This is a genomic window from Pseudomonas sp. FSL L8-0168 (genome assembly GCF_037976155.1).
Lineage (GTDB): Bacteria > Pseudomonadota > Gammaproteobacteria > Pseudomonadales > Pseudomonadaceae > Aquipseudomonas > Aquipseudomonas paracarnis.
The window spans coordinates 5,772,423-5,829,291 of the sequence record NZ_CP150262.1; the positions used below are offsets into that span (position 1 = coordinate 5,772,423).

Annotated in this window: 53 protein-coding genes (2 of these 53 only partly in view); 18 read left to right on the plus strand and 35 right to left on the minus strand. The window is 61.3% G+C overall.

Translation table 11 applies throughout. The annotated features are described in order from the left end of the window. The 8 genes in view from tatC to ubiE are tightly spaced (at most 41 nt apart) and all read right to left on the minus strand, a layout consistent with a single transcriptional unit that may run on beyond the window. Window positions 1-466 carry the 5' portion of a twin-arginine translocase subunit TatC gene (tatC, locus tag MHH62_RS26460; RefSeq protein WP_003187874.1) on the minus strand. Its footprint begins 326 nt before the window's first position, so 466 of the gene's 792 nt are visible here — the first part of the coding sequence; its start codon is at window positions 464-466; its stop codon lies beyond the left edge, outside the window. After that, window positions 463-870: a Sec-independent protein translocase protein TatB gene (gene tatB / locus MHH62_RS26465; protein ID WP_003187876.1), complete on the minus strand. Its 408-nt coding sequence runs from the start codon at window positions 868-870 to the stop codon at window positions 463-465. The genes tatC and tatB overlap by 4 nt, the downstream gene beginning before the upstream one ends. 10 nt (window positions 871-880) lie before the next feature. Continuing rightward, complete coding sequence (locus MHH62_RS26470) at window positions 881-1,159, minus strand: twin-arginine translocase TatA/TatE family subunit (protein ID WP_003187877.1); 279 nt, start codon at window positions 1,157-1,159, stop codon at window positions 881-883. Window positions 1,160-1,186: 27 nt separating this feature from the next. Next, window positions 1,187-1,519: a phosphoribosyl-ATP diphosphatase gene (locus MHH62_RS26475; protein ID WP_003187881.1), complete on the minus strand. Its 333-nt coding sequence runs from the start codon at window positions 1,517-1,519 to the stop codon at window positions 1,187-1,189. Window positions 1,520-1,521: 2 nt separating this feature from the next. Then, complete coding sequence (hisI, locus tag MHH62_RS26480; protein WP_003187884.1) at window positions 1,522-1,914, minus strand: phosphoribosyl-AMP cyclohydrolase; 393 nt, start codon at window positions 1,912-1,914, stop codon at window positions 1,522-1,524. 41 nt (window positions 1,915-1,955) lie between these two features. After that, window positions 1,956-3,560: a ubiquinone biosynthesis regulatory protein kinase UbiB gene (gene ubiB, locus MHH62_RS26485; RefSeq protein WP_019820016.1), complete on the minus strand. Its 1,605-nt coding sequence runs from the start codon at window positions 3,558-3,560 to the stop codon at window positions 1,956-1,958. Beyond that, window positions 3,557-4,180 (minus strand): SCP2 domain-containing protein, encoded by a 624-nt coding sequence (locus MHH62_RS26490; protein WP_019820017.1) that lies wholly within the window; start codon window positions 4,178-4,180, stop codon window positions 3,557-3,559. The genes ubiB and MHH62_RS26490 overlap by 4 nt, the downstream gene beginning before the upstream one ends. Then, a complete protein-coding gene (gene ubiE / locus MHH62_RS26495; protein ID WP_003171186.1) occupies window positions 4,180-4,950 on the minus strand; it encodes a bifunctional demethylmenaquinone methyltransferase/2-methoxy-6-polyprenyl-1,4-benzoquinol methylase UbiE in 771 nt (256 codons plus the stop codon). The genes MHH62_RS26490 and ubiE overlap by 1 nt, the downstream gene beginning before the upstream one ends. Before the next feature lie 145 nt (window positions 4,951-5,095). Between ubiE and MHH62_RS26500 the strand changes: the two genes are divergently transcribed. The 3 genes from MHH62_RS26500 (at window position 5,096) to MHH62_RS26510 (ending at window position 6,876) form a co-directional block, all read left to right on the plus strand. After that, a complete protein-coding gene (locus tag MHH62_RS26500; RefSeq protein WP_014716557.1) occupies window positions 5,096-5,371 on the plus strand; it encodes a polyhydroxyalkanoic acid system family protein in 276 nt (91 codons plus the stop codon). A gap of 104 nt (window positions 5,372-5,475) precedes the next feature. Next, window positions 5,476-5,898, plus strand: a complete 423-nt coding sequence (locus tag MHH62_RS26505) for a phasin family protein (RefSeq protein WP_014716558.1) — start codon at window positions 5,476-5,478, stop codon at window positions 5,896-5,898. 12 nt (window positions 5,899-5,910) lie between these two features. Then, a complete protein-coding gene (locus MHH62_RS26510) occupies window positions 5,911-6,876 on the plus strand; it encodes a phasin family protein (RefSeq protein WP_339232152.1) in 966 nt (321 codons plus the stop codon). Between the two features lie 93 nt (window positions 6,877-6,969). On the opposite strand, the gene MHH62_RS26515 is transcribed toward MHH62_RS26510, so the two are convergent. From MHH62_RS26515 to MHH62_RS26540, 6 genes are all read right to left on the minus strand, one after another. Next, a complete protein-coding gene (locus tag MHH62_RS26515; RefSeq protein WP_014716560.1) occupies window positions 6,970-7,485 on the minus strand; it encodes a fimbrial protein in 516 nt (171 codons plus the stop codon). Between the two features lie 17 nt (window positions 7,486-7,502). Next, complete coding sequence (locus MHH62_RS26520; protein WP_020302378.1) at window positions 7,503-8,459, minus strand: fimbrial protein; 957 nt, start codon at window positions 8,457-8,459, stop codon at window positions 7,503-7,505. Then, window positions 8,456-11,020 carry a fimbria/pilus outer membrane usher protein gene (locus tag MHH62_RS26525; protein WP_339232153.1) on the minus strand — a complete coding sequence of 855 codons (2,565 nt, stop codon included), beginning with the start codon at window positions 11,018-11,020 and terminating at the stop codon, window positions 8,456-8,458. Before MHH62_RS26525 ends, MHH62_RS26520 begins: the two co-directional genes overlap by 4 nt. Window positions 11,021-11,164: 144 nt before the next feature. Further along, window positions 11,165-11,923 carry a molecular chaperone gene (locus tag MHH62_RS26530; protein WP_020302376.1) on the minus strand — a complete coding sequence of 253 codons (759 nt, stop codon included), beginning with the start codon at window positions 11,921-11,923 and terminating at the stop codon, window positions 11,165-11,167. Window positions 11,924-11,929: 6 nt separating this feature from the next. Then, a complete protein-coding gene (locus tag MHH62_RS26535; protein ID WP_032901829.1) occupies window positions 11,930-12,703 on the minus strand; it encodes a fimbria/pilus periplasmic chaperone in 774 nt (257 codons plus the stop codon). Between the two features lie 53 nt (window positions 12,704-12,756). Continuing rightward, on the minus strand, window positions 12,757-13,335 hold the full coding sequence (locus MHH62_RS26540; RefSeq protein WP_014716565.1) for a fimbrial protein: 579 nt from the start codon (window positions 13,333-13,335) through the stop codon (window positions 12,757-12,759). Between the two features lie 371 nt (window positions 13,336-13,706). On the opposite strand from MHH62_RS26540, the gene MHH62_RS26545 reads away from it, so the two are divergent. Continuing rightward, window positions 13,707-14,369 carry a response regulator transcription factor gene (locus MHH62_RS26545; RefSeq protein WP_044483550.1) on the plus strand — a complete coding sequence of 221 codons (663 nt, stop codon included), beginning with the start codon at window positions 13,707-13,709 and terminating at the stop codon, window positions 14,367-14,369. A 7-nt stretch (window positions 14,370-14,376) separates the two neighbouring features. Here the strand turns inward: MHH62_RS26545 and MHH62_RS26550 are convergent, their stop codons facing one another. The 10 genes from MHH62_RS26550 to MHH62_RS26595 all read right to left on the minus strand — a co-directional run bounded on the left by MHH62_RS26550 (window position 14,377) and on the right by MHH62_RS26595 (window position 27,265). Beyond that, window positions 14,377-14,997, minus strand: coding sequence for a TetR/AcrR family transcriptional regulator (locus tag MHH62_RS26550; protein ID WP_020302373.1), 621 nt, complete (start codon window positions 14,995-14,997; stop codon window positions 14,377-14,379). A 27-nt stretch (window positions 14,998-15,024) separates the two neighbouring features. Beyond that, a complete protein-coding gene (gene phaC / locus MHH62_RS26555; protein ID WP_019820033.1) occupies window positions 15,025-16,707 on the minus strand; it encodes a class II poly(R)-hydroxyalkanoic acid synthase in 1,683 nt (560 codons plus the stop codon). A gap of 90 nt (window positions 16,708-16,797) precedes the next feature. After that, complete coding sequence (gene phaZ, locus MHH62_RS26560) at window positions 16,798-17,643, minus strand: poly(3-hydroxyalkanoate) depolymerase (protein ID WP_019820034.1); 846 nt, start codon at window positions 17,641-17,643, stop codon at window positions 16,798-16,800. A gap of 165 nt (window positions 17,644-17,808) precedes the next feature. After that, window positions 17,809-19,488 carry a class II poly(R)-hydroxyalkanoic acid synthase gene (gene phaC, locus MHH62_RS26565; RefSeq protein WP_014716570.1) on the minus strand — a complete coding sequence of 560 codons (1,680 nt, stop codon included), beginning with the start codon at window positions 19,486-19,488 and terminating at the stop codon, window positions 17,809-17,811. A 249-nt stretch (window positions 19,489-19,737) separates the two neighbouring features. Beyond that, window positions 19,738-20,115 carry a DUF971 domain-containing protein gene (locus tag MHH62_RS26570; protein ID WP_339232154.1) on the minus strand — a complete coding sequence of 126 codons (378 nt, stop codon included), beginning with the start codon at window positions 20,113-20,115 and terminating at the stop codon, window positions 19,738-19,740. Between the two features lie 160 nt (window positions 20,116-20,275). Continuing rightward, entirely contained in the window at window positions 20,276-21,613 is a 1,338-nt protein-coding gene (gene hslU / locus MHH62_RS26575) for an ATP-dependent protease ATPase subunit HslU (protein WP_003171208.1), read from the minus strand. 37 nt (window positions 21,614-21,650) lie between these two features. Further along, a complete protein-coding gene (gene hslV / locus MHH62_RS26580) occupies window positions 21,651-22,181 on the minus strand; it encodes an ATP-dependent protease subunit HslV (RefSeq protein WP_003171209.1) in 531 nt (176 codons plus the stop codon). A gap of 220 nt (window positions 22,182-22,401) precedes the next feature. Next, window positions 22,402-23,103, minus strand: coding sequence for an SPOR domain-containing protein (locus tag MHH62_RS26585; protein WP_003187899.1), 702 nt, complete (start codon window positions 23,101-23,103; stop codon window positions 22,402-22,404). 1 nt (window position 23,104) lies between these two features. Further along, the gene (argS, locus tag MHH62_RS26590; RefSeq protein WP_019817938.1) at window positions 23,105-24,841 is read right to left on the minus strand and encodes an arginine--tRNA ligase; all 1,737 of its coding nucleotides are present in this window, start codon (window positions 24,839-24,841) and stop codon (window positions 23,105-23,107) included. A gap of 204 nt (window positions 24,842-25,045) precedes the next feature. Next, the gene (locus MHH62_RS26595) at window positions 25,046-27,265 is read right to left on the minus strand and encodes a primosomal protein N' (protein ID WP_038448547.1); all 2,220 of its coding nucleotides are present in this window, start codon (window positions 27,263-27,265) and stop codon (window positions 25,046-25,048) included. A 337-nt stretch (window positions 27,266-27,602) separates the two neighbouring features. Here MHH62_RS26595 and rpmE point away from each other — a divergent pair, with 337 nt between their 5' ends. The 3 genes from rpmE to MHH62_RS26610 all read left to right on the plus strand — a co-directional run bounded on the left by rpmE (window position 27,603) and on the right by MHH62_RS26610 (window position 30,105). After that, entirely contained in the window at window positions 27,603-27,833 is a 231-nt protein-coding gene (gene rpmE / locus MHH62_RS26600; RefSeq protein ID WP_014716575.1) for a 50S ribosomal protein L31, read from the plus strand. 14 nt (window positions 27,834-27,847) lie between these two features. Continuing rightward, entirely contained in the window at window positions 27,848-28,654 is an 807-nt protein-coding gene (locus tag MHH62_RS26605) for a thermonuclease family protein (protein WP_014716576.1), read from the plus strand. A 182-nt stretch (window positions 28,655-28,836) separates the two neighbouring features. Further along, window positions 28,837-30,105: a malic enzyme-like NAD(P)-binding protein gene (locus MHH62_RS26610; RefSeq protein ID WP_014716577.1), complete on the plus strand. Its 1,269-nt coding sequence runs from the start codon at window positions 28,837-28,839 to the stop codon at window positions 30,103-30,105. 219 nt (window positions 30,106-30,324) lie between these two features. On the opposite strand, the gene MHH62_RS26615 is transcribed toward MHH62_RS26610, so the two are convergent. Then, window positions 30,325-32,790, minus strand: a complete 2,466-nt coding sequence (locus MHH62_RS26615; protein WP_032904092.1) for a penicillin-binding protein 1A — start codon at window positions 32,788-32,790, stop codon at window positions 30,325-30,327. A gap of 230 nt (window positions 32,791-33,020) precedes the next feature. On the opposite strand from MHH62_RS26615, the gene pilM reads away from it, so the two are divergent. The 10 genes from pilM to hemE all read left to right on the plus strand — a co-directional run bounded on the left by pilM (window position 33,021) and on the right by hemE (window position 47,462). Further along, window positions 33,021-33,677, plus strand: coding sequence for a type IV pilus assembly protein PilM (pilM, locus tag MHH62_RS26620; protein ID WP_032873526.1), 657 nt, complete (start codon window positions 33,021-33,023; stop codon window positions 33,675-33,677). Beyond that, complete coding sequence (locus tag MHH62_RS26625; RefSeq protein WP_014716579.1) at window positions 33,674-34,225, plus strand: PilN domain-containing protein; 552 nt, start codon at window positions 33,674-33,676, stop codon at window positions 34,223-34,225. The genes pilM and MHH62_RS26625 overlap by 4 nt, the downstream gene beginning before the upstream one ends. Next, window positions 34,222-35,193: a pilus assembly protein PilP gene (locus tag MHH62_RS26630; RefSeq protein ID WP_032904090.1), complete on the plus strand. Its 972-nt coding sequence runs from the start codon at window positions 34,222-34,224 to the stop codon at window positions 35,191-35,193. Before MHH62_RS26625 ends, MHH62_RS26630 begins: the two co-directional genes overlap by 4 nt. A 69-nt stretch (window positions 35,194-35,262) precedes the next feature. After that, entirely contained in the window at window positions 35,263-36,588 is a 1,326-nt protein-coding gene (locus tag MHH62_RS26635) for a type IV pilus secretin PilQ family protein (protein WP_020302368.1), read from the plus strand. A gap of 4 nt (window positions 36,589-36,592) precedes the next feature. Continuing rightward, on the plus strand, window positions 36,593-37,111 hold the full coding sequence (gene aroK, locus MHH62_RS26640) for a shikimate kinase AroK (protein ID WP_003187914.1): 519 nt from the start codon (window positions 36,593-36,595) through the stop codon (window positions 37,109-37,111). A gap of 126 nt (window positions 37,112-37,237) precedes the next feature. After that, window positions 37,238-38,338, plus strand: coding sequence for a 3-dehydroquinate synthase (gene aroB, locus MHH62_RS26645; protein WP_014716582.1), 1,101 nt, complete (start codon window positions 37,238-37,240; stop codon window positions 38,336-38,338). A gap of 9 nt (window positions 38,339-38,347) precedes the next feature. Next, a complete protein-coding gene (locus tag MHH62_RS26650) occupies window positions 38,348-39,922 on the plus strand; it encodes an AAA family ATPase (RefSeq protein WP_122301042.1) in 1,575 nt (524 codons plus the stop codon). A 352-nt stretch (window positions 39,923-40,274) separates the two neighbouring features. Continuing rightward, the gene (gene gltB / locus MHH62_RS26655; RefSeq protein ID WP_339232155.1) at window positions 40,275-44,720 is read left to right on the plus strand and encodes a glutamate synthase large subunit; all 4,446 of its coding nucleotides are present in this window, start codon (window positions 40,275-40,277) and stop codon (window positions 44,718-44,720) included. Between the two features lie 32 nt (window positions 44,721-44,752). Next, on the plus strand, window positions 44,753-46,171 hold the full coding sequence (locus tag MHH62_RS26660; protein WP_003187920.1) for an FAD-dependent oxidoreductase: 1,419 nt from the start codon (window positions 44,753-44,755) through the stop codon (window positions 46,169-46,171). A gap of 223 nt (window positions 46,172-46,394) precedes the next feature. Continuing rightward, on the plus strand, window positions 46,395-47,462 hold the full coding sequence (gene hemE, locus MHH62_RS26665) for a uroporphyrinogen decarboxylase (protein ID WP_038448562.1): 1,068 nt from the start codon (window positions 46,395-46,397) through the stop codon (window positions 47,460-47,462). 100 nt (window positions 47,463-47,562) lie between these two features. Here hemE and MHH62_RS26670 read toward each other — a convergent pair whose 3' ends face one another. After that, a complete protein-coding gene (locus MHH62_RS26670; protein ID WP_032873524.1) occupies window positions 47,563-48,837 on the minus strand; it encodes an MFS transporter in 1,275 nt (424 codons plus the stop codon). A 124-nt stretch (window positions 48,838-48,961) separates the two neighbouring features. Between MHH62_RS26670 and MHH62_RS26675 the strand changes: the two genes are divergently transcribed. After that, the gene (locus tag MHH62_RS26675; RefSeq protein ID WP_014716587.1) at window positions 48,962-49,855 is read left to right on the plus strand and encodes a LysR family transcriptional regulator; all 894 of its coding nucleotides are present in this window, start codon (window positions 48,962-48,964) and stop codon (window positions 49,853-49,855) included. Between the two features lie 101 nt (window positions 49,856-49,956). Here the strand turns inward: MHH62_RS26675 and MHH62_RS26680 are convergent, their stop codons facing one another. The 9 genes in view from MHH62_RS26680 to MHH62_RS26720 are tightly spaced (at most 33 nt apart) and all read right to left on the minus strand, a layout consistent with a single transcriptional unit that may run on beyond the window. Then, window positions 49,957-50,376 (minus strand): hypothetical protein, encoded by a 420-nt coding sequence (locus MHH62_RS26680; RefSeq protein WP_020301670.1) that lies wholly within the window; start codon window positions 50,374-50,376, stop codon window positions 49,957-49,959. A 26-nt stretch (window positions 50,377-50,402) separates the two neighbouring features. Further along, window positions 50,403-51,629 carry a beta-ketoacyl-ACP synthase gene (locus MHH62_RS26685; protein WP_014716588.1) on the minus strand — a complete coding sequence of 409 codons (1,227 nt, stop codon included), beginning with the start codon at window positions 51,627-51,629 and terminating at the stop codon, window positions 50,403-50,405. After that, the gene (gene fabG, locus MHH62_RS26690; RefSeq protein ID WP_014716589.1) at window positions 51,629-52,357 is read right to left on the minus strand and encodes a 3-oxoacyl-ACP reductase FabG; all 729 of its coding nucleotides are present in this window, start codon (window positions 52,355-52,357) and stop codon (window positions 51,629-51,631) included. The genes MHH62_RS26685 and fabG overlap by 1 nt, the downstream gene beginning before the upstream one ends. Next, entirely contained in the window at window positions 52,354-52,815 is a 462-nt protein-coding gene (locus MHH62_RS26695; protein WP_014716590.1) for a hotdog family protein, read from the minus strand. Before MHH62_RS26695 ends, fabG begins: the two co-directional genes overlap by 4 nt. Continuing rightward, window positions 52,812-53,978 carry a beta-ketoacyl-[acyl-carrier-protein] synthase family protein gene (locus tag MHH62_RS26700; protein ID WP_019818330.1) on the minus strand — a complete coding sequence of 389 codons (1,167 nt, stop codon included), beginning with the start codon at window positions 53,976-53,978 and terminating at the stop codon, window positions 52,812-52,814. Before MHH62_RS26700 ends, MHH62_RS26695 begins: the two co-directional genes overlap by 4 nt. Continuing rightward, window positions 53,975-54,457, minus strand: coding sequence for a hypothetical protein (locus MHH62_RS26705; RefSeq protein ID WP_020301667.1), 483 nt, complete (start codon window positions 54,455-54,457; stop codon window positions 53,975-53,977). Before MHH62_RS26705 ends, MHH62_RS26700 begins: the two co-directional genes overlap by 4 nt. Further along, on the minus strand, window positions 54,454-55,203 hold the full coding sequence (locus MHH62_RS26710) for a class I SAM-dependent methyltransferase (protein WP_019818328.1): 750 nt from the start codon (window positions 55,201-55,203) through the stop codon (window positions 54,454-54,456). Before MHH62_RS26710 ends, MHH62_RS26705 begins: the two co-directional genes overlap by 4 nt. After that, window positions 55,200-56,447 (minus strand): NAD(P)/FAD-dependent oxidoreductase, encoded by a 1,248-nt coding sequence (locus MHH62_RS26715; protein WP_014716594.1) that lies wholly within the window; start codon window positions 56,445-56,447, stop codon window positions 55,200-55,202. The genes MHH62_RS26710 and MHH62_RS26715 overlap by 4 nt, the downstream gene beginning before the upstream one ends. A gap of 33 nt (window positions 56,448-56,480) precedes the next feature. Beyond that, window positions 56,481-56,869, minus strand: partial view of an MMPL family transporter gene (locus MHH62_RS26720; RefSeq protein WP_014716595.1) — the 3' portion only. Its footprint extends 1,942 nt past the window's final position; the window shows 389 of its 2,331 coding nt (coding positions 1,943-2,331); its start codon lies beyond the right edge, outside the window; the stop codon is at window positions 56,481-56,483.

Consider the following 56,869-nt stretch of genomic DNA (forward strand, 5'->3'; position numbering starts at 1 on the left):
TATCGGTCATCATTTCCACACCGGCTGGAGTCGCGGCGGCGAAGAACTTGAAGATCAGTGGGAACACCAGGAAATAGGCGAAGGCCATGCCGGTGTAGAACAGCAGGATGCTCGACACCAGCAACGGCACGGCGATGCGCTTCTCATGCTTGTAGAGGCCTGGCGCGATAAAACCCCAGATCTGATGCAGGATCACCGGGATCGCCAGGAACAGCGAGACCATCATGGTCAGCTTCAAGGGCGTCAGGAACGGCGACGACACATCGGTGGCGATCATCGTCGCGCCGGCCGGCAGGTACTGGCGCAGGGGCGTCGAGACGAAGGTGTAGATCTGCTGGGTAAAGGCGAACAGCCCGGCAAAGATGATGAAGATCGCCGCCACGCAACGCAGCAGGCGGGTACGCAGCTCGGTGAGGTGCGAGACCAGCGGCATATGCTGGTCGTTTTCCGGTTTATCAGCGCTCATGGGGCTCGCGGCGGCAATGTAGGGTCATGGGGCGCGGGCGACGCAACGGGCGTCGGCGCGGGCGTCGTAGGAGCGGGCGCTGCCGGTGCGGCGTCGGCCACAGGGGCTGGCGCGATGCTGTGCTCGGCCACCGGCGTTACCGGCTTGGCCGGCTCTTGCACCGGGGAAAGAATCTTGCGGGCTTCCTGCTCCAACGAGAGGATGTGCTCGTTGTGCAATTGCCGACGGATTTCGTCGGCACCGATTTCCCGTTCAACTTCCTGTTTGATCGCGTTGAAACTGCGCTTGAGGCGCCCGATCCACAAGCCGGCGGTGCGTGCGGCACCGGGCAGGCGTTCCGGCCCCAGTACCAGCAGGGCCACCAGGCCGACGAGCAGCAGTTCAGAGAAGCTGATACCAAACATTAGTCAGTGCTCACGAGTCTTTGCGGGTCGGCTCTTGGACCTTTTCAGCCTGCACGTCGAAGGTACGGCGCTCGGTGATCGGCTGGGTGGCCTGCGGGTGAACAGGCTGGGCCGGTGGCACCGGGTTGGCGCTTGGCTCGGCTGGCTTTTCATCATCGTTCATGGCTTTGCGAAAGCCCTTGATCGACTCGCCCACATCGGTGCCCAGGTTCTTGAGCTTCTTGGTGCCGAACACCAATACCACCACCACCAGAATGACGATCCAGTGTTTCCAGTCAAAAATGCCCATGCTTCAAATCCTCAAGTCTTACGTTATTCAGGCGGACGGGCGCGAGGCCTTCTCGGCGTGCCCGGACAAGCCGAAGCGACGGTCCAGTTCATCCAGCACGGCCTGTGGGTGCTGCCCCAGTTGGGCGAGCATCACCAGGCTATGGAACCACAAGTCTGCGGTCTCATAGATTACATCGCTGTAATCACCGCTGATTTGCGCGTCCTTGGCCGCAATGATGGTCTCGACGGATTCTTCGCCGAGTTTTTCCAGAATCTTGTTCAGACCCTTGTGGTACAGGCTGGCGACGTAGGAGCTGTCGGCATCCGCGCCTTTGCGGTCTTCCAGCACCTGGGCCACACGGTTCAGGGTATCGCTCATGTTCAGTGTCCTGCTGGGTAGATGGCGTGCGGGTCTTTGAGCACCGGCTCCACAACCTTCCATTCGCCATTCTCGAACACGCGATAGAAGCAACTGTGGCGGCCAGTGTGGCAGGCAATGCCGCCGATCTGCTCGACCTTGAGGATCACCACGTCGGCATCGCAGTCCAGGCGCAGCTCGTGCAGGGTCTGCACGTGCCCGGATTCTTCGCCCTTGCGCCACAGTTTGCCACGCGAACGTGACCAGTAGATGGCGCGCTGCTCGGCGGCGGTGAGGCTCAGGGCCTCGCGGTTCATCCAGGCCATCATCAGCACGCGCCCGGTCTTGTAGTCCTGGGCAATGGCCGGCACCAGGCCGTCACTGTCCCACTTGATCTCATCCAGCCAGTCTTTCATGTTCGGCTCCGGCAATTTGCGACAGTGTATAACCGGATGGGCTATCGACGCACGATCAGATAAACACCCACGGCGACCATGATGCCGGCTGGCCAGTGGCCCAGTTGGTTCAATGGCCCACCAATCGCCAGCATCACACCGCCCACCAGGTGCGCGGCGCCGAGCAGGCGCAGGAACCAGTCGTCCTTGCGCTTGCGCCACGGTGGCTCAGGGTCCTTGGCGTGGGGCTGGGACATGCGCTCCAGCAGGTCGCGGGTCATGTTGGCCAGGTGCGGCAGCTGTTCGAACTGGCTGTGCAGGTTGCCCAGCATGGTTTTGGGGCTCATGCGCTCGCGCATCCAGCGTTCCAGGAAGGGTTGCGCGGTGTTCCACAAGTCGAGGTCCGGGTACAGCTGGCGGCCCAGGCCTTCGATGTTCAGCAGGGTCTTCTGCAACAACACCAACTGCGGCTGTACTTCCATATTGAAACGCCGCGCGGTCTGGAACAGACGCATCAGTACCTGACCGAAGGAAATATCTTTTAACGGTTTTTCAAAGATCGGCTCGCAGACGGTACGGATCGCCGCTTCGAATTCGTTGAGCTTGGTTTCCGCCGGCACCCAACCCGAATCAATGTGCAGCTGCGCCACACGACGGTAGTCGCGCTTGAAGAAGGCAAACAGGTTGCGCGCCAGGTAATCCTGGTCTTCCGGGGTGAGGCTGCCGACGATGCCGCAGTCGATGGCGATGTACTGCGGGCTCCACGGGTTGACGGTGCTGACGAAGATGTTGCCCGGGTGCATGTCGGCGTGGAAGAAGCTGTCGCGGAACACTTGGGTGAAGAAGATTTCCACACCGCGCTCGGCCAGCATCTTCATGTCGGTGCGTTGGTCGGCCAGGGTCGCAAGGTCGGTGACCTGCACGCCGTAGATGCGCTCCATCACCAGCACTTTGGGCCGGCACCAGTCCCAATACACCTGCGGCACGTACAACAGTTGCGAGCCTTCGAAGTTGCGTCGCAATTGGCTGGCGTTGGCCGCTTCGCGCAGCAGGTCGAGTTCGTCGTAGATGGTTTTTTCGTAGTCGGCGACCACGTCCACCGGGTGCAGCAGGCGCGCATCGGCAGAGAAGCGTTCGGCCGCGCGGGCCAGGATGAACAGCCATGCCAGGTCCTGGCCGATGATCGGCTTGAGGCCTGGGCGAATGACTTTCACCACCACTTCTTCGCCGGTCTTGAGCTGCGCGGCGTGCACTTGCGCCACCGACGCCGAGGCCAGGGGCTCGACGTCGAAGCGGCTGAACACCTCGCTGATCTTCTGGCCCAGCTGTTCTTCGATCAGCGCCATCGATTGCTGCGAATCGAACGGCGGCACGCGGTCTTGCAGCAGCATCAGCTCGTCGGCGATGTCTTCGGGCAACAGGTCGCGGCGGGTGGAGAGGATCTGCCCGAACTTGATGAAGATCGGCCCCAAATCCTGCAACGCCAGGCGCAGGCTGGCGCCACGGCTCAACGGTGACGGTTTGCGCGGCAACCAGCGCCACGGCAGCACATAACGCACCGCTAGCAGGAACCATGGCAAAGGCAGGGCAAACAGCAGGTCATCGAGACGGTAGCGGATTACGACGCGCTGGATACGAAACAAACGGCGGACGGCGAGCAGCTTCATGCGTTATCGCTTGGATCAAGGGAACGGCTCAAGCGCTCGAAGCGGGCCTCGAGGCGTTCCAGGTCGATTTTGGCCTTGTCGAGCTCGCGAAAGCGCGCTTGCGCTTCCCGTTGCCCGACCAGGGTGCGCGATTCTTCGCTCAGGTATTCGGCAAGGTTCTGGTTGAGGCTGGCGAACCCTTGCTGGTACCAGCGCGAGCGGCTGCGCAGGTGCCCGCTGATCAACTGGGTGGCGACGGGGCCAATCCAGCGCGACAGTTCATATTCCCAGTCCAGCTCCAGGTCTTGCAGCACGGCGGCCAGGTCCATCAGCACCGCACTGTCGCCTTCCAGTTCCACCTCGGGGCTGTGGAGGATGGCGGTCTTGTTGCGGCTCAGTGCCAGGTGCAACAGGCTTGAGGCTGGCGCACGCAGAGTGCAATCGGCCTCAGCGGCCCATTGAGTGGCGAGCAGCAGGCCTTCATCGCTGGGCAGGATAAACAGCTGCAAGGCGGGGCTTCGGCAGTCGACGGCAATGACTTTGCCGGTCAGGTGCGCGAGCCGCGCCAGGGCGGTGCTGTCCAGGCGCAGTACACGGTTGAGGCCGTGCTCGACGCTGGCGAGAAGACCTTGCAGCAGCATCAGGGCTTGATGCCGCGGTGCAGGGCGACGATGCCGGACGTCATGTTGTGGTAGGTCACGCGGTCGAAACCGGCCTCCACCATCATCGACTTCAGGGTTTCCTGGTCCGGGTGCATGCGGATCGACTCGGCCAGGTAGCGGTAGCTCTCGGCGTCGTTGGTGATCAGCTTGCCCATCAGTGGCATGAAGGCGAACGAATAGGTGTCGTAGACCTTGGACATCAGCGCGTTGGTCGGCTTGGAGAATTCCAGCACCAGCAGGCGGCCACCCGGCTTGAGTACGCGCAGCATCGAGCGGATCGCGTCTTCCTTGTGAGTCACGTTACGCAGGCCGAACGCGATGGTCACGCAGTCGAAATGGTTGTCGGGGAAGGGCAGCTTCTCGGCATCGGCCTGAACGAACTCGATATTGCCGGCCACGCCTTTGTCGAGCAGGCGGTCGCGGCCAACCTTGAGCATCGAGCCGTTGATATCGGCCAATACCACCTGGCCGGTGGGGCCAACCAGCTTGGAGAACTTGGCCGCCAAATCGCCCGTGCCACCGGCGATGTCCAGCACCCGGTTGCCGGTGCGTACGCCCGACAACTCGATGGTGAAGCGCTTCCACAGGCGGTGCATGCCGCCGGAGAGCACATCGTTCATCAGGTCGTACTTGGCCGCCACGGAGTGGAACACCTCAGCGACTTTTTCCGCTTTCTGGCTTTCCGGGACGTTCTTGAAGCCGAAGTGAGTGGTGGGTTCGGCATCGCTGCCTTTGCGCTGATCAGTCATATCGCTGTCACCAAAAGAGAATGCGGGACATGATAATCCCCAAGGCCTACTTTGTCTTGGCAAGGCTGCAGGTAAGATAGGCGCTCATCGAGACCTTTTGCCGCATGGCGGGTGTTCTGAGTCGTTATATAGAGGAGTCATTGCAATGGCCCGTATTACCGTTGAGCGTGAACATACCCTGGGAAAAGAACAGGCGCGGGCCAAGGCTGAGCAATTGGCGCGCAAACTCGAGGATAAATATGGGGTGGAGTCTTCATGGGCTGGCGACACCCTGAAGCTCAAGCGCTCCGGGGTTAAAGGCACGGTTGCGGTGGCCGACAACTCACTGCGCATCGATGTCGAACTCGGCCTGTTGATGTCGGCCATGAGTGGCACGATAAAGTCCGAAATCGAAAAGGCCTTGGATAAAGCGTTGGCCTGACCTGGCTGCTCTTAGGGTGCCGATTCTAATTTTAAACCCTACTTTGTGCCCAAGCCCTCAACTCCTGCGGGCCGTCCTCCCCCCCTTTTTGTGTGAGGTGCACCATGGCCAAAGTTATTTTGAAGAAAAAAATCGACGTTCAAACCACTCCCCTGAGTGAGGTTAAAAGCTATGCCCGCAAGATCTGGCTGGCGGGTCTTGGTGCCTATGCGAAGGTCGGCAGTGAGGGCAGCGAGTACTTCAAAGAGCTGGTTAAGAGCGGCCAACATGTTGAAAGTAAAGGTAAAAAAGTTGTAGTTGAACAACTTGATGCCGCCAACAGTCAGATTGACCAGGTAAAGAGTAATGTCTCCGGCGTCAGGAGCCTGGTTGAAGTTCAGCTGGATAAAGTTGAAAAAGCTTTTGACACGCGTGTTGCAAGTGCCTTGAATCGAATCGGCATTGCGTCTAAACATGACGTGGAGACACTCTCTGCTAAGCTCGAAGAGCTGACGGCATTGCTCGAACGTGTCGCGCGTAAACACTAAGGAGACATCGGGATGGCTGTTAAAAAGACTACTCAGAAAGAAGGCAGCTCGTGGGTCGGGGAAGTTGAAAAATATTCCCGCAAAATCTGGCTTGCTGGTTTAGGCGTGTACTCGAAGGTTAGCAGTGACGGCGGTAAATACTTCGAGACTCTGGTCAAGGACGGCGAGAAGGCCGAGAAGTTGACCAAGAGTACAGTGGGGAAAAAAGTTGATGCGGCCAAGGCAACGGCCGGTTCCGCCAAGTCGAGTATTTCTGACACGTGGGGCAAGTTGGAAGAAACCTTCGACAAGCGCCTCAACAGTGCTATTTCGCGACTGGGCGTGCCTAGCAAGGCTGAGTTGAAAACGTTGCACAGCAAGGTCGATACCTTGACCAGGCAAATCGAAAAACTCACTGGCGCCAAAGCGGCTCCAGCCAAGACTGCCGCAGCAAAACCTGCGGCAAAACCTGCGGCAAAACCTGCGGCAAAACCAGCGGCCAAAACTGCAGCTGCAAAACCAGCAGCCAAAGCCGCTGCCAAGCCTCTGGTTAAAGCTGCCGCTAAACCGGCTGCAAAATCTGCGGCCAAGGCGCCAGCCAAAGCCGCGACGAAACCTGCGGCCAAGCCAGCGGCCAAAACAGCTGCTGCCAAACCGGCCAGCAAACCTGCCGCCAAGCCAGCGGCTGCTAAAGCAGCAGCGAAACCTGCGGCTAAACCGGCTGCTGCCAAATCCGCTGCCAAGCCAGCTTCCGCCAAACCCGCTGCCAAGCCAGCTGCGGCAAAATCCGCCGCGAAACCAGCAGCAGCCAAACCGGCGGTAAAACCTGCGGTGGCCAAAAAACCTGCCGCGGCGAAAAAGCCAGCAGCGCCAAAGCCTGCCGTGGCGGCCAAGCCGGCTCCGACTGCTTCTGCAGCCAATTCGGTGTCCGCGCCGTCGCCCACCGCTGCTACCCCGACTGCAACGCCGGTAACCCCGACGCCATCCAGTCAGTCCTGATTTTTGCGGGACCAGAAAATGCCCGGCCTATAAAGGTCGGGCATTTTTTATGGGCCACAGCAATCAGGCGTCGCGGGCGCTACACCAAGCCCATCAGTTATAAGTGATAGAAACGGTGACGGCACTGGCCAGCGTGCCGTGGGAAATCGCCGCGCCGGTTTTGTGGTAAGCCGCTTTGAGCGCCAGTACCGCCTTGCTGCTGCTCGTTGCAACCGTACGGCTACGCTGGGCCTCAGTACCGTTGGCGGGGATGATGCCTGCGCTGGCCAGCCAAAGAGCGGTGCCGCCCGAAGTTCCCGTATTGGCAAAGAGCTCTGCGTTGCCGGCGGAGGGTGTGCCAGCGAATTGAAAGATCACGTTCTTGACGTCAGAGTCGCAGTCAGCGGCAAGCTCGAAATCGTGTTCTCCAGCGGAGTCGGCACTATCGAAGTCCGACACTTTGACGGGCGGTAGAGTGATGGTGCGGTTTACATCGCCGGCGATCAGGTTGCACGTGCCCGCGTTGACCACGCCTTGGAAGGTCAGGGTGCCGGTGGTAGCAGCGAAGGCGACAGGAGCGCCCAGGCTGGCCGTGAACGCCAATAGCAGGGGCAGTATTGAGAGACGCATCGTTAATCCTCAGGGTTTCAGTTGTAGGTGATGTTGACGGTAGCGGTACTGATCAGCGTGCCTTGGCCGACCGTGCCGCTTTTGTGGTACGCAGCGCCGAGTGGCAGTACCGCGCGATTGCCGCTCACAACCAGCGTGCGTTCGTTGTCGCTGCCATTGGCAGGGATCGTTTGATTCGTTCCGTTGATACGGGAATACAGCCACAGCGCCACGCCTCCAGCGGTGCCTGTATTGGCGAAGAGCAGGTCATTTTCAGGCGAGGGCGGGCCGGAAAAACGAAAGGTGACGTTGGCGGCATCGCTGCAATTGGCCGTCAGCTCAAAGTTGTGTGCGCCAGCGTAGGGGCTGCTGTTGAAAGCACTGACCTGCACCGGGTCGAGAGCGATGGAGCGGTTGACGTCGCCTGCTTCAAGGTTGCAGGTAGCAACAGGGCTTACGAACCTGACCGAGTTGTTGAGGTTGAGCTCAAAGCGGCCCAGGCGCTGGCCTATACGGGTCATCATTGTGTATTTGTAGATGCTTCCCGCCGGCACTACCCCTCCGGTCACCGGGCCGGTTTTGTAGAAGATCGCCTCGGCATTGGTGAAGATGGGATGGCGTCCAGTGGGCAGATGATTGGTAATATTTTCAAGCGCGTAGAAGTTGGTCACTCCTCGGGCATCGGTAATTTTTATGCGGATGCCGATGCCAGGAGCCTCAGTGGAATAGATCAGGCTTGGCAATAGTTGCGGGTACCTGCGGGAGGTGACCTGTCTGAGGGTCAAGCTGTGGCAATTGAAGAAACGGCCGGGAACCACTCCACTGAATGGCTGCTGGGTGATGATGCTGCCATCGGGCAGGTTGGCCGGTACCGTAATAGTGGCCGGAAGGGAAAGGCCGTGCTCGGAGTCCATATAGCTATCGCACTCCGCCTGGGCCGCGATGGGCAGGCCAAGCACCAGCAGGGTCAAGAGGCGCGAGATCGACGGCTTCATTGTGAACTCCGTATTGTCATGGGGCTTTTGGCGGTAGGCGCTTGCGGCGCATGCTGGCAGGCACCTGCGTTCAGGTGGCGCAAGCGGTTGGTGTTCTCGGCAGTGAAACCTGTGCTCACGTCATAGCGCAGGGTGCACAGGGTCGTGGCGTCCGGGCCCCACTTGACCGTCAACTGCCCCTGCCCGCGTGACACACGCGCAAAGGCTTTGCCACCCTGGCCAACGATCCCGACGCTGGCGCCGCTTTCATCGAACACATCCGCGCCGAACGGCAATGGCGTGCCATCCTCCCGCAGCGCCGTGATCAACATGGCCTGCCCGCTGACGGTCTCGAATTGCAACTGCACCACCGAGCCGGCTCGTGGCGCGACGTTCTGAGCGGCGGTCTTGAGCTCGACATCCGTGGACAGATCCTTGGGGTCCAACTCGACCACGTTCTGGCGGTAAGGCGTGAGATTCGGCACCACGGCGAAGCCGCTTTTGCCGATCTGCGCGCTGTGGTTGCCATTGATCCGTGCGCCGAGGGCGTCGGGAGCCTGGACGATGCCGATGGTGTCGCCCAACTCTGGGGCGAAGGTCACACCGCCACGGTGGGCGACGATGCCACCGGTCATGCCCAGTGAGGTCGATTGGTACGCGTTGCTTTGGCCGTAGCTTGCCGACAGCACGCCTTGAGAGGTCTGGTATTTCATGTCGGCGCTAGTGGCATAGCCGCTGCCTTGAGCACGGCTGCTGCTCAGGCCGTAGCTCAATTCATTGCGCCCGCCAAGCGTACCGCCCAGGCTCAGGCGCTCGCCGCTGCTTTGATCGCCACGGTAGACGGTGGTGGTCAGTGTGGGCGAGCGTGCGCCGCTGCCCAGTGGCAGGCTGACGGTGAAGTCCAATTGCTTGTCGACGCGTTCGCTCAGCAAGTCCCGGGTGCGCTGCGCGCTGACGGTGTAATGCAAACCCTTCCACGTACTGCTGTAGCCGGCGGTAAACGTCAGGTTGCCATTGTTGCGGTTCCAATAGTTTTGCGAGGAGCCGGTCAGGTACACCGAGCCGTCGCCGACGCTTTGGTTGAGGCTGATGTCCATTCGGTCACGCAGGCGCGAAACGGTGTCGAGCTTGAGCCCGTCCAGCGCAAGGTCGCGGATGTGTGCTGCGTCGCTCACGCTCAAGAAGCCTTCGGTGGAGTAGCGGTAGGCGCCCAGCGCGAAGTGGGTGCCCGTATTCGCGAAGTTCTTGCTGTAGCGCAGCTGTACGCTTTGACCCGCGCGTGAACCATGCCCTGGCAGATGCGCGTTCGACTGGGTCAAGTCCAGAGAAAGTGCGCCCAACGGTGTGTTGAACGCGGCCCCCAGCAACTGTGAACGGTAATCCTCACCCATCACGGCACCGGTATAACCGGTCAGCAGATTACTCAGGCCATGCTGGTAAGTCGCTTGCATCAGCCTGGGCGGGTGGTGCAGGCCGACTTCATCGAGCAGGCCGGCACTCAGCGAATAGCGGCTGTAGCCGGGGCGCAGCAGGTTGGCGTTGGCGGCAAACGGTACGATGAACTCACGGGTACGACCGTCGGCTTCGGTGACGGTGACATTCAGGTCGCCGCCGTAACCGGTGGGGAACAGGTCCTTGAGCACGAACGGGCCGGGCGCGACGGAGACTTCATCCAGCAACACACCGCGTTGGCGTACAGTGACCCGTGCGTTGGTCTCGGCAACCCCGCGCACTACCGGGGCAAAGCCGGTCAGTGAATCGGGCAGCATCCGGTCATCGGAAGACAGGCTGGCGCCGCGCAGACGCACGCTGTCGAACAGTTCGCCGGGGGTATAGAGTTCGCCAAGCACCAGTTGGGACTTCAAGGCACTCAAATCCCGCTGCACATAGGTGGCGCTGCTTTGGTACCCCGAGACGGTATGGGTGCGGCTGTAGCTGCCGTTGTGGCGCCAGTGCCAGTTCCCCAGGTTGAGGCCGGTGTTCAGGCCGAGGTAGCTGGAGCCCTGGGTGCGCCCGCCGGTCCGCGTGGTGAAGGTATTGGTGTTGTAACGCACGAACGCGGCATCCACGCCGCCATCCCAGTGTTGCGGGTCGACGTAGCCGCGTGGCTGGCGCGCCAGGTATATCTGCGGAACTTGCAGGTCGAGGCGACTTTCACCCGAATCGAACTGGCTGCTGGCGCCGGGCAGGTAGCTGGCGATGTCGGCACAGCTGGAAAGGGCTGCTGCCTCGACGCTATCGACGATAACGCCAAACCTGAGCAGCGCCTGGGGCTCCAGGCACAGCTGGGCGGTGTCATGGCCCGCGATCTTGGAAAAGGACAGGGTTTCACGCCCGATCCACTGGCCGTTAAGGTGCACATCGGCGCGATAGCTGCCAGGCAGGACGACGTTGCCTTGGTTGAACTTGGCGATATCGACCTGCAAGCCCGCCTTGCCACCCGGAAAGAAAGCCGGATTGAATTCGACCTGTTCGGCACTCTGGGCGCTGACGGCTTGAGCGCCGCTGATCAACAGCAGGCTATGCAGGGTCCGCTTGAAGCGATGACGTGCTTTTACGCCGGTTGGCGTGTTGAAACTCATGTTCAGCATTCTCGAAAAACAGGTGTCGGTCGACTGTCGGCATAGGGCGTCCCTACCCGCGTCAGTGGGCATCGACATGAAAAAGTAGGGGCGTGGTAGCGCCAGTCAGGGCGCCCTACGCTGGAAGGTCTGTTCTGGGGGCTGTCATGGCGGGGCCTTGGCGCTATGGACGGCCTTCACGCCATAGTCATCGAGTGTCTGGAACTCTACGGTCGCCTCGGTATTGGCCGATGCTTTGAGCGTGGGCAGCTCAAAGCGCAGGCGGCCGCCGGGCAGTACCATGTTTTCACTGCCCGACGACGCGGTTTTACGCGCATGTCGTTGCCCGGACTCCAGCACCTCGACGGCTTCAAAGGTCACGTGATAGGGCGTCGGGTTGAAGACTTCCAGGCCCTGGCCCTGTGCGCTTGAGATGCGTCGCCATTGCAGTTTTCCGGGTGCCGTTTCGACTCCGTAGAGCAGGTTATGCGGACGGAAGAACAGTTTGATCCGCGAGCGAAACGCCAGCTGCAGTTGGTTGCCCTGTTGCGCATTTGGAGATTGCGCAGGCACTTCCAGCAAGTTGAACCAGAACAGGCTTTCCTGTGCGGTCGGCAAGGATTCGCCGGTATAGGCCACGCGCACCACCTGTTGCTTGCCCGGTTCCATACGGAAGATGGGCGGGGTCACCACAAAAGGAATGCCGCCCACCTGTGGCGTCGACTGCTCATCGCCATTATCCAGCCAGGTCTGGACCAATACCGGTGCCTGGTTCTTGCTCTCCAGCCTGACGGTGACCTCTTTGTCGTTCTGCGGATAAACCACGCGCGTGCTGTTGATGATCACGCTCGCCTGCAGCGCCGTTGCGCCCACCAGCGTGCAGGTCAGCAAGGTGGTCTGCGCAAAAATCGAAAATACATTCATGGTGGTTTATCCCGTGCAGCCAGGCAGCGCTGCCGAATGCCGTACGCGGGCACCGAAATCGCTGACGCTGGTGAACTCAACCTTGGCCGGGGTACGCGGACATTCGCGCAACAGCGGCAACGCAAAGCGCTTTACATCGCCGGCCGGCAGCAGCAGGCTGTCGTTGGCGCTCTGGTTCGGCGCTTTGGCAAAACGCTGGCCGGCGCTGAGCAGTTCGATAGAGGCAAGCGAGACGTGATAGGGCGTCGGGTTAGTGGCTTGCAGGGCGTAGCCGCGATCGTGGGCGATCAGTTTCCATTGCAGTTTCGAGGCTGCGTTTGCCACCGCATAAGGCAACGCTTGCGGGCGCAGGAATACGCGCAAGCGGGTGCGAAATGCCAATTCGATCTGGTTATTCTCGTCACCCTTTGCGGCACTCGGCGGCACTTCCAGTACGTTGAGCCAAAACAGGCTTTCACGATCGGCAGGCAAAGGCTCGCCCGAGTAGCGCAGGCGCAACGCCTGTTGCTGGTGCGGCTCAATGCGGAAGATTGGGGGGGACGTACTCAGCGGCGCTTTTGCAGTGGCGGCTGTTGAGTATCGGTCGCCGTCGTCCAGCCAGGTTTGCACCAATGCCGGGCGATTGCCCTTGTTTTCCAGGCGTACGATCACTTCCTGCCGTTCGGCAGGGTAGATCACCCGTGTGCCGTGGATGATGACGCCTGCCTCGGCGGCAAGTATGAACAGCAGCATTGCACCAGACACACCGGCGACAAATGTAAGACGGGCCTTCGTTTTCATCGTCTGGTCTCTTTACCCAGGGAGGAGCCCGCCTTCGCAGGCTCGCTCGCGCTTTACTCGGCGTACTCGATCATGAACCCGACCCGGGTGTTGACCTTGCCTTCGGTGGCCGGGCCGCTGGCGTACAGTTGTGCAGCCAATGGGATGGTTGCCTGGTTATCGGCGATCACCACGCCTTCGGATTTTTCGGTGTACACGTTGATCGGCGTGCCGCTGCGGCTGGTGACCTCAACCTGGACGTTTTTGGCGTTGGTGGTATCCGATGGATCGTCGTAACCATCAATGTTCAAGCGCCCAGTGGCCACGTCGATGGCCGGGCTGGTCGGATCGAAGGCAACCATGGCGGTGCGTCCGTTGGTGCAACTGCCCTCACCCGGTGCGCCGATGCGAATGGTGAAGCCGGTCAGGTTGGCACGGCTGCCTGCCGTGGCCAGGCGTGCAGCAGAGACGCCACCCAGGTTCACGTCCTTGACCACAGCCCCCGTGCCCGGAGCCGCGCCTTCGACGGTGCAGGTCACGTCGGTCACCAGTCCACTGAAGTTGATCACGCCGTCCGCGGCGTACACCGATGACGTCATCGTGGCGCTCAAGGCCAGGGCGGTTGCAACGGCAGGTAAAACGTTGGCTTTCATTCTGTTTTCGATCTCGAGTTATTGAAGTTATCCGCCGCAGGTTTAAGCGCAGTGCCTGAGGTTCTTGTCGAATTTTTTCATGGGGCGGGCTGGCATAATTTGTATCTAAAAGTGAATGCGCTCTATAGCGAAGTCTCGAGTTTTGGTTCGTGATTGTTCGAAAGCGTTTTGTTTTGTTTAGTTTTTTTCGTATGAATTTTTGGTTGGGTAAAGTTTCCTCAGTTGTTTCTGTAGGAAGTTGCCGTAAGTAAATGTAGTACTGTTGTGTCCGCTTATTGAACCCTGCATAAGGCTGGTCTATAGCGTGCAGTACTGCATTGATTTATGCGGGGCTCGTTATGACAACTTCACCATTGGCCATCTGTACCGTCATGCTGCTGGATGACCACGAGATGGTTCGCCAAGGTATCGCACTGGGATTGAATGCCGAGGCCGACATTCAGGTGACCGGCTCCTACGGTACGGGCCGGCAACTGCTGGAGGCGCTGGCCCGTCAGCGGGTCGATGTGGTCGTCATGGACTTCGTGCTGGCGCCGTCAGACATCGACGGCCTCAGTCTGCTCCAGACGCTGGGCAGGCGTTTCAGCCAGTGCCGGGCATTGATCGTTTCCTCGGATTATTCGCCTGCGACAGTCTCGCTGGCGCTCAAGGCTGGATGTTGGGGCATTCTGGGTAAGACTCAGAATCTGACCGAGCTGATCACGGCTATCCGAACTGTCGCTCAAGGGCGGCTTTATATACAACCTTGTATGTTGGCGACATTACAGGGCAAACACTCTGCGTTTGATCTCGTCACTGTGAAGTCGACGGTCAATGTTTCAGCGACGCTGTCATTGACCTCCGGGCTCACACCCAAAGAGCGCGAAGTGTTGCGCTGTTTTCTCGATGGCATGTCAGTCAGTTCGATTGCGGCAAAGTTCTCCCGCAGTGCAAGTACTATCAGTACGCAGAAACAATCGGCTTATCGGAAGTTGGGCGTGCGCAATGACAGTGAACTTTTCAAATTCATTCAGCAATTCGGCGGGCCTGAGTAAGCACCGGTCAAAGCGGATCATCCAGGTAGCGCAAGGCCCAGCGTTCGGTGGCCTGGCGTGCAGGTGACAGCAGGTGCGGCGCTACCAGCATCATGACCTGGTACACCACCACTCGTACCTCGCCTTCACGGTCCAGTACGCGTTGGTAATCGAGGGAGAACAGCAGAGTCATGGTGATCTGTTCCACCAACTGCCCCAGTGCCTGGGTGTCACTGACCAGTTGCCCCGCAGCCTTCAACCGCGCCAACAAGGAGGCCAGGGTGCGTTTGAGCGCGGTAAGCAGATTGCGGATCCCCTTGGCCAGCTTCGGCAGGCGCCCGGCCAGGTTCGACAGGTCCTGGAAGAGGAAGCGATAGTGGGCCATGCGCTCGACAATCAGGTGCAAAAACAGCCAGTAGTCCTCAGCCTCCAGTTGCGCATCGGCAGGCGGGTCGAGCAGCGGCGCCAGCTCGCATTGAAAGCGCTCGAACAGCCCCAGTACCAACGGCTCCTTGCCATGGAAGTGGTAGTAGAGGTTACCGGGGCTGATCCCCATTTCATTGGCCACCTCCATGGTCGACACGTTCGGTTCGCCCTTGTGGTTGAACAACTGCAAGGCACATTCAAGGATACGGTCGCGGGTCTTCATCCAGTCTTCTTAATGTGATGTTTGAGCTCATCGCACGCGCACGTAAGTGCCCGGCGCCGCTTCCATCGGTGGGTAATTCTGGTTGCCCAGAGCGGTGAGGGTTTCGCGTTGTACACCGGAGCGTTTTTGCACCCACTCCAGCCACTGCGGCCACCAACTGCCTTCGACGTGCTGGGCGTCGTAATACCAGGCGCGCGGGTCGCTGCTCAGCTTGAGGTTCTCGACGTAGTTGGCCTTGGGGTTACCCGGTGGGTTGAGGATGCTCTGGATATGCCCGCTGTTGGACAGCACGAAGCGCCGCTCGCCACCCAGCAGTTGCGTGGAGCGGTACACCGCGTCCCACGGCGTGATGTGATCGTTGATGCCGGCCACGCTGAAGCTGTCCACCGCGACCTTGCGCAAGTCGATGGGCGTGCCGCATACCTCCAGGCCGCCAGGGTGGCTCAGGGGGTTGTGCTTGAAGAAGTCCAGCAGGTCGCCGTGCAAGGCGGCGGGCAGGCGCGTGTTGTCGTTGTTCCAGTACAGGATGTCGAACGCCGGCGGTTCCTTGCCCAGCAGGTAATTGTTGATCCAGTAGTTCCAGATCAAGTCGTTGGGGCGCATCCAGGCAAACACCTTGGCCATGTCGCGGCCATCCAGCACGCCTTGCTGGTAGGAGCGGCGCTTGGCGGCCTCCAGGGTTTGTTCATCGGCGAATAGGGTTGCGGGGCTATCGATCTGGCTGTCGAGCAGGCTTACCAGGTAACTGGCGCTGGAGATGCGCCGCAACTGGCGCTTGGCTTGCAGGTGGCCTTGCAGCGCGGCGATGGTCAGGCCCCCGGCGCAGGCGCCCATCAGGTTGACCTCGCGGGCGCCAGTGATGGCCCGGCACACGTTGAGCGCTTCTTCCAGCGCCGCCACGTAGGTGGACAGGCCCCATTCGCGATGCCGCACGTCCGGGTTACGCCAGCTGACCATAAAGGTCTGCAGGCCGTTTTTGAGCGCGTATTGCACAAAGCTGTTGGCCGGGCTCAGGTCGAAAATGTAGTACTTGTTGATTTGCGGCGGCACCACCAGCAGTGGCTTGGCGTACTGTTTTTCGCTCATGGGCTTGTATTGGATCAGCTCCAGCAGCTCATTGCGAAACACCACCGAGCCGGGGGTGGTCGCCACGGTCTTGCCCACTTCAAAGGCGTGCTTGCTGACCTGGCGCGGCAAACCGTTGTTGTGCAGCAGGTCTTCGAACAAATTACTCACGCCACGCACTACGCTGTTGCCGCCGGAGTTGAGCAACTCCTTGATCGCCAGCGGGTTGAGCAGGGTGTTGGAAGGGGACACGGCATCGTTGAGCAGGGCGAAGGCGAACTGCGCGCGGGCGCGATCATCGTCACTGAGGGCGCTGTCATCGATCCACTGCCGTGTCTGTTTTTGCCAGCTCAGATAGGCTTGCAAGCTGCGGCGGTACAGCGGGTTGAGCTTCCAGGTGGGGTCGCTGAAGCGATGGTCCCTGGGGTTGGGTTCGTGCACAGTCTCACCCAGCAGCACACGGCCCAGCTGGCCGCCCAGGGCTAGGGCGTGGCGAGCGGTGTGCACCGGGTTGCGCAGGCCGTGCGCGGCGACGGTACGCAGGGTCGACAGCAAGTCCCGGCCGCGCAGGCCGGTGATCGCATTTTGCGCGTTGATGAACGCAGCGGGGGTGGGCGCCGGGTTCGTCACGGGTCTTTCTCGCATGAGCCAACACTCCTTCGTCAAGTCATCAAGCAGGCACGCCAATCCAGAACCATAGTCGGTTCCTGGCAAGTTGCGCGGTGGTGTGGTCCTTCACACCGCCGGTCGCGGATGTATCACGGCGCGCAGGCGCTCCTCCTCCAGAAACTTCATGATGATCGGCGCCACGGCTTCGGCCCGGGTGATCAGGAACAGGTGGCCGTCGTCGATGATGTGCAACTGCGCATTGGGGATGCGCCAGGCGAGCATGCGCATGTTGACCAGCGGGATCAGCGGGTCATCGTCCCCGGCCAGCACCAGGGTGGGCTGGCGGATCTTGTGCAGCCAGTGAATGCTGGTCCAGCCCAGCCCGGCAAACAGTTGCCAGTAGTAACCCAGCTTGCCGGCCGAGCGCACTTTGCTGGCGTGCTCGGCGGCCAGTTTGGAATCTCGGCGGAACGAGCCGCCATAAATCATCGGTGCAATGCGCACCACGTGGGACGGCTGGATATAACGCCTGGGGCTTGCCATCAGCCACAAGACCTTCGGTTTGCCCGGCACCATGAAGGCCCCGGCCGCGGTGGCCGCCAGGATCAATTTCTTGCAGCGCTCGGGGTAGTCATACGCAAATTGCTGGGCCAGCGCTCCGCCCCAGGACACGCCCACGGCATTCACTTGGCCGTAGTCGAGGTAATCGAGCATACGTGCGGTGAGCTTGGCCAGGCCGGGGAAGCGATAGGGTCGGTTCGGCGTCGAGGAACCGCCCACGCCGGGCACGTCGAAGGCGATCACTTCCAGGTCCGGGTCCAGGGCCTGGACGAACGGAAACACCAGCTCAAGGTTGGCGCCGATGCCGTTGAAGATCAGCAGCGGGGTCAAGTGCGGCTTGCCCGGGCGTACCGCCGTGCGGATGGTCTGGCCATCCAGGTCGATGGTACGGAAGATGAACGGTTGCGCCATGCTCAAGCCCTGTGAAGTGGTGCTATTGGTCTGTAGGAACTCGGTCAGTGTGGGAGCTGGCTTGCCTGCGATGGCATTCTTTCAGGCCGCGATTAGTGAGCAGGCCCATTGCTATCGCAGGCAAGCCAGCTCCCACATCTGATCTCATTTCAATCACAAGAATGCCTAGCGTTCATGTACATAGGTACCCGGCGCCGCTTCAGCGGCTGCATAGGTTTTATTGCCTAATGTCGTCGGGGCTTTTTTCAATTTTCCCGCCCGCTCCGCCTGCCACACCTGCCAATGCAGCCACCACGAATCGGTGTGCTTGGTCGCATCTTCTTGCCACTCCAGCGCACTGCCGGCCAGACCCTCGCTGGTCTGGTAGCGCGCTTTGGGGTTGCCCGGCGGGTTGAGGATGCTCTGGATATGCCCGCTGCTGGACAGTACAAACTCGACCTTGCCGCCGAACAACTGCGCTGACTTGTAGCAGGACTGCCACGGCGTGATGTGGTCGTTGGTGCCGGCCAGGGAATAGATATCGGCAGTGACCTGCTTGAGGTCGATGGGCGTGCCGCACACTTCCAGGGCGTTGGCCCGTACCAGTGGGTTGTTTTTGAACAGTTCGATCAGGTCGCCATGGAACGCGGCCGGCAAGCGTGTGGTGTCGTTGTTCCAGAACAGGATGTCGAACACTGGCGGCTCGTTGCCCAGCAGGTAGTTGTTGACCCAATAGTTCCAGATCAAGTCGTTGGGGCGCATCCAGGCAAAGACCTTGGCCATGTCGCGACCTTCCAGCACGCCGGCCTGATAGGAGTGGCGCTTGGCCGCTTCCAGAGTCTGCTCGTCGACAAACAGCGCCACCTGGGTGTCCAGGGTGGTATCCAGCACGCTCACCAGCAGAGTCAGGGCGTTGACCTTCTTCTGCCCCAGCGCCGCGTAGTGGCCCAGCAGCGCCGTGCAGGTGATGCCGCCTGAGCAGGCACCGAGCATATTCACGTCTTTGCTGCCGGTAATCGCCGTGACCACATCGACCGCTTCCTTCAGCGCCTCGATATAGGTGGATAGCCCCCATTCGCGCTGGGCCTTGGTGGGGTTGCGCCAACTGACGATAAAGGTCTGCTGGCCATTACGCAGGCAGAAGCGCGCCAGGCTTTTATCCGGGCACAGGTCGAAGACGTAGAATTTGTTGATCTGCGGCGGCACCACCAGCAGCGGGCGCTCATGCACCTGCTCGGTAATGGGCTTGTACTGGATCAGCTCCAGCACGTCGTTGCGAAACACCACCGCGCCTTCGCTGGTGCCCAGGGTCTTGCCGACTTCAAAGGCGCCCATGTTGACCTGGCTGGGCATGCCGCCGTTGTGCACCATGTCCTTGGCCAGGTGAGACAAACCGTCGAGCAGGCTTTTACCGCCGGTTTCAAAGAAGCGTTTGACCGCCGCCGGGTTGGCCGCGCTGTTGGTGGGGGCCATGGCTTCGGTCATCAGGTTGATCACGAAGTGGCCCCGGCTGATGTCTTGTGCCGACAGGTTGCTGTCGTCGATCCAGTCGTGAAGTTCCTTGCGCCATGCCAGGTAAGTCTGCAAATAACGTTTGTAGAGCGGGTTCTGGCTCCAGGCTGGGTCGTTGAAACGACGGTCGTCGCCCTCGGGCACCAGTGCGGATTTGCCGAACATCACATTCTTCAATTCAACGCCAAAGTGGGCGACGTGCTTGACGCTGTGCAACGGTTGCTTGATGGCTTGGGTCAGCACCATCTTGGCCGAGGCCAATAAATCCTTTTTGCGTAACGCGATGATCGGGTTCAACCCCAGGGTGTTTTCCGAGGCCTGGCGTTTCAAGTCATCGTTATTCTTGTTACTCATCTACGACGCTCCATTGTCCGAAAGACGAGTACCGGCGATTGCTGCGCACCCAATTTCGATACACGACACCAGCCTGGTACTGCGACTCGGGTGACCGTTGATACCGCATCGTCAAATGCAGGGAACTTGCCAGCTCCATTGGTTACCCGAGTTTATTTTTTTTCGCAAGCGGGCCAATCGTTGGCCACGCGACAGGGCATTCAAGCAGATGAAATTAGAAAATGCGCTCTAAACAGCAAGACCGTTGAGCTAGAGCATCAGCCGCACGACCGACTCACTCGGATCGCGGGTTTTACCAGCGGCTTTGAGCTCGGCCAGGTAGTCGGCCCACAAAGCGTCCTGACGTACGGCCAACTGATAGAGGTAGTCCCAGGTGAACAGTCCGCTGTCATGACCGTCGTCGAAGGTCAATTTCAGTGCGTACTGGCCGGCCGGTTCCAGCTTGATCAACCGGACGTTGAGCTTGCCGAATTGCAGGATGGGTTTGCCGTGGCCCTGGACCTCGGCGGAAGGGGAGTGCACCCGCAGGAATTCGGCGGGTAGTTGGTAAACCTCGTCGGGCCCGTAGGTAAGGCCGAGGGTGTTGGAAGTTTTACGCAGGTTTACTGCGGTAGGAAATTTCGACATTGGAGATAACCCTGAAGGAACCGGCCCAAAATGTGGGAGGGACCAATGTGGGAGCCGGGCTTGCCCGCGATGCCGGCACCTCGGTGTTTCAGGAACACTGAGGTGATGCTATCGCAGGCAAGCCAGCGCCCACACAAGCCACTCCCACATTGAGTGAGGCTTACAGGATATAACGAGACAGATCTTCGTTCTGCGCCAATTCGCCCAGGTGGCTGTTCACATAATCGGCATCGATCTTGATCGCTTCGCCATTCTGCGCACCGGCCATGTCGCCGGCGCTGAAGGATACTTCCTCAAGCAGGCGCTCAAGCAAGGTATGCAGGCGACGGGCACCGATGTTCTCGGTCTTTTCATTGACCTGCCAGGCGATCTCCGCCAGGCGCTTGATACCGTCTGCCTGGAATTCGATACCCAGCCCTTCGGTTTTCAGCAGCTCGCGGTACTGCTCGGTGAGCGAGGCATGCGGTTCGCTGAGGATGCGCTCGAAGTCGCCCGGCGTCAGTGCCTTGAGCTCCACCCGAATCGGCAGGCGGCCTTGCAGCTCGGGCACCAGGTCGCTCGGCTTGCTCAGGTGGAAGGCACCGGAGGCGATAAACAGGATGTGGTCAGTCTTGACCATGCCCAGCTTGGTGTTGACCGTGCAGCCTTCGATCAGCGGCAGCAAATCGCGCTGTACGCCTTCGCGGGACACATCCACGCCGCCGGAGTTACCACGCTTGGCCACCTTGTCGATCTCATCGATAAACACAATGCCATGTTGCTCGACCGCTTCCAGGGCCTTGGCCTTGAGTTCTTCCTCATTGACCAGGCGCCCGGCTTCTTCGTCGCGCACCAGCTTGAGCGCTTCTTTCACCTTGAGCTTGCGGCTTTTCTTCTTGCCCTTGCCCATGTTGGCGAACAGGTTCTGCAACTGGCTGGTCATTTCTTCCATGCCAGGCGGGGCAGAGATATCCACGCCGGACACTTCGGCCACTTCGATCTCGATTTCCTTGTCATCCAACTGGCCTTCACGCAGGCGCTTGCGGAACAGCTGGCGGGTGTTGGAATCCGACGAAGGTGCGGCGTCTTCGTTGAAACCCATGCGTGCCGGTGGCAGCAGGGCGTCGAGGATGCGCTCTTCAGCGGCGTCTTCGGCGCGATGGCTGACCTTGGTCACTTCCTGTTCGCGCAGCATCTTCAGGGCGGCGTCAGCCAGATCACGAATGATCGACTCGACATCGCGGCCCACATAGCCAACTTCGGTGAATTTGGTCGCTTCGACCTTGATGAACGGTGCATTGGCCAGTTTGGCCAGCCGCCGAGCGATCTCGGTTTTGCCGACGCCGGTAGGGCCGATCATCAGGATGTTCTTGGGCGTTACTTCAACGCGCAGTTCTTCTGGCAGTTGCATCCGGCGCCAGCGGTTACGCAGCGCAATGGCAACGGCGCGCTTGGCATCGTCCTGGCCGATGATATGGCGGTTGAGTTCATGGACGATTTCGCGGGGAGTCATGGACATAGTGTTTGGCGGCCTCAAGCCTGAATAAGCCCAGGGCTTATTCGGCGAGGTCCTGCTCCTCAATGGTCTGATTGTGGTTGGTGAACACGCAGATATCGCCAGCGATACCCAGGGCGGTCTCGACGATTTCACGGGCCGACAGGTCGGTTTTCTTCAGCAGCGCGCTGGCCGCAGCCTGGGCGTAGCCGCCACCTGAACCCATGGCGATCAAGCCATGCTCGGGTTCAACCACGTCGCCGTTGCCGGTGATGATCAGGGAAGCGTCTTTGTTCGCAACCGCCAGCATAGCCTCCAGGCGGCTGAGGGAGCGGTCGGTGCGCCATTCTTTGGCAAGCTCTACAGCGGCGCGCACCAGGTGGCCCTGGTGTTTCTCAAGCTGGCCTTCGAAGCGTTCGAACAGGGTAAAGGCATCGGCGGTTGCGCCTGCGAAGCCGGCAAGCACCTGGCCGTGGTACAGGCGGCGCACTTTCTTGGCGTTGCCTTTCATCACGGTGTTGCCCAGGGAAACCTGGCCGTCGCCGCCCATGACAACTTTGCCGTGGCGACGTACTGAAACGATGGTGGTCAAGGGGAGAGTCTCCACGCAGCGGGGCGAAAATGCCCTGATGGAAACTCATATGGGGGTGGCGAGGGGGATTTCAACCGTAGGGAGGCAGTGCGGACGAGTGGTGATCGTTCCCACGCTCCGCGTGGTAATGCCGCCTTGGGCGCTCTGCGCCTGCTCTGTGACGCAAAGCGTCAAGGGGCACGTTCCCACGCGGAGCGTGGGAACGATCAGTGGGTATGCGTCAGCGGCTCTGGCGTTGTTGTAACAACAGGTTGCTAAACCCGGCGCCGGCCAATTGCTTTTGCGCCACGGTCAGCTGTTCGCGGTTGCTGAACGGCCCCACCAATACGCGATACCAGGTCGCGTCCTTCACCGTGCCGGACTCAACCGATACCGATTGGCCCAACAGAATGATCTGTGCGCGTACACGGTCCGCATCCGCCTGTTTCGGGAACGAGCCCGCTTGCAGGAAGAACTTGGTCACCGGCGCCGCCTTGGTTGCAGCCACTGGCGGTGCTGGCGGCGGCGTGATACCGGCCAGCGCGGCCTGGGCGCGCGCCGTGTCGATTTTCGCCGCTTCTGCTGGGGTTACCGGCGTGGTTGGCACTTGTGGCGTCGGCAGGGTTTTTTCCGGCACGGCGTCAGGCGGCACGATCACTTCCGATTCCGGCAGCAGCGTGTAGAAGTCGTACTTGGGCTTTACCGGTGCGGTCGGGCTCGGCGCGGTCTTGTTGGCTTCGGCGATTTTCGTGGCCTTTTGCTGCTCCTGTTTGACGCGCTTGACGTCATCGCCCTGGCCGGGCTCCAGCTTCATCAGAAACACGATAAATGCGCCGACCGTCAGGCCGATGGCCATCCACAACCAACCCGGAATCGGTTGCTTCGCCGGGGCCTGGTAGCGGCTGGCGCCGCGCTTGGGTGCAGGTTTTTTCTTGGCAGCCAACTTACATACGCTCCAGAGTTTCCAGGCCCAAGAGTTCCAGGCCTTGCTTGAGGGTGCGTCCAGCCAATGCGGCAAGGCGCAGGCGACTTTGTTTCTGGGCTTCGTCGTCGGCGGTCAGGATCGGGCAGTTCTCGTAGAAGCTGGAGAACAGGCCGGCCACTTCGTACAAATAGGTGCACAGGATGTGCGGCGTGCCTTTTTCGCCAACGCTGTTGAGCACTTCGCCAAATTGCGCGAGCTTGGCCGCCAGTTCCTGTTCGTGGGCGGCGTCCAGCGCGATCTGGCCCTCGACTTCGCTGAAGTCCTTGCCCAGCTTGCGAAATACCCCGGCCACGCGGGTGTAGGCGTACAGCAGGTACGGCGCGGTGTTGCCTTCGAAGTTGAGCATCAGGTCGAAGTTGAAGCTGTAGTCGCTGGTGCGGTGCTTGGACAGGTCGGCGTATTTCACCGCGCCAATGCCCACCACGCGGGCAATATTACGCAGGTCGGCCTCGGCCAGCTCCGGGTTCTTTTCCTTCACCAGGTTGTAGGCACGTTCCTGGGCTTCGGTCAGCAGGTCGATCAGCTTCACGGTGCCGCCGTCGCGGGTCTTGAAGGGGCGGCCATCGGCGCCGTTCATGGTGCCAAAGCCCATGTGCTCCATATGCATCGGGTGGGTGACGAAACCGGCGCGACGGGCCACTTCGAACACCTGCTGGAAGTGCAGGGCCTGGCGCTGGTCGACGAAGTACAGCGCACGGTCAGCCTTGAGCACGCCACTGCGGTAACGCACGGCGGCCAGGTCAGTGGTGGCGTAGAGGTAGCCGCCATCGGCCTTGACGATGATCACCGGCAGCGGCTCGCCGTCGGCGGTCTTGAATTCTTCGAGGAACACGCACTGGGCGCCGTTGCTTTCGACCAGCAGGCCTTTGGCCTTGAGGTCGTTGACCACGTTGATCAGGTCGTCGTTATAGGCGCTTTCGCCCATCACGTCGGCCATGGTCAGTTTCACGTTGAGCAGCTCGTAGATTTCCTGGCAATGGGACAGGGAAATTTCACGGAAGCGGTTCCACAGCGCCAGGCACTCTTCGTCGCCGGCTTGCAGCTTGACCACCAGGCCCCGTGCGCGGTCGGCGAACTCTTCAGACTCGTCAAACCGCTTTTTGGCGGCGCGGTAGAAGTTTTCCAGGTCGGCCAGCTCGTTGCTGGTGATCGGGTTTTCCTGCAGGTAGGCCATCAGCATGCCGAACTGGGTACCCCAGTCGCCCACGTGATTCTGGCGGATCACGGTGTCGCCGAGGAATTCCAGCACCCGTGCCACGCCGTCGCCAATGATGGTGGAGCGCAGGTGGCCCACGTGCATTTCCTTGGCCAGGTTCGGCGCCGACAGGTCGATGACCACGCGCTGGCTGTCGCCGGCCTTGCGTGCACCGATGCGGGCATCGGCCAGGGCAGCATCCAGGCGTGACGCCAGGGCCTGGGTGTTCTGAAAGAAGTTAATAAAGCCAGGGCCGGCGATTTCGGCCTTGGTGACACTCGCGTCAGCCGGCAGGGCTGCGATGATTTTTTCTGCCAGGTCACGCGGCTTCATGCCGGCCGGCTTGGACAGCATCATCGCGATGTTGCTGGCGAAGTCGCCATGGGTCTTGTCGCGGGTGTTCTCCACCTGGATCGCCGGCGACAGGCCTTCAGGCAACACACCTTCGTTGACGAGTTGGGTGAGGGCTTGTTGGATCAGCTGGCGAATGGTGTCTTTCATGGTGTTCTCTTTCGACCGCAAGCGGCGGCGCGCGATGCGCAGGTGGAAAAACTGGGCATTATCCGTGGCGAGGGCGGGCTTGCCAACCGTTCAGACTATATGGCGGACCTGCGGGCCTCTTCGCGGGCAAGCCCGCTCCCACATTTAAGGGTATTCACATTTCATAATGTGCGAGCTGGCTTGCCTGCGATGACGTAATTACCCTCAATACAAATCTACCGGGTCTACATCCAACGACCATCGCACCTGCCGACCGCTGGGCAGTTGCTCCAGCTCAAGCATCCAGCGACTTAATAGCCGATGCAGCGGCGCGCGGGAGGTTGCCTGCAAGAGTAGCTGAGCGCGATAACGCCCGGCGCGCCGCTCCATGGGCGCTGGCACCGGGCCGAGTAGTTCGATGCCACTGAGGGCCAGTTCGCCCAATAAACGTTCGGCGGCGCTGCAGGCCTCATCAAGAAAGCCTTCGGCCTGCCCGGGTTTGTGGGCTTCGGCACGCAGCAGCGCCAGGTGCGCAAAGGGCGGCAGGCCGGCGGCGCGGCGTTCGCTCAAGGCCTGCTCGGCGAAGGCAAAGTAGCCTTGTTCCGTCAGTTGAATCAGCAGCGGGTGGTCGGCCAGGTGCGTCTGGATAATCACCCTGCCTGGCTCTTCGGCCCGCCCGGCGCGCCCTGCCACCTGCACGATCAACTGCGCCATGCGTTCGCTGGCGCGAAAATCCCCGGAGAACAGCCCGCCATCGGCATCCAGGATCGACACCAGGGTCACCCGTGGGAAGTGATGCCCTTTGGCAAGCATCTGCGTGCCCACCAGAATGCACGGTTGGCCCTTGTGGATGGTGGTGAACAGTTGGTTCATAGCGTCTTTGCGCGACGTGCTGTCGCGGTCGACCCGCAGCACCGGGTAATCCGGGAACAGAATGCCCAGGCGTTCTTCGGCGCGCTCGGTGCCGGCGCCCACGGGCCGCAGGTCCACCTTGCCGCACTGCGGGCAATGGCGCGGTACCCGTTCCACATGGCCGCAGTGATGGCAGCGTAACTCGCCGTGGCGCTGGTGCACGGTCATGCGCGCATCGCAGCGCTCGCAGCCGGACATCCAGCCGCAGTCATGGCACAGCAGCGTCGGGGCAAAGCCGCGGCGGTTGAGAAATACCAATACTTGCTGGCCGGCGGCCAGGGTCTGGCCAATGGCCTGTTGCATCGGGCCGGAAATCCCGCTGTCCAGCGGGCGGCTTTTCACGTCCAGGCGCAGGAAACGCGGTTGTTTGGCGCCGCCGGCGCGCTCGTTCAGGCGCAGCAGCCCGTAACGGCCGGTGTAGGCGTTGTGCAGACTTTCCAGGGACGGCGTGGCCGAGCCCAGCACAATCGGGATGTCTTCCTGGCGGGCGCGCACCAGCGCGAGGTCGCGGGCGTGGTAGCGCAAACCTTCCTGCTGTTTATAGGAGCCATCGTGCTCCTCGTCGACGATGATCAGCCCGGGGTTTTTCATCGGCGTGAACAGTGCTGAGCGCGTGCCGATAATAATGTCGGCCTCGCCGTCCCGCGCCGCCAGCCACGACTCCAGGCGTTCACGGTCATTGACCGCTGAGTGCACCAGGGCGATCCGGGCATTGAAGCGTTGCTCGAAACGCGCCACGGTCTGCGGGCCCAGATTGATCTCGGGGATCAGCACCAGTGCCTGCTTGCCCGCCTGCAGGGTTTCGCGGATCAGTTGCAAATAGACTTCGGTCTTGCCGCTGCCGGTGACGCCGGCTAGCAGGAACGCGTGGAAACTGTCGAAACCGGCGCGAATCGCCTCATACGCGGCGCGTTGCTCGGGGTTCAGCGGCAACTCCGGCTGGGCCAGCCAGTGTTCGTGGCGCGGGTCCGGGGCGTGCTTGCGGATTTCCACCTGCACCAGGCCCTTGGCCAGCAGCAGGTCGAGGCTGTCTTTGCTCAGCATCAGCTTGCTTAATAGCTGATGGGCCACGCCGTGTGGATGCTGCGCCAAGGTGGCCAGGGCCTCACGCTGGCGCGGGGCGCGGGCGATGCGCGGGTCTTCGAGGCGTGCGCCGGGCGCCATCGACCAGAAACGCTCCTGACGCGCTTCGGCCAGTTCGCCCTGGCGCAGCAGCACCGGCAGCGCCCAGCTCAAGGTATCGCCCAGGCTGTGTTGGTAATACTGCGCGGTCCACAGGCACAGCTTGAACAGCGCGGGCGGCAGCGGCGGTGTGGCGTCGAGCAGGGCAATAGCCGGCTTGAGCTTTTCGGCAGGCACTTCGCTGTGGTCGGTAACTTCCACCAGAATGCCGATCATTTCCCTGCGCCCGAACGGCACGCGCACGCGCATGCCTGGCTGCAACTGCGCACGCGACACGCCGGGCGGGGCCCGGTAATCGAACAGGCGGCGCAGGGGCGAGGGCAGGGCTAGGCGCAAAATGGCGTCGGGCACGCGAGGAGTCTCATCTATTAAGGCAGCGGTGGCGCAGGGGCGGGAGCCTAGCAGACCGGGGTTGTCACGTCTCCAGTACTGGAACCGGATCTTGTGGGAGCTGGCTTGCCTGCGAAAGCGCTAGTGCAGTAACAGATGCAGTGACTGACACACCGCCTTCGCGGGCAAGCCCGGCTCCCACATTGACGGCGGTGTGTCAGGAATATCTGATGAAAGGGAGCTTTCGGCCATTACCGCCGCTTGCGCGATTAAAAAGGTCTGGTAGAATCCGCGGCCTAATTACGTGCGGTATTCGACAATAGTGTCGAGTGGCGGCACGCTAGCCTGAGGAAGTGCCATGAAAGCCGATATCCATCCAGCGTACGAAACCATCCAAGTCACCTGCAGCTGCGGCAACAAGTTCGAAACTCGTTCGAACCTGTGCAAGCCACTGGGTACTGACGTATGCAACGAGTGCCACCCGTTCTACACCGGTAAGCAGAAAACTCTGGACACCGGCGGCCGCGTACAGCGCTTCGCAGATCGCTTTGGTGCTTTCGGCAAGAAGCCTGCTACTCCAGCAGAGTAAGGTTCAAGAGCCTTATGGGCTTTTACCCGCTGTTGAAAAAGGCGTCCCTTGTGGGCGCCTTTTTTGTGCCTGGAATTTGGCTGGTGACCGCTGAGGCCGATGCATTCTGCCCCGCCCCGGCAGCTATCGCCCGCGTTGAGGTGCAGCGTGTGGTGGATGGCGACACAGTACGCCTCAAGGATGGTCGCAGCGTACGTATGATCGGCCTCAATGCGCCGGAAACCGGCAAGAAGGGCCGTCCAGACGAGCCATTTGCCGTCGCCGCACGCCAGCGCCTGCAGGCGTTGGTCAAGGCCAGTGATGGGCGTGTCGGCCTGGTGCCGGGGCGCGAAGGCAAAGATCATTACGGGCGCACCCTGGCTTACCTCTACGGCGCCAATGGCGAGAACCTGGAGGCGCAACTGCTGGCCGAGGGCCTGGGGTACCAGGTGGGCGTGGCGCCGAACGTGGACCTGGTGGCCTGCCAGCAGGCGGCCGAAAACAGCGCCCGCCAGTCACGGCTCGGCCTGTGGCGCCAATCGCCGGTGCAAAACGTGGCCAATCTCAAGCGCTCCGGGTTTGCCCTGGTGGCTGGTCGGGTCAGCAAGATCGAGCGCAATCGCGGCGGAATCTGGATTGAACTGCAGGGTTCACTGGTATTACGCATTGCGCCCGAGCTGATCAGCCAGTTCGATACGGCCATGCTCAATGGTCTGCAAGGCCGCACCCTTGAGGCGCGTGGCTGGGTGCAGGATCGTTCCCGCCGTGGCGGCCTGAAAAAAGGCCAAGCACGCTGGCTGTTGCCAATAACCGACTCTCGCATGCTGAAATCGACGCTTTGAATAAAAAATTGTAGACATTTTTTATTTCGATTGTGAACAGTTGAGCCCTTGTATCCCGTGGCTCTTGGCCAAAAGTCGTAGCCCAGGGCCCTTGACACCTGTGACTGCCCAGTCTTGTAGGGACTTTACGACACGCGTATCCTCGGCGGTCCGTCGACCAACAGTAAAAGCGGAATGCCGATATGTCTGATTTGAAAACTGCCGCTCTCGAATACCATGCCAATCCTCGTCCAGGAAAGCTGAGTGTAGAGCTCACCAAAGCCACTGCCACTGCCCGCGACCTGTCGCTGGCCTACAGCCCTGGTGTTGCCGAACCCGTACGTGAAATCGCCCGTGACCCAGAGCTGGCGTACAAGTACACCGGCAAAGGCAACCTGGTTGCAGTGATTTCCGATGGCACCGCGATTCTGGGCCTGGGTAACCTCGGCCCATTGGCTTCCAAGCCAGTCATGGAAGGCAAGGGCGTGCTGTTCAAGCGCTTTGCCGGCATCGACGTTTTCGACATCGAAGTCGATTCCGAAAGCCCGCAGGCGTTCATCGACACCGTCAAGCGCATTTCCATCACGTTCGGTGGCATCAACCTGGAAGACATCAAGGCACCTGAGTGCTTCGAGATCGAAAAGGCCCTGATCGAGCAGTGCGACATTCCGGTATTCCACGATGACCAGCACGGCACCGCGATCGTTACCGCAGCCGGCATGATCAACGCCCTGGAAATCGCTGGCAAAACCCTGGGCGAGGCGAAAATCGTCTGCCTGGGCGCCGGTGCCGCGGCCATTTCCTGCATGAAGCTGATCATCAGCATGGGCGCCAAGCTGGAAAACATCTATATGGTCGACAGCAAGGGCGTGATCCAGTCCGAGCGTACCGACCTGAACCAGTACAAGGCGATGTTTGCCCATCCGTCCTCCAAGCGCACCCTGGCTGACGCCCTCGACGGTGCCGACGTGTTCGTTGGCCTGTCCGGCCCGAACTTGCTGAGCGCTGAAGGCCTGAAATCCATGGCGCCGAACCCTATCGTGTTCGCCTGCTCCAACCCGGATCCGGAAATTTCTCCTGAGCTGGCCCACGCCACTCGCAGCGACGTGATCATGGCCACCGGCCGTTCGGACTACCCGAACCAGGTCAACAACGTATTGGGCTTCCCGTTCATCTTCCGTGGTGCCCTGGACGTTCGCGCCAAGCGTATCAACGAAGAAATGAAAGTGGCCGCTGCCAACGCCCTGCGTGAACTGGCCAAGCTGCCGGTACCTCAGGACGTGTGCGACGCCTACGGTGGCGCCAAGCTGGAATTCGGTCGTGAGTACATCATTCCAAAACCAATGGATAAGCGCCTGATCACCCTGATCTCCGATGCCGTGGCCAAGGCCGCGATCGAGACTGGTGTGGCTACCCTGCCGTATCCAAAGAACTACCCGCTGCAGAGCGTGGATGATGTGTTCAACGGCTAAGCCGTTATAGCGCACCAACAAAAAGCCCCGGCTGAGTGATCAGTCGGGGCTTTTTTGTGGGTAGCGATTCACGAGAGGCTTTGGCTGATCATTCCCACGCTCTGCGTGGGAATGCCCACCTGGACGCTCCGCGTCTGCTTTTGAGGTCGTGACGCAGAGCGTCACAGGATGCATTCCCACGCGGAGCGTGGGAACGATCGGCCGATCAGCGTGATCAGGTCAGAACAAATCGATCGGCGCGCCTTCATCCGCCGGCAGTGGGCTGCCCGGCACTGCGCCGTTGCCCAGTTCGTTGACCGACGGCGGTGTGTCTTCGCTCTTGAACAGCTCGAAGTACGCATTCGGCGTGCTCGGTGAAGCTGCGCGGCCACTGATCGGGTCTATGCGCAGGCTGAGGATGCCTTCCGGCTCTGGCTGGGTATGCAGCGGCTTGTCCTTGAGCGCTGCGCCCATGTAGCTCATCCAGATCGGCAGGGCGACGGTGCCACCAAACTCGCGGCGGCCCAGGCTTTCAGGCTGGTCATAGCCGGTCCACACGGTGGTCACGTAGTCGCCGTTGTAGCCGGAGAACCAGGCGTCCTTGGATTCGTTGGTGGTACCGGTCTTGCCAGCGATATCCGCGCGGCCCAGGGCCAGTGCGCGGCGGCCGGTGCCCTTCTTGATCACGTCTTGCAGGATGCTGTTGAGGATGTAGGTAGTACGGCCATCCACGATGCGCTCGGCAACCGCTGGCGCTTGCGGTTCGGCCGGTGCGCTGGCGTTTGCGGCCGACGGCGTGCCTGGCGTCGGCTCGATGGTGATACCGCCGTTGCTCGGTGCCGCAAGGCCGTCGGTTGCCGCCACGCCATTGACCACATCACCCGGTACCCGTGGCGGATTGGCAATAAACAGGGTGTCGCCATTGCGGCTTTCGATCTTGTCGATCAGGTAAGGCGCGATCTTGTAGCCGCCGTTGGCAAAGGTGCTCCAGCCGGTGGCGATTTCCATCGGCGTGAGGGTTGCGGTACCCAGGGCCAGGGACAGGTTCGGCGGCAGGTCCGACTTGGCGAAGCCAAAGCGCGTCATGTAGTCGATGGTCTTGCCTACGCCCATCGCCTGCAACAGGCGAATCGACACCAGGTTGCGCGACTTGTACAGCGCCTCGCGGATACGGATCGGGCCGAGGAACGTGTTGGTGTCATTTTTCGGGCGCCAGACCTTGTCCAGGTATTCGTCGACAAACACGATTGGCGCGTCGTTGACCAGGCTGGCGGCGGTGTAGCCGTTGTCCAGTGCCGCACTGTAGACGAACGGCTTGAAGCTGGAGCCTGGCTGGCGCTTGGCCTGGGTAGCGCGGTTGTAGTTGCTCTGCTCAAAGGCAAAACCGCCGACCAGCGCACGGATCGCACCGTTCTGCGGGTCCAGGGACACCAGGGCGCCCTGGGCGAGCGGCACCTGGCTGAATTTGAGGCTGTCATCCTTCTGGCGTTGCACGCGGATCAGATCACCCACCTGGGCCACGTCGGAGGGCTGCTTGGGCATCGCGCCCATGCTGTTGGTGTTCAGGAACGGGCGCGCCCACTTCATGCTGTCCCAGGCTACATGGGCTTCGCCAGAACGGGTCAGCACTTGGATGCCGTCTTTCGATACCTGGGTAACGATGGCCGGGTCCAGGCCGCTGATCGAACGCTGTTTGCTCAGTTCGGTGGTCCAGGCACTCAGGGTCTTGCCCGGCAGGCGCGACTCGGGACCGCGGTAGCCGTGACGCTGGTCATAAGTAATCAGGCCTTCATGTACCGAATGGTTGGCGATTTCCTGCAAGTTGCTCGGCACCGTCGTGGTGACGCGGAAACCTTCGGTGTAGGCCTCGCTGCCATAACGGCCAACCATCTCGGCGCGGGCCATTTCAGCGATATAGGGTGCATTCACTTCGGGCGTCGGCACGTGATAGCTGGCATTCAGCGGCTCGGCCACGGCGCTTTCATAAGCGGCCTGGTCGATCTTGCCCAGCTTGTACATGCGGCCCAGGATCCAGTCGCGGCGTTCTTTGCTGCGCGCCGGGTTGGCCAGCGGGTTGAAGCGCGAAGGTGCCTTGGGCAGGCCAGCAATCATGGCCATCTGCGCCAGGCTGGCGTCACGAATCGACTTGCCGTAATAGACCTGGGACGCGGCCTCGATGCCGTAGGCGCGGTTGCCCAAGTAGATTTTGTTGACGTACAGCTCGAGGATTTCATCCTTGGTCAGCTGGCGTTCGATCTGCAGCGCCAACAGGATTTCGGTGGCCTTGCGGGAAAAGCTGCGCTCGCTGGTGAGGAAGAAGTTCTTCGCCACCTGCATGGTGATGGTGCTGCCGCCCGATTGAATGTGTCCGCTTTTTACCAGTTGTGTGGCTGCACGCACCAGGCTGCTGGGGTCTACGCCGTAGTGGTTGGCGAAATTATCGTCTTCGGCGGACAGCAATGCGCTGATGAAATTGGGTGGAATGTCGGCGAAACGGATCGGTGTGCGGCGCATTTCGCCGAACTCCGCGATTAACTTGTCATCGCTGCTGTAGACCCGCAAAGGAATCTGCAACTGGATACTTCTGAGGGCCTCTACGGAGGGCAAACCCGGACTAAGGTAGAGGTAGGCCCCGCTGAATACGAGCAGCAGCCCGCAGACGATGGCGACAATGGAGTACCCGAAAAACTTCAGCAGACGAATCAAGGCTTTTGGATTTCCAGAGAAAAGAAAGAGTTACGCGTCGGGGCATGCATGGCAAACGATGGATCGACCCGGGCAGCAGATAAAAAGCGGGAAAAAACGCTGGGCATTAAAGCATTTTTCGGCTTGGGGCGTCATTCGCGAGCCTTGAACAAGCCGACCGAATGCAAGGTGCCTGGCAGCAATCAGGCGAGATGACAGCCGGTATGACAGGGAAAGTTTTGGGGAGTTTTATGGGAAAGGGATTTTTCAGGCGAAAAGTCGACACGGTGTTGGGGGTCGATATCAATGACAGTGGCATCAAGCTGATCGAACTGGGCCGTTCATCCGGCGGTTTCAGCGTCCAGGGCTACGCCACGCAAGTGCTGGCGCCCCACGCGGTGGTCGACGGCACCCTGCTGGACCTTGAGGGTGTGGGCCGGGGGCTGCAACAGGCGCTGTCGCGCCTGGGTACCTCGGCCCGGTACGCCGCCGTGGCGGTTGCGGGCCCGTCGGTAATTACCCGGCTGATTGACATGGACGCAGGCCTCAGCGACGAGGAAATGGCCTGGAAGATCCAGATGGAAGCCGACCAGTTCATCCCTTATCCATTGGATGAAGTGGCCATCGACTTTCAGGTTCAAGGGCCATCGGCTCAAGGCCCACAGTGGGTGGAGGTGATGCTGGCGGCGTGCCTGCGCGAGCAGGTCGAAGCGCGCGAGGCGGTTTTGGCCCTGGCGGGGCTGGTGCCGCGGGTGGTTGATGTAGAAGGGTTTGCATTGCAGCGCGCTTGCCTTCAGGATTTTGCCAGCTTCACGCCGGGTCACAGAGTCGATGGTGCACAATGGGCCTTGGATGCCCAAGGGATGGGAGTGGCTTGCGGGCTGGCCCTGAGGAGTTTCGCTGGATGACACGAATCAATCTTTTGCCTTGGCGCCAGGCCCTGGCGGAGCGCAGGCGCAAATACCTGTTGGTGCTATTGCTGGCGTTTGCCTGCATGGCGCTCGCGGCATTGTGGTTGGCTGATCAAGTGATCGACCAGGCGATAGACCGGCAGGTAAGCCGCAACAGCCGCCTGGAAGAGCACATCGCCACCCAGGACTCGCGCATCAAGACGATCGACGATCTTCAGGAGCGAAGCCAGCAACTGGCCGAACGCATGAAGGTGGTTCAGGACCTGCACGATGCCCGCTCTTCCGGGGCTCGATTGTTCGAGCAATTGGCGCGTGCGGTGCCTGAAGGTGTCCATCTGCATGAGGTGGTCGCAAACGGCGACACCATCAGCATTCGCGGCACGGCTGAAAGCAACCAGGATATCGCCCGTTTGATGCAGCAGCTCAAGCCAACCCAGGGTTCCAGTTCGACCCGTCTGCAGCGCGTGCAGGCCGAAGGTGCGCGCGGCGAAAGCGAATTTCAGCTGATGGTGCGCCAGGGAGAATCCAGCGAGGCGCAACCATGAGCCTGCCCAGGCTCGATTTTTCCACGCTCTCTTACAACGCTGCTAAATGGTCCCTGCCGGGCAAGGTGCTGCTTGGCTGTGCGCTGGCCGGCCTGGTGCTGGTGCTGGGCGAGGTTTCGCATGGGGGGCCGCAGCGGGAGCGATTGCACGGGCTTGAGGCGCGGGAGCAGGCGCTGCAGCAGCAACTCACAGAAAAGTCCGACCTGGCCGCGAGCCTTGAGCTGCGCACCCGGCAAGTCCGGAGCATGGAAGACAACCTTGCCAGCCTTCTAGGGCAATTGCCCGGCGAGTCCGAGCTGCCTGCCGTGCTGGAAGACATCGCCCGGCTGGCGGCTGCCCATGGGGTGTGGGTCGAAGGCATCACCGTGCTGGATGAAGCGCCTCGGCAGCTTTATATCGAACAACCCATGCAGATAAGCGCGTCCGGGGTTTACCACGACCTGGCGACGTTTGTCAGTGCCTTGGGTGGGTTGCCGCGGGTCGTTACCGTGCAGGATGTTGCGCTCGGGCATCAGGGTGCCTTGTTGCGTCTGAACATGCTCGCCAAGACCTATCGCAGCACCCTGCAAAACGGCAAGGCCCGCCAGGTGCTCGACCCAGGGCCGCAATTTGTCTACGAGCCCTCGTCCTTGCGCGACCCGTTCACGCCGCCCGCTTTGCAGGCACCCCACGTTCCGGGCCGGCCGGCCCTTGCCCCGGATTTCACCCGGCCACGGGGACTGTTGGAGGGTATGCGCCTCGATCAGTTCGAAATGGTCGGCACGTTGTCCCGTGGTGCGCAGGCCTTTGCCTTGTTGCGGGCTGGGGCCAGGGTGTATCGGCTGGCGGTGGGTGATTACCTGGGGCTGGACCATGGCCAGGTCACGGCCATTCAAGACGCTGCTGTCGAGCTGGTGGAGCTGTTTCCCGATGGACAGGGTGCCTGGCTGGAACGCCCGCGAACCCTTGTGCTGAACGTCAACTCATAACGGAATCAAACAATGAAAAGGACCTTCTCGTCCTTCGGTGTGGCGCTATGGATAGCGTTCACGGCACCGATGGCTGCTGCTGTGCCCAATCGCCTCGACCTTATCCAACTGCCGCCGCCCGACAGCGCCCCGCCGGTCAGCTATACAGGCGCCAAACTGACCCTGAATTTCCAAGACATCGACTTGCGTGCGGTATTGCAGCAAATCGCCGATGTCGCCGGGCTCAACCTGGTGACCAGCGATGAGGTGCAGGGCTCGATCACCCTGCGGCTCAAGGATGTGCCCTGGGACCAGGCTCTGGACCTGGTACTGCAAACCAAGGGCTTGGACAAGCGAGTCAAGGCGGGCGTGCTGCTGGTGGCGCCCGCCGATGAATTGGCTGCCCGAGAGCTGTTGATGCTGGAGTCGCGCAAGCAGATGGCCGAGCTGGCGCCCTTGCGTCGGGAGCTGCTGCAGGTCAATTACGCCAAGGCCGCCGACCTGGCCAAGCTGTTTCAGTCGGTGACCGGCTTTGAGGGCGCCACCGATGAGCGCGGTTCGGTGGCAGTGGATGACCGCACCAACAACATCATCGCCTACCAGACTGGCGAGCGGCTCCAAGAGCTGCGGCGCATCGTGGCGCAGCTGGATATCCCGGTACGCCAGGTCATGATCGAGGCGCGAATTGTGGAGGCCAATGTCGACTACGACAAAAGCCTGGGTGTGCGCTGGGGTGGGCGGCTCACCCGCGGCAACGGCGGCGTTGGCGGTATTGCCAAGCCGCCGGCGGAGGGTGCCGAGCCGCCGCAAAACCCACCCAGTTCACCCTTTGTCGACTTGGGGGCGCTGGCCGGAACCTCGGGCCTGGGGATCGCCTATATCACCGACAACCTGTTGCTGGACCTTGAGCTGACCGCCATGGAAAAAACCGGCAACGGTGAGATCGTCTCGCAGCCCAAGGTCGTCACCTCCGACAAAGAGACTGCACGCATCCTCAAGGGCACCGAGATTCCTTACCAGGAATCCACCTCCCAGGGCGCCACCTCGGTGTCGTTCAAAGAGGCTTCGCTGTCGCTTGAAGTCACGCCGCAAATCACCCCCGACGACCATGTGATCATGGCGGTCAAGGTCACCAAGGATGAGCCTGACTACCTGAATCGCCTCAATGACGTGCCGCCGATCAAGAAAAACGAGGTCAACGCCAAGGTTCTGGTCAGGGATGGCGAGACCATCGTCATTGGCGGGGTTTTCTCCAACACCCAGAGCAAAGTGGTAGATAAAGTGCCATTTTTGGGCGATGTGCCGTATCTTGGCCGCCTTTTCCGGCGCGATGTGCTGGCGGAGAAAAAATCCGAGCTGCTGGTATTCCTGACTCCGCGTATCATGAATAACCAGGCGATTGCTGTGAGTCGTTGATTCTGTGCGAAATTTGATTCTTGTAGGGCCGATGGGGGCTGGAAAAAGCACCATCGGCCGTTTGCTGGCCAAAGAGCTGCGCCTGCCGTTCAAAGATTCCGACAAGGAAATTGAATTGCGCACGGGTGCCAATATCCCATGGATCTTCGATAAAGAAGGCGAGCTGGGCTTTCGTGACCGCGAGCAGGCGATGATTGCTGAGCTGTGCGGCTGCGATGGCGTGGTATTGGCGACCGGCGGTGGCGCTGTCATGCGCGATGAAAACCGTCGGGCGCTGCATGCCGGTGGTCGAGTGGTGTATTTGCACGCGTCGGTCGAGCAGCAGGTGGGCCGTACCGCCCGTGATCGCAATCGCCCGTTGTTGCGCACTGCCGACCCGGCCAAAACCCTGCGTGACCTGCTGGCGCTGCGCGATCCGCTGTACCGGGAAATCGCCGATCTGGTGGTGGAAACCGATGAGCGGCCACCTCGGATGGTCGTGCTCGACATCCTCGAGCGCCTGCAACGGTTGCCACCCCGTTAAAGCCTGGCCCGAAATGCGCTATTCTCGGCGGCGCGCCATCACCCTGTAAGGTATGGCGTAGAGCCACTAGGCGGTGTCGAGATATCGACAGTGCCGGTCGTCAATACATCTTCAACGCGGGGACACATGCAGACACTTAAGGTCGATCTAGGCGAGCGCAGCTACCCGATCCACATTGGCGCAGGTCTGTTGGACCAGCCCGAACTGCTTGCGCCGCATATTGCCGGCCGACAGGTGGCGATCATCTCCAACGAAACGGTCGCGCCGCTGTATCTTGAGCGTTTGAGCCGCAGCCTGGCGGCGTACTCGGTGATCTCCGTGGTGTTGCCTGACGGCGAGGCCCACAAAAACTGGGAAACCCTGCAACTGATCTTTGATGGCCTGCTGACCGCACGCCATGACCGTCGAACCACTGTGGTCGCCCTGGGCGGCGGTGTGATTGGCGACATGGCCGGTTTTGCCGCGGCCTGCTACCAGCGCGGCGTGGATTTTATCCAGGTGCCGACCACCTTGCTGTCCCAGGTCGATTCGTCGGTGGGCGGCAAGACCGGTATCAACCACCCGCTGGGCAAGAACATGGTCGGCGCGTTCTATCAGCCCCAAGCTGTGCTGATCGACACTGCTACCCTCAACACCCTGCCACCGCGTGAGCTGTCGGCCGGCCTGGCGGAAGTCATCAAGTACGGGCTGATCTGCGATGAGCCGTTTCTGACCTGGCTGGAAGAGCACATGGACGCCTTGCGCGGCCTCGACCAGGTGGCGCTTACCGAGGCGATTTCCCGCTCATGCGCGGCCAAGGCGCTGGTAGTCAATGCCGACGAGCGCGAGTCCGGTGTGCGGGCCACACTGAACCTGGGCCACACCTTCGGCCATGCGATCGAAACGCACATGGGCTATGGTGTGTGGTTGCATGGGGAAGCCGTAGCGGCTGGCACGGTGATGGCATTGGACATGTCGCAGCGCCTGGGCTGGATCAGCGCCCAAGAGCGTGATCGCGGTATCCGCCTGTTCCAGCGCGCCGGTTTGCCGGTTATTCCGCCCACGGATATGACCGAGGCGGATTTCCTTGAACATATGGCGATAGACAAGAAAGTGATCGACGGTCGACTTCGACTGGTACTGCTGCGCCACATCGGCGAAGCCGTGGTGACCGACGATTATCCAAAAGAGATTCTACAGGCCACGCTGGGAGCGGATTACCGCGCCCTGGCCCAGCTCAAAGGTTAATAAGACCCGATGACTAGTTTGCATGCCGACGAGGCGTTCCTCGGCCATTACCACTTGAGCCACGACCCCTTTGCTCCACGGGTGCCGGGTTTCAAATTCTTCCCCGCCCAGCGCAAGCCGGTACTGGGGCAGTTGCATCACCTCGCGCGCTACAGCCAGTTGCTGCTGGTGGTCACCGGCCCTCTGGGCAGCGGCAAGACCTTGCTGCGCCAGGCGCTGGTGGCCAGCACCAACAAGCAATCGGTGCAGAGCGTGGTGGTATCGGCCCGCGGTGCCGGTGATGCGGCCGGCGTATTGCGCCAGGTAGCGCAGGCGTTGGACGTCTCCAATGCCGAGCCGAACGCGATTCTCAAGCAAGTGGTGCAGTTGGGCCTGACCGGCCAGGAAGTCTACCTGCTGGTAGATGACGCCGAGCAGCTCGACGAATCCGCCCTCGAAGCGCTGCTGGCGCTCGCGGCGGGCACGCCGGAAGGTCGCCCGCATGTGTTCCTGTTCGGTGAGTCGTCGCTGATCGCCGATCTGGAGCAGATCAGTGGTGAGCAGGAGCTGTTCCACGTCATCGAGTTGCAGCCGTACGAAGAGGAAGAAACCCGCGAATACCTGGCACAACGCCTTGAAGGCGCCGGGGCGGGTATCGAACTTTTCACCGCTGCGCAGATCTCTGATATTCACGAAAGCTCCGATGGCTGGCCTGGAAACATCAACCAGGTTGCCCGCGATGCGATGATCGAAGCCATGATTGCCAGCCGCTCTGCGGTCAAGCGTCCAAAGATGGGGTTCACTATGCCTAAGAAGCACGTATTGGCTATTTCCGCCGTTGTCGTGGTCGCTGTTGCCGCCGCCTGGTTGATCCCGGGCCGCAACAAAGCACCGACAACCACCGGCGCGCCAACCGAACAGGCGCAGTTGCCATTGGGCAAGCCCACGCCAAACGTCGAATTTGCCAACTCCGGCCAACCGACCAACCTGCCGATGGTCGGCCAACCGGTGATGCGCGGCCCGCTGGCCGAAGAAGCCGGTGGCATCTCCGAAGGCGACGACGGTGTGCCGGTGGAAGGCTCCAGCGCCACGCCGCCGACTGTGACCACCACCGCGCCACCTGCGGGCGTACCGGCTGGCACGCCAGCCACTCCGGTAGCGCCAGTCACACCGGTAGCGCCAGTGGCCAAGCCAACGCCTGCGCCGACCGTTGCCACCGCCAAGCCGGCACCGGTAGCAAAACCAGCGCCGGCTCCAGCGCCAGCCGCCAAGCCTGCTGAAAAACCAGCCGCCACCGTGGCCAAGGCCGGTGCCGCCGGCAGCAGCTGGTACAGCAGCCAGCCTACCGGCAATTTCGTGGTGCAGATCCTCGGCACCAGCTCCGAAGCTAACGCCCAGGCGTTCGTCAAAGAGCAGGGCGGCCAGTACCGTTATTTCAAGAAAGTGCTCAACGGCAAGCCTCTCTACGTGATCACCTACGGCAGCTTCCCAAGCCGCGCCGCAGCCGATTCTGCTATCAAAGCCTTGCCAGCGAAGGTTCAGGCTGGTAAACCTTGGCCTCGCACTGTTGCCAGCGTTCAACAAGAACTGGCAGCAACTCGCTGAAGATCCGGCGGCCTTACCCAGGCCGCCCTCCCGGCACCTCAAAAAAATCCGCAAGTGCGTGCAGTCTTCCGAGACCGCGCGCTTTGTGGTGTCTGCGTCACAGTGGCTTTTGAGTCGTAGCGGTCAGAATTAAAAAAGTTTTGACTAGCACAGCATATCGCTTTAAACCTTTCATAAATGCGACATAGATTTGCGACATTTCGTCGCTAAATTTGTGAGCGTCTGTGTCGGTGTGTACAATGACCTCCCTTTTGCCCCCGCTAAGCCGGCGTACGTTCGGCGTGGAAGGTAACCGGTTGAATTGAAAAGAAATTTGCCTCGATATAAGAGGCAGCCTGGTGAGAAAGTGTCTATGAAAGCAGGTCTGTACCAACCCGATGAATTCAAGGATAACTGCGGTTTCGGCCTGATAGCCCACATGCAGGGCGAACCCAGTCATACCCTTTTGCAAACGGCCATCGAGGCCCTGACCTGCATGACCCACCGCGGTGGGATCAACGCCGACGGCAAGACCGGTGACGGCTGTGGCTTGCTGATTCAAAAGCCCGACCAGTTCCTGCGTGCTGTCGCCAAAGAGCAATTTGCGGTCGAACTGCCCAAGCAGTACGCCGTGGGCATGGTGTTTTTCAACCAGGACCCGGTAAAAGCCGAGGCCGCTCGCGAGAACATGAACCGCGAGATCGTTGCCGCCGGCCTGAAGATCGTCGGCTGGCGCAAAGTGCCCATCGACACCAGCGTACTCGGCCGTCTGGCCCTGGAGCGCCTGCCGCAGATCGAACAAGTGTTCATCGCCGGCGATGGCCTGAGCGACCAGGACATGGCGATCAAGCTGTTCACCTCCCGTCGTCGTTCGTCGGTGCTCAACGCCGCCGACACCGACCATTACATCTGCAGCTTTTCCCACAAGACCATCATTTATAAAGGCCTGATGATGCCGGCGGACCTCACCGCCTTCTATCCAGACCTGAGCGATGAGCGCCTGCAAACCGCAATCTGCGTGTTCCACCAGCGCTTCTCCACCAATACCCTGCCGAAGTGGCCGCTGGCCCAGCCATTCCGCTTCCTCGCCCACAACGGCGAGATCAATACCATCACTGGCAACCGCAACTGGGCCCAGGCCCGTCGCACCAAGTTCGCCAACGATTTGATGGACCTCGAAGAGCTCGGCCCGCTGGTCAATCGCGTGGGTTCCGACTCCTCCAGCATGGACAACATGCTCGAACTGATGGTCACCGGCGGCATCGACCTGTTCCGTGGCGTGCGCATGATCATTCCGCCAGCGTGGCAGAACGTCGAGACGATGGACCCGGACCTGCGTGCGTTCTACGAGTACAACTCGATGCACATGGAACCGTGGGACGGCCCGGCCGGCGTGGTCATGACCGACGGCCGCTATGCGGTGTGCCTGCTCGACCGTAACGGCCTGCGCCCGGCGCGTTGGGTGACCACCACCAACGGTTTCATCACCCTCGCCTCGGAAATCGGCGTGTGGGACTACAAGCCTGAAGACGTGATCGCCAAAGGCCGTGTGGGCCCTGGCCAGATCCTGGCCGTGGACACCGAGACCGGGCAGATCCTCGACACCGACGCCATCGACAACCGTTTGAAGTCGCGTCACCCGTACAAGCAATGGCTGCGCAAGAACGCCCTGCGCATCCAGGCGACCATGGAAGACAACGACCACGGTTCGGCTTTCTACGACATCGACCAGCTCAAGCAGTACATGAAGATGTATCAGGTCACGTTCGAAGAGCGCGACCAGGTGCTGCGCCCACTCGGTGAGCAAGGCTACGAAGCCGTAGGCTCCATGGGTGACGACACGCCAATGGCCGTGCTGTCCCAGCGCGTGCGCACGCCGTACGACTATTTCCGCCAGCAGTTCGCCCAGGTGACCAACCCACCGATCGACCCGCTGCGCGAAGCCATTGTGATGTCCCTGGAAGTGTGCCTCGGTGCCGAGCGCAACATCTTCCAGGAATCGCCTGAGCATGCGTCCCGCGTGATCCTCAGCTCGCCGGTCATTTCTCCGGCCAAATGGCGCTCGCTGATGACCCTGGAGCGTCCAGGCTTCGACCGCCAGATCATCGACCTGAACTACGACGAGAGCCTCGGCCTTGAAGCGGCTGTACGTAACGTTGCTGACCAGGCTGAAGAAGCCGTGCGCGCCGGCCGTACCCAGATCGTACTGACCGACCGCCACATCGCGCCGGGCAAGTTGCCGATCCACGCGTCCCTGGCGACCGGCGCGGTGCACCATCGCCTGACCGAAAAAGGCCTGCGCTGCGACTCCAATATCCTCGTGGAAACCGCCACCGCCCGCGACCCGCACCACTTTGCGGTGCTGATCGGTTTCGGCGCCTCGGCGGTGTACCCGTTCCTCGCGTACGAAGTGCTGGGTGACCTGATCCGTACCGGTGAAGTGCTGGGCGACCTCTATGAAGTGTTCAAGAACTACCGCAAGGGCATCACCAAGGGCCTGCTGAAGATCCTGTCGAAGATGGGCATCTCTACGGTCACCTCGTACCGTGGCGCTCAGTTGTTCGAAGCCATCGGCCTGTCCGAAGAAGTCTGCGAGCTGAGCTTCCGTGGCGTACCGAGCCGCATCAAGGGTGCGCGTTTCGTCGACATCGAAGCCGAGCAAAAAGCCCTGGCCTTGGAGGCCTGGAGCGCGCGCAAGCCGATCCAGCAAGGTGGCCTGCTCAAGTTCGTGCACGGTGGCGAATACCATGCCTACAACCCCGACGTGGTCAACACTCTGCAAGCCGCTGTACAGCAGGGTGACTACGCCAAGTTCAAGGAATACACGAGCCTGGTGGATAACCGCCCGGTGTCGATGATCCGCGACTTGTTCAAGGTGAAAACCCTGGACACGCCGATGGACATCAGCCAAGTCGAGCCGCTGGAATCGATCCTCAAGCGCTTCGACTCCGCCGGTATTTCCCTGGGCGCCTTGTCGCCGGAAGCTCACGAAGCCCTGGCCGAAGCCATGAACCGCCTGGGTGCGCGTTCCAACTCCGGCGAAGGTGGTGAAGACCCGGCGCGCTACGGCACGCTCAAAAGCTCGAAAATCAAGCAGGTGGCCACCGGCCGTTTCGGTGTGACCCCGGAGTACCTGGTCAATGCCGAGGTGCTGCAGATCAAGGTTGCCCAGGGCGCCAAGCCGGGTGAGGGTGGGCAACTGCCAGGCGGCAAAGTCAACGGCCTGATCGCCAAGCTGCGTTACGCCGTACCGGGCGTGACCCTGATTTCGCCACCGCCGCACCATGACATCTACTCGATTGAAGACTTGTCGCAGCTGATCTTCGACCTCAAACAAGTCAACCCTCAGGCCCTGGTCTCGGTGAAACTGGTGGCAGAAGCCGGCGTCGGCACCATTGCCGCTGGCGTGGCCAAGGCCTATGCCGACCTGATCACCATCTCCGGCTACGACGGCGGCACTGGCGCGTCGCCGCTGACCTCGATCAAGTACGCCGGTGCACCGTGGGAACTCGGCCTGGCCGAAACCCACCAGACCCTGCGCGGCAACGATCTGCGCGGGAAGGTGCGAGTACAGACCGACGGCGGCCTGAAAACCGGCCTCGACGTGATCAAGGCCGCGATCCTCGGCGCCGAAAGCTTCGGCTTCGGCACCGCGCCAATGATCGCCCTGGGCTGCAAATACCTGCGCATCTGCCACCTGAACAACTGCGCTACCGGCGTAGCGACTCAGAACGAAAAACTGCGCAAGGATCACTACATCGGCACCGTCGACATGGTGGTGAATTTCTTCACCTACGTCGCCGAAGAAACCCGTGAGTGGCTGGCCAAGCTGGGCGTACGTTCGCTGGAAGAGCTGATCGGTCGCACCGACCTGTTGGATATCCTCGAAGGCCAGACCGCCAAGCAACAACATCTGGACCTCACCCCGCTGTTGGGCAGCGATCACATCCCGGCAGACAAGCCACAATTCTGCCAGGTGGACCGCAACCCACCGTTCGACAAAGGCTTGCTGGCCGAGAAAATGGTCGAAATGGCCGGCTCCTCGATCAACGACGCCAGCGGTGGCGAATTCGCGCTGGATATCTGCAACTGCGACCGTTCCATCGGTGCTCGCATTTCCGGTGAAATCGCGCGCAAGCACGGCAACCAGGGCATGGCGAAAGCGCCGATCACCTTCCGCTTCAAGGGCACTGCGGGCCAAAGCTTCGGCGTGTGGAACGCCGGCGGCCTGAACATGTACCTGGAAGGCGACGCCAACGACTACGTGGGCAAGGGCATGACCGGCGGCAAGCTGGTCATCGTCCCGCCGGCTGGCAGCGTGTACAAGACCCAGGACAGCGCCATCATCGGCAACACCTGCTTGTACGGCGCCACCGGTGGCAAGCTGTTTGCCGCAGGTACCGCCGGTGAGCGTTTCGCCGTGCGTAACTCCGGTGCCCACACCGTGGTGGAAGGTACTGGCGATCACTGCTGCGAGTACATGACCGGAGGCTTTGTCGCGGTACTGGGCAAGACCGGTTACAACTTCGGTTCGGGCATGACCGGCGGTTTCGCCTACGTGCTCGACCAGGACAACACCTTCGTCGACAAGGTCAACCACGAGTTGGTCGAGATCCAGCGCATCAGCGGCGAAGCCATGGAGTCCTACCGGAACCACTTGCAGCACGTGCTGGACGAGTATGTCGAAGAGACCGGCAGCGAATGGGGTCGTAACCTCGCCGAAAACCTCGATGATTACCTGCGTCGTTTCTGGCTGGTCAAGCCCAAGGCTGCCAACCTGAAATCGTTGCTTTCCAGCATCCGTGCCAACCCGCAGTGATATGCGCCTGAACAGTTTGATGAGGTTTTAACATGGCTGAACGTCTGAATAACGACTTCCAGTTCATCGATGTCGGGCGCAAAGATCCGAAGAAGAAACTGTTGCGTCAACGCAAGAAAGAGTTCGTGGAAATCTACGAACCCTTCAAACCCCAGCACTCGGCCGACCAGGCCCATCGCTGCCTGGGTTGCGGTAACCCGTATTGCGAATGGAAGTGCCCGGTGCACAACTTCATTCCCAACTGGCTCAAGCTGGTGGCCGAGGGCAACATCCTCGCCGCCGCCGAGCTGTCTCACCAGACCAATACCCTGCCGGAAGTCTGCGGCCGGGTGTGTCCGCAAGACCGGCTGTGTGAAGGGGCCTGCACCCTCAACGACGGCTTCGGCGCGGTGACCATCGGTTCGGTGGAGAAGTACATCACCGACACCGCGTTCGCCATGGGCTGGCGCCCGGACATGTCCAAGGTCAAGCCGACCGGCAAGCGCGTCGCGATCATCGGCGCAGGCCCTGCTGGCCTGGGGTGTGCCGACGTGCTGGTGCGTGGCGGCGTGACCCCGGTGGTGTTCGACAAGAACCCGGAAATCGGTGGCTTGCTGACCTTCGGCATTCCCGAGTTCAAGCTGGAAAAAACCGTACTGAGCCACCGTCGTGAAGTGTTCACCGGCATGGGTATCGAGTTCCGTCTCAATACCGAAATCGGCAAAGACATCACCATGGAGCAACTGCTCGCCGAATACGATGCGGTGTTCATGGGCATGGGCACCTACACCTACATGAAGGGCGGCTTTGCCGGTGAGGACTTGCCAGGCGTGTATGACGCGCTCGACTTCCTGATCGCCAACGTCAACCGCAACCTGGGCTTTGAAAAGTCGCCGGAAGATTTCGTCGATATGAAGGGCAAGAAGGTCGTGGTGCTGGGCGGTGGCGACACCGCGATGGACTGCAACCGCACCTCGATCCGCCAGGGCGCCAAGTCGGTGACCTGCGCGTATCGCCGTGACGAAGCCAACATGCCCGGCTCGCGCAAAGAGGTGAAGAACGCCAAGGAAGAAGGCGTGAAATTCCTCTACAACCGCCAGCCGATCGCCATCGTCGGTGAAGACCGCGTCGAAGGTGTGAAGGTGGTCGAGACCCGTCTCGGCGAGCCGGATGCCCGTGGCCGTCGCAGCCCCGAGCCGATCCCGGGTTCCGAAGAAATCATCCCGGCTGACGCCGTGGTCATCGCCTTCGGTTTCCGCCCAAGCCCGGCACCGTGGTTCGAGCAGTTCGAGATCCAGACCGACAGCCAGGGCCGCGTCGTCGCCCCGGAGCAAGGCCAGTACAAGCACCAGACCAGCAACCCGAAGATCTTCGCCGGTGGCGACATGGTGCGCGGGTCGGACCTGGTGGTCACCGCGATCTTCGAAGGCCGTAACGCCGCCGAAGGCATCCTGGACTACCTCCAAGTCTGATGATCATTCCCACGCTCCGCGTGGGAATGCCGCCAGGGACGCTCCGCGTCCCGAACAGCATGACGCGGAGCGTCACAGGAGGCGTTACCACGCGGAGCGTGGGAACGATCCTGCGGCGGCATTGCCGCGACAAATTGACCCGATAGACAAAAGGCACGGTGCATTCCGTGCCTTTTGCGTCGCGCTCTGAGAAAATGCCCGCACTTTTTTTGCGGATGCCGACATGACTGCCCTCAAGAACGACCGTTTCCTTCGTGCCCTGCTCAAGCAACCCGTAGACGTCACCCCGGTGTGGATGATGCGTCAAGCCGGTCGCTACCTGCCGGAATACCGCGCCAGTCGCGCCAATGCGGGCGATTTCATGAGCCTGTGCATGAATCCTGCGTTCGCCTGCGAAGTCACGATGCAGCCGCTGGACCGCTACCCACAACTGGACGCGGCCATCCTCTTCTCCGATATCCTCACCATCCCCGACGCCATGGGCCAAGGCCTGTACTTTGAAACCGGCGAAGGCCCGCGCTTCAAGAAAGTCGTCAGCACCCTGGCCGATATCGAAGCCCTGCCGATCCCTGATCCACACAAAGACCTGGGCTACGTGATGGACGCTGTCAGCACCATCCGCCGCGAGCTCAACGGCCGCGTGCCGCTGATCGGCTTCTCCGGCAGCCCATGGACCCTGGCCACCTACATGGTCGAAGGCGGCTCGTCGAAAGACTTCCGCAAGACCAAGGCCATGCTCTACGACAACCCGCAAGCCATGCACCTGTTGCTGGACAAGTTGGCGCAGTCGGTCACGTCCTACCTCAACGGCCAGATCATGGCGGGCGCCCAAGCGGTGCAGATTTTCGACACCTGGGGCGGCAACCTGTCGGCGGCGGCGTACCAGGAGTTCTCCCTGGCCTACATGCGCAAGATCGTCAGCGGCCTGATCCGCGAACACGAAGGCCGTAAAGTGCCGGTGATCATGTTCACCAAGGGCGGCGGCCTGTGGCTGGAAAGCATCGCCGACGCGGGCGCCGATGCACTGGGCCTGGACTGGACCTGTGACCTCGGCGAAGCGCGCCGTCGCGTCGGCAACCAGGTGGCCCTGCAAGGCAACATGGACCCGACCGTGCTGTACGCCAAGCCAGAAGCGATCCGTACCGAAGTAGGTCGCATCCTGGCCAGCTACGGCAAAGGCACCGGCCATGTGTTCAACCTCGGCCATGGCATCACCCCGGAAGTGAACCCGGAGCATGCGGGTGCGTTCTTGCGCGCAGTGCACGAACTGTCGGCGCAGTACCACGAGTAAAACGCAAAACAAACTGTGGGAGCTGGCTTGCCTGCGATGGCGGCGGCGAATTCAACACCGCCATCGCAGGCAAGCCAGCTCCCACATAAAGCCAATCGCGTCAGGTCTGCATATTTCCCAGTGGCGGCAACTTCGCCAGCTTCAACGCCACCAGCAACGCGCCAATCAGCAGCGCGACGATAAACCCGCCAATCCCGTTCCACCCGGCAAAGTGCCAGAAGAACCCACCCGCCGTCCCGGCAATGCTCGACCCCACGTAGTAGCAGAACAGGTACAGCGACGACGCCTGACCCTTGGCTTTCACTGCCCGGCGGCCGATCCAGCTGCTGGCGACCGAGTGGGCGCCGAAAAAGCCGAAGGTGAAGATCAGCATGCCCGGCACCACCAACCACAGCGGGGTGAACAGTGTCAGCGCCATGCCGGCGAGCATCAGCACGATGGTGCCCCACAGCACTCGGCGGCGGCCGAGGCGGTCGGCCAGGGAGCCGATCTTGGCCGAGCTGTAGATGCCCGACAGGTACACCACTGACAACAGGCCAACCACCGCCTGGCTCAGCTCATAGGGTGAGGCCAGCAGGCGATAGCCGATGTAGTTGAACATCGTCACGAAGGCGCCCATCAGCAGGAAGGCTTCAAGGAACAGCCACGGCAGGCCGGCGTCCTTGAAGTGCATGACGAAGCCGTCCACCAGGTTGCGCGGCTTGAGGCTGCTGGCGCGGAAGTTGCGCGACTCGGGGAGGATCCTCCAGAACACTGTGGCGGCGATCAATGCCAGGGCACCGATGATCAGCATTGCGGTGTGCCAGCTGACGAAGTCGATCAACACGCCGATGATCAGGCGCCCGCTCATGCCGCCAATCGCGTTGCCACCGATGTACAAACCCATGGCCAGGCCAATGTGTTGTGGGTGGATCTCTTCGCTCAGGTAGGTCATGGCCACGGCGGCCAGGCCGCTCAAGGACAGGCCCACCAGTGCGCGCATCAACAGGATGCCCTCCCAGCTCGGCATCAGGCCGCTGGCGATGGTGGCCAGCGCCGCACAGAACAACGCGGCAACCATCACCGGCTTGCGCCCCAGCCTGTCGGATATCGGCCCGGTGATCAGCAGGCCGCAGGCGAGCATCGCGGTGGCGACGGATAGAATCAGGCTGCTCTGCGCGGCATTGATGGAAAACTCGTGGGACAGCGCCGGCATCATCGGCTGCACGCAATACAACAGCGCAAAGGTGGCGAACCCGCCGGAGAACAGCGCCAGCACGGTGCGCATGAACATCGGCGTGCCTTTTTCGATGTACGCGTCGTTGAGCTGCGCCACTACGTCATCAAGGGCTGAGGGCGAGGTGTGTTGGGCAAGTGGGGCAACAGCAGGATTCACGGGGGACCTCGGGGAGGAAAGTCTGCCAGGACTGACAATACGAAAAAGAATATAGCTGGCTAATGATTCTTTCCAATATATTGTTCGACCTGTTTGATAGCTTTTACGACCTAATGAGGCTTGCATGGAATTTCGCCATTTGCGCTACTTCATCGCCGTTGCCGAAGAGCTGCACTTCGGCCGCGCCGCGCAGGTGCTGGGCATCTCGCAGCCGCCCCTGAGCCAGCAGATACAGGCGCTGGAACACGAGCTGGGCGCACGCTTGTTCGAGCGTACCAATCGTCGGGTCGAGCTGAGCGAGGCCGGGCGCTTGTTCTTGCAAGAGGCACGGCTGGTGCTGGCCCAGGTCGACAAGGCGGCAGATGTGGCGCGGCGTGCGCAGTTGGGGGAACTGGGTGAATTGAAGATCGGCTTTACTTCGTCTGCGCCGTTCAACGCCAGCATTCCCCAGGCGATCTTTGCCTTCCGCCAGGCATTCCCGGCGGTGCATCTGAACCTGCAAGAAATGAGCAGCACCCAAGTGGCCGAGTCGCTGGTGGACGAGTCGATTCAGGTTGGGTTGATGCGGCCTTTGCCCTTGCCCGACTCACTGAACGTGATCGAGTTGATGCGCGAGCCATTAGTCGCGGTACTGAGCGCCGGCCACCCATTGGCCCACGGCAGCGAGCGCGGCTTGCATCTGGAGCAATTGGCCGAGGAGCCTTTTGTGTTCTTCCCGCGCAGTTACGGCAGCGGCTTGTACGCGCAGTTGCTCAACCTGGCCCGCGACGCCGGGTTCAGCCCGCACTTTGCCCAGGAAGCAGGGGAAGCAATGACCATCATCGGCCTGGTGGCGGCGGGGTTGGGGGTGTCGGTGTTGCCGGCGTCTTACCAGCGCATCCGCATTGACGGCGTGGTCTATCGCACCTTGCTCGACCCGCAGGCGGTGACGGCGGTGTGGCTGGTGCAGCGTAAGGGCGCGCAAACGCCGATGGCGAAAGGGTTTGTGGAGTTGTTGACGCGTAAGGCCGCTCAATAACCTGTGGCGAGGGAGCTTGCTCCCACTGGGTCGCGTAGCGGCCCTAAAAAATGGGCCTGCTGCGCAGTCCAGCGGGAGCAAGCTCCCTCGCCACAAGGGGGTCAGTTTTGGGGCGAAGTATTTGCTTCATTCACGCTGTAAGTACGCAACCCCGCCAGAATATCCCGATCCAGCATGCTCACCCAGCGGTTGTAGTTGCGATGGATCTTACCGTCCTTGTAGCCCAGGTCGCGGCTGTCGCGGTAGGTGATGGCGTAGCTGTTGCGGGTGTAGCGGATGTCGATGGCGGCGTAGAACTGGCCGCGCACGGTGATCTCGGCCTGCACCAGTTGTGGGCTCAGGCGTTGTACCGTCCACTCGCGTTTTTGCAGGGCGGCGACGATCACTTGCTTCATTTTTTCTTCGCTGACCTGGCTTGTGGCCGGTAACTCATGCTGGGTGTTGAGCACGGGTTTGCTGGTGCAGCCAGCCGTGGTCAGCAGGGCCAGGGTGATCAGGGCAGCGCGTAGCAGGGAAGACATTCCGTTTTCTCCAATCGATTAAAAAGTCAGGCCCAGCGGCGGAAGATCAACGAGGTGTTGACCCCGCCGAAGGCAAAGTTGTTGTTCATCACGTAGTCGTTGTGCATCTGGCGAAAGCCACCTTGCAGGTAGTCCAGCTCGCCGCATTGCGGGTCGACCGCGTCCAGGTTGAAGGTGTGCACGTACTGGTCGCGGTTCATCATCTCGATGCTGAACCACGATTCCAACGCCCCGCACGCGCCCAAGGTGTGCCCCAGGAAACTTTTCTGCGAACTGATCGGCATACGGCTGCCAAACAGGCTGCTGGTGGCCAGGGTTTCAGCGATGTCGCCCTGGTCGGTAGCCGTGCCGTGGCCGTTCACGTAGCCGATGGCGGACGGTTCAAGACCTGCGTCTTCCAGGGCCAGCTCCATGGCGCGGCGCATGGTTTTCTGTTCCGGGCGGGTGGTGTGCTGGCCGTCGGCGTTGCTGCCGAAGCCGACCAGCTCCGCATGAATATGCGCGCCTCGCGCGAGTGCGTGTTCCAACTCTTCGAGCACCAACATGCCGCCACCTTCACCGATCACCAGGCCGTCGCGGCCGCTGTCGTAGGGACGAGGGCTGGTTTGCGGCGCATCGTTTTTCAGGCTGGTGGCGTACAGCGCATCGAACACCATGGCTTCGGTGGGGCACAGTTCTTCTGCGCCGCCCGCAAGCATCAACGGCAGGCGCCCGAACTTGATTGCCTCATAGGCGTAGCCGATGCCCTGGCTGCCGCTGGTGCAGGCGCTGGAGGTAGGAATCAGCCGGCCCGTGAGGCCAAAGAAGATGCTGATATTTGCCGCCGTGGTGTGCGGCATCATGCGCACATAGGAGTTGGCATTGAGCCCCTCGGCCACCGAGTTGAGCAGCATATTGCCGAACGCCTTGATCTCATCGGTGCTGCCGGTGGACGAGCCACAGGCCACGCCCATGCGCCCGTCCTTGATCGACTCGTCACCCAGCAAGCCGGCGTCCCGCAACGCCTGCTCCGCCGCCCACACCGCCAGGCGCGAGACGCGGCCCATGCTGCGCAGTTGTTTGCGCGTCCAGTGAGCGGGCACGACGAAATCGTCGATAGGGCCGGCCAGGCGGGTGTTCAGTTCGGTGAAACGGTCCCACTCATCCATGCGCCGAATGCCGCTGCGGTTGGCGCGAAAGTTCGCGGCGATGGTGTCCCAGTCGCTGCCCAGGGAGGTCACGCCGGCCATGCCGGTGACGACAACGCGCTTCATCAGCACAGGCCCCCGTTCACGGCCAGCACCTGGCGCGTGATGTAGCCGGCTTCGGCCGACATCAGGAAGTTCACGGCGCCAGCGACTTCTTCCGGCGTGCCCATGCGTTGGGCCGGGATCATTTTCATCAGTTCTTCTACCGGCACGTTTTCATCCAGCATCGCGGTGTCGATCAGGCCCGGCGCCACGCAGTTGACGGTGATCTTGCGCTTGCCCAATTCAATGGCCAGCGCCTTGGCCGCACCGATCAAGCCGGCTTTGGAGGCGCTGTAGTTGACCTGGCCGCGGTTGCCGATCAGCCCGGACACCGAGGTGATACACACGATACGCCCGGCGGCGCGGCGCCGAATCATCGGCATCATCACCGGGTGCAGCACGTTGTAGAAACCATCCAGGTTGGTGCGCATCACCACATCCCAATCGTCTTCCGACAGAGCAGGAAAGGCACCGTCGCGGGTCAGGCCGGCATTGAGCACCACGCCGTAATAGGCGCCATGCTGCTCCACATCGGCCTCAAGGATCTCTTTGCACGCAGCGCGATCCGCCACGTCGAACTGCAGCACGCGTGCCTCGCGCCCCAGGGCTTGGACCTCGAGCTGTACCGCGTCGGCTTCGGCACGGCCGCTGCGGCAATGCAGCACGATGTCATGGCCGGCCTGAGCCAGGCGCAGGGCAATGGCGCGGCCGATGCCACGGCTGGAGCCGGTGACCAGTACGGATTCAGTCATGGCGTTTCGTCCTTCGATTCATCTAAATAGTTGGCCGCCTGGGGCGGTCGAAATACGTTCAAGCGCGCGCTGGCCTGGATACCGTCGCCGGTGAGGTGGCATTCGAACACGCCCATGCCGTTGTCGTCTTCCAGGGAGCGCAGGCCGTGGATATTCAGCTCGGCACCGGCCGGGAAGTGCTCCACGTTGCACTCGAACTTACGTGTGCCCAACAGGAAACCGAGTTCCACGGCCTTGCCTTGCTGGCGTGCATGGCAACCGGCATAGGCGGCGACGCTTTGCGCCATCAGCTCGATGCCGACCCAGGCGGGCAGGCTACCGTCAGCACGGTTGAACAGGCCGCCGGGCTTGATGGTGACGCGGGTGTGGATCTGCTCTTCATCGAACGACAGCACCTGGTCGATCAGGATCATGTCGCCCGCGTGGGGCAGCAGTTCGGCAAGTGGCCAATCGATCATGGGGCCTCTGCGATTATCAGGCTGACATTGTTACCGCCGAAGGCAAACGAGTTGCTCATCAGGCAGGGTTTTTTCAAGCTGTCGCCGCTGCGCGCCCATTGCAACGCGGGCAGCGCCGGGTCGGGGTGGCCGTCCCATACGTGGGGTGGCAGCAGGCGATGGGTCAGGCTCAGCCAGCAGAACGCGGCTTCCAGGGCCCCGGCAGCGCCGAGGGTGTGGCCGGTCATGGGCTTGGTCGATGAGCAGGCGACGCCGCCGGGAAACAGGCTGGCGACCGCCAGGCTTTCCATGGCGTCGTTGTGTTGGGTTGCGGTGCCGTGCAGGTTCAGGTAGCCGATCTGCTCGGGCGAAAGCTTTGCACTGGCCAGGGCCTTGCGCATGGCCAGCAACGCGCCCTTGCCGCTGGGCTCGGGCGCAGAGATATGGTGCGCGTCGCAACTGGCGCCGCTGCCCAGCAAGGCGATGGGGGCCGGCTCGCGGCTCATCAGGAACAGCACCGCCGCTTCACCGATATTGATGCCGTTGCGGTTCACCGAGAACGGATTACAGCGCTCGGCAGACACTGCTTCCAGCGCGGTAAACCCGTTCAGTGTCAGCTTGCACAGGCTGTCCACGCCGCCGCAGATCACCGCATCGCACACCCCCAGGTCCAACAGGCGCTGGGCGCTCATCAATGCTCGGGCGCTGGAGGTGCAGGCGGTGGAAATCACATAGGCCGGGCCGCTCACGTCCAACCAGTCGGCGAGGAAGTTGGCCGGGGCGCTGAGTTCCTGTTGCTGGTAATCGTAGTCGGCGGGGAACTGCGTGTTTTGCAGGTAATGGGCAATGCCACGGCTGGCTTCGTCAATGCCCGAGGTGCTGGTGCCGAGCACAACCCCGACCCGGCCAGGGCCGTAGGTTTGGATGGCCTGACGAATCTGATCTTCAATTTGCAGCGCCGCTTCCAACAGCAACTGGTTATTGCGACTGCTTTGCTGGGCCAGCTCAGGGGGCAGGCTCGCCAGTTCGCCGTGTACGGCGGCCACCGGCACTACGCGTTCCGGCACCCAGCCGCTTTCGGCACGCATGCCCGAGCAGTCGCCGGCAAACAGCTTGCGGCTGACTTGCGCCTGGCCACGGCCAAGGGCGCAGATCACGCCAAGGGCATTGAGGTAGGCGGTCATCGGCTCACACCCAACGGGGTGATGCGGTAACTCAACGGCGGGTCGGCCATGTTCACGCTGAACACCTCCGAAGACTGATAGACGATCTGCCAGTGGCCCGGCAGCGTGCGCGTCAGGTCCATGGCCTGCGCAGTGGGATACAACGCCGGTACGTCACCGGGCGCGGTCAGGGCAAACAGCAGCGCGGCAAATAGCGTGCGCGCCTGGGGGTTGGGCGGCAGCAAGCCGTCTGCCTGCCACTGCCCATCAAGCAGTTTTTGCCGGGCCAGGGGAATGCCCAGCGGGTCCATCATCGACCAGCGAATCGCGCGGCCTTCGCGCTGGATCACCAGCAGCCAGTCCTGACTCTGGCCGTCTGCCAGGCGCTGCACATGCAATTGCATCGGCAAGGCCAGGGCCGGCATTTTTTCCGGCAGCGGCGCCTGGCTGGCGCAGGCACCGAGCAGCAGCAGGCAACTTATCAACAGCAGGCGCATCATGGGGCCGCGTTCTCCACAGGTTTACGGGCCACGCAGTTGACCAGGGTTTCCTCGCGCTGGCCCACAGGCGGTGCCTTGCGCAGGCCCCAGCGTTCCAGCAGGCCGAAGTCACTGGAACGGCTCCACCACAAGTAAGGGTACGAAATGTTCTGAGCAGCGAATTCAAAGCCCTGCTCGCGCAGCATCTCCAAGTACTCGTCGGCGCTCTTTTGCACATGCATCGGGTGGCGGAACAGCCAGCGAATCACCCAGGTGTCGATGTAAGCTTCGGTGGATTCGGCAAACAGCAGATAGCCGCCCGGCTTGAGCACCCGATAGAACTCCTTGAGTGCGCGATGTTGTTCCACCAGATGATGGAAGGTCTGGTGGCAGAACAGGATATCGACGCTGGCATCCGCTAGGTTGAGGGTTGCGCAGTCGCTGCCGATCAGCTCGACGTCCAGGCCCAGCCGCGCGGCTTCTTCGCGGCTCAGTGCCAGGCTGTGAGGGTCCGCATCCAGGCCGATCAGGCGCGAAGGCGCAAATACCTGATGCAGCAACTGGAAGGATTTGCCTTGGCCGCAACCGGCATCCAGCAACACCGGCGCCACCGGCAGCGGCTCGCTGAACAGGCTGCGCAGGTCATTGATCGCCACGCGCAACACGTGATGCTGCCAGGTATGGCTGCGCAGGAACCAGAAACCGAACTTGGTTTCTTCGACGTAGTTTTGACTCAGGTAGTTTTTTTCGACGCCCGGGCTGCTCATACCGCTTCACTCGCACAAATATCCGACAACATCCGCAAGCGCCGTTTCGGCTCGCTGACAAACGGGTTGCGTTCATCCCAGGCGTAACCGGCCAGGATAGAGCTGATCATGCGGCGAATCTCCGGTGAACTGCCAGGATGGAAAATCACGTCCTGGAACGTGCCCGCATACCAACCCTCGACGTAGCAACGGAAGGTATCGACACCGCGCTTGAGCGGTTCGGCGAACTCGGTTTGCCAGTCCACTGTTTCGCCGCTCAATTGGCGGTGCAGCACCCCTGCGGCCATGCTCGCCGAACGCATGGCAATGGTCACGCCGGAAGAGAACACCGGGTCGAGGAACTCCGCCGCATTGCCCAGCAGCGCAAAGCCTGGGCCGTGCAGGGTTTTGACGTTGGCCGAGTAGCCGCCGATGGTGCGCGCCGGGGTGTCCCAGACGGCATTTTGCAGCACGCCGGACAGGCTTGGGGTTTGCTCGATAAAGCCGCGCAGGCAGGCGTCGAGGTCGCTGTCGGCACCCTCGAAATGCTCCTTGGCCGCAACCACGCCCACCGAACAACGGCCATTACTGAACGGGATGGTCCAGAACCAGATATCGCGCTGGGTCGGGTGAGTGGTCACCAGGATTTTGCTGCGGTCAAAGCCTGGGTGTTCGATACGGTCCTCGACGTGGGTGAATACGGCCTGGCGCAGCGGGAAATTCGACGGTGCTTCCAGGTCCAGCAGGCGTGGCAACACACGGCCATAGCCACTGGCATCGAGCACGAACCTCGCCTTGAGGTGGTACTCGCTGCCATTCTGGCGGCGCACATGCAAATACCGGCTCTCGGCAGAAAAATCCACGCCGACAATGGTTTGGCCATAGCGGATTTCCACGCCTTGCAGTGCCGCCTGGTCGGCCAGCAATTTGTCGAACTCGCCGCGCTGCACCTGGAAGGTGGTGGGCTTGCCGTTGCTGAAGGTGTCGCTGAAATCAAAGGCACTGTAGCGCTCGCCCCAGGCGAAGGCCGCGCCGGTTTTTACCTGGAAGCCTGCAGCTTGCACAGCGTCGAGCATGCCGGCTTCTTCGATAAAGTCGATGCAGTGCGACAGCAGGCTTTCGCCAATCGAGAAACGCGGGAAATGCTCGCGCTCGATGATCAATACATCATGCCCTTTGCGCTTTAACAGCGCGGCCGCGATGGCACCGGAAGGCCCGGCACCGATCACCACCACCTGGCGACGTTCCATTTCAACTGTGGGCACGAGGGCTCCTTGCCGCATAGGCGCTAATCACATTCATAAGGCGTGTTTCTGCCGGCCGGCCCAGGGTGCCAGCATAAAGCTGAACGCCAGGCCCAGGCTGACCGACAAGCCGAAATTACTCACGGCCGGTGTACTGGAGACCGCCAGCAGGCCGAACGACAACCAAGTCGTCAGCGCTGCCAGCAGTGTTCCCAACAGGCTGACGGCAGGGCCGCCGATCTGCTCGCGCATCAAAATCGCATAGTCGACGCTGATGGCCGTGACCAGCAGCAGGCCAAACAGGCTGAACAAAGTCAGCGGCTGGCCCAGCCAACCGAGGCTGGCCAGGCTGCACAACGCGGCCAGCAGCGGCAGGGCGACGATACGCAAGGCGCCGCCAACGCCGAAGGGCGCAATCAGCAATAGCACGATCAGCACGCAAG

Bases quoted from the DNA above. Each gene is read 5' to 3' on its own strand.
- ubiE (WP_003171186.1), bottom strand. From the start codon at position 4,950: ATGACTGATCAGCGCAAAGGCAGCGATGCCGAACCCACCACTCACTTC.
- pilM (WP_032873526.1), top strand. From the start codon at position 33,021: ATGGGAAAGGGATTTTTCAGGCGAAAAGTCGACACGGTGTTGGGGGTC.
- MHH62_RS26570 (WP_339232154.1), bottom strand. From the start codon at position 20,115: ATGTCGAAATTTCCTACCGCAGTAAACCTGCGTAAAACTTCCAACACC.
- MHH62_RS26705 (WP_020301667.1), bottom strand. From the start codon at position 54,457: ATGATGCGCCTGCTGTTGATAAGTTGCCTGCTGCTGCTCGGTGCCTGC.
- MHH62_RS26625 (WP_014716579.1), top strand. From the start codon at position 33,674: ATGACACGAATCAATCTTTTGCCTTGGCGCCAGGCCCTGGCGGAGCGC.
- hisI (WP_003187884.1), bottom strand. From the start codon at position 1,914: ATGAAAGACTGGCTGGATGAGATCAAGTGGGACAGTGACGGCCTGGTG.
- MHH62_RS26505 (WP_014716558.1), top strand. From the start codon at position 5,476: ATGGCCAAAGTTATTTTGAAGAAAAAAATCGACGTTCAAACCACTCCC.
- tatB (WP_003187876.1), bottom strand. From the start codon at position 870: ATGTTTGGTATCAGCTTCTCTGAACTGCTGCTCGTCGGCCTGGTGGCC.
- MHH62_RS26675 (WP_014716587.1), top strand. From the start codon at position 48,962: ATGGAATTTCGCCATTTGCGCTACTTCATCGCCGTTGCCGAAGAGCTG.
- MHH62_RS26510 (WP_339232152.1), top strand. From the start codon at position 5,911: ATGGCTGTTAAAAAGACTACTCAGAAAGAAGGCAGCTCGTGGGTCGGG.
- MHH62_RS26695 (WP_014716590.1), bottom strand. From the start codon at position 52,815: ATGATCGATTGGCCACTTGCCGAACTGCTGCCCCACGCGGGCGACATG.
- argS (WP_019817938.1), bottom strand. From the start codon at position 24,841: ATGAAAGACACCATTCGCCAGCTGATCCAACAAGCCCTCACCCAACTC.
- phaZ (WP_019820034.1), bottom strand. From the start codon at position 17,643: ATGGCGCAACCGTTCATCTTCCGTACCATCGACCTGGATGGCCAGACC.
- MHH62_RS26470 (WP_003187877.1), bottom strand. From the start codon at position 1,159: ATGGGCATTTTTGACTGGAAACACTGGATCGTCATTCTGGTGGTGGTG.
- MHH62_RS26515 (WP_014716560.1), bottom strand. From the start codon at position 7,485: ATGCGTCTCTCAATACTGCCCCTGCTATTGGCGTTCACGGCCAGCCTG.
- phaC (WP_014716570.1), bottom strand. From the start codon at position 19,488: ATGAGTAACAAGAATAACGATGACTTGAAACGCCAGGCCTCGGAAAAC.
- rpmE (WP_014716575.1), top strand. From the start codon at position 27,603: ATGAAAGCCGATATCCATCCAGCGTACGAAACCATCCAAGTCACCTGC.
- MHH62_RS26530 (WP_020302376.1), bottom strand. From the start codon at position 11,923: ATGAATGTATTTTCGATTTTTGCGCAGACCACCTTGCTGACCTGCACG.
- aroB (WP_014716582.1), top strand. From the start codon at position 37,238: ATGCAGACACTTAAGGTCGATCTAGGCGAGCGCAGCTACCCGATCCAC.
- MHH62_RS26630 (WP_032904090.1), top strand. From the start codon at position 34,222: ATGAGCCTGCCCAGGCTCGATTTTTCCACGCTCTCTTACAACGCTGCT.
- MHH62_RS26650 (WP_122301042.1), top strand. From the start codon at position 38,348: ATGACTAGTTTGCATGCCGACGAGGCGTTCCTCGGCCATTACCACTTG.
- MHH62_RS26685 (WP_014716588.1), bottom strand. From the start codon at position 51,629: ATGAAGCGCGTTGTCGTCACCGGCATGGCCGGCGTGACCTCCCTGGGC.
- ubiB (WP_019820016.1), bottom strand. From the start codon at position 3,560: ATGAAGCTGCTCGCCGTCCGCCGTTTGTTTCGTATCCAGCGCGTCGTA.
- phaC (WP_019820033.1), bottom strand. From the start codon at position 16,707: ATGCGAGAAAGACCCGTGACGAACCCGGCGCCCACCCCCGCTGCGTTC.
- MHH62_RS26475 (WP_003187881.1), bottom strand. From the start codon at position 1,519: ATGAGCGATACCCTGAACCGTGTGGCCCAGGTGCTGGAAGACCGCAAA.
- MHH62_RS26535 (WP_032901829.1), bottom strand. From the start codon at position 12,703: ATGAAAACGAAGGCCCGTCTTACATTTGTCGCCGGTGTGTCTGGTGCA.
- gltB (WP_339232155.1), top strand. From the start codon at position 40,275: ATGAAAGCAGGTCTGTACCAACCCGATGAATTCAAGGATAACTGCGGT.
- MHH62_RS26520 (WP_020302378.1), bottom strand. From the start codon at position 8,459: ATGAAGCCGTCGATCTCGCGCCTCTTGACCCTGCTGGTGCTTGGCCTG.
- MHH62_RS26680 (WP_020301670.1), bottom strand. From the start codon at position 50,376: ATGTCTTCCCTGCTACGCGCTGCCCTGATCACCCTGGCCCTGCTGACC.
- MHH62_RS26525 (WP_339232153.1), bottom strand. From the start codon at position 11,020: ATGAGTTTCAACACGCCAACCGGCGTAAAAGCACGTCATCGCTTCAAG.
- MHH62_RS26545 (WP_044483550.1), top strand. From the start codon at position 13,707: ATGCTGCTGGATGACCACGAGATGGTTCGCCAAGGTATCGCACTGGGA.
- MHH62_RS26710 (WP_019818328.1), bottom strand. From the start codon at position 55,203: ATGAGCAGCCCGGGCGTCGAAAAAAACTACCTGAGTCAAAACTACGTC.
- MHH62_RS26540 (WP_014716565.1), bottom strand. From the start codon at position 13,335: ATGAAAGCCAACGTTTTACCTGCCGTTGCAACCGCCCTGGCCTTGAGC.
- MHH62_RS26700 (WP_019818330.1), bottom strand. From the start codon at position 53,978: ATGACCGCCTACCTCAATGCCCTTGGCGTGATCTGCGCCCTTGGCCGT.
- MHH62_RS26660 (WP_003187920.1), top strand. From the start codon at position 44,753: ATGGCTGAACGTCTGAATAACGACTTCCAGTTCATCGATGTCGGGCGC.
- fabG (WP_014716589.1), bottom strand. From the start codon at position 52,357: ATGACTGAATCCGTACTGGTCACCGGCTCCAGCCGTGGCATCGGCCGC.
- hslU (WP_003171208.1), bottom strand. From the start codon at position 21,613: ATGTCCATGACTCCCCGCGAAATCGTCCATGAACTCAACCGCCATATC.
- hemE (WP_038448562.1), top strand. From the start codon at position 46,395: ATGACTGCCCTCAAGAACGACCGTTTCCTTCGTGCCCTGCTCAAGCAA.
- MHH62_RS26550 (WP_020302373.1), bottom strand. From the start codon at position 14,997: ATGAAGACCCGCGACCGTATCCTTGAATGTGCCTTGCAGTTGTTCAAC.
- MHH62_RS26635 (WP_020302368.1), top strand. From the start codon at position 35,263: ATGGCTGCTGCTGTGCCCAATCGCCTCGACCTTATCCAACTGCCGCCG.
- MHH62_RS26490 (WP_019820017.1), bottom strand. From the start codon at position 4,180: ATGCTGCTGCAAGGTCTTCTCGCCAGCGTCGAGCACGGCCTCAACCGT.
- MHH62_RS26500 (WP_014716557.1), top strand. From the start codon at position 5,096: ATGGCCCGTATTACCGTTGAGCGTGAACATACCCTGGGAAAAGAACAG.
- MHH62_RS26610 (WP_014716577.1), top strand. From the start codon at position 28,837: ATGTCTGATTTGAAAACTGCCGCTCTCGAATACCATGCCAATCCTCGT.
- MHH62_RS26605 (WP_014716576.1), top strand. From the start codon at position 27,848: ATGGGCTTTTACCCGCTGTTGAAAAAGGCGTCCCTTGTGGGCGCCTTT.